The 54,635-nt window shown below is 67.4% G+C and carries 52 protein-coding genes, 1 tRNA gene and 2 pseudogenes; 23 read left to right on the top strand and 32 right to left on the bottom strand.

Annotation, left to right across the window (positions count from 1 at the left end):
* Positions 1 to 36 precede the first annotated feature (36 nt).
* Positions 37 to 1,611, top strand: coding sequence for a phosphoglycerate dehydrogenase (gene serA, locus ACE3T2_RS17830; protein ID WP_374659800.1), 1,575 nt, complete (start codon positions 37 to 39; stop codon positions 1,609 to 1,611).
* Positions 1,612 to 1,701: 90 nt separating this feature from the next.
* Complete coding sequence (locus ACE3T2_RS17825) at positions 1,702 to 2,085, top strand: hypothetical protein (RefSeq protein WP_374659798.1); 384 nt, start codon at positions 1,702 to 1,704, stop codon at positions 2,083 to 2,085.
* On the opposite strand, the gene ACE3T2_RS17820 is transcribed toward ACE3T2_RS17825, so the two are convergent.
* From ACE3T2_RS17820 to ACE3T2_RS17805, 4 genes are all read right to left on the bottom strand, one after another.
* The gene (locus tag ACE3T2_RS17820; RefSeq protein WP_374659796.1) at positions 2,082 to 3,803 is read right to left on the bottom strand and encodes a methyl-accepting chemotaxis protein; all 1,722 of its coding nucleotides are present in this window, start codon (positions 3,801 to 3,803) and stop codon (positions 2,082 to 2,084) included. The two genes, ACE3T2_RS17825 and ACE3T2_RS17820, sit on opposite strands and share 4 nt — an antisense overlap.
* 147 nt (positions 3,804 to 3,950) lie before the next feature.
* Positions 3,951 to 5,189, bottom strand: coding sequence for a hypothetical protein (locus ACE3T2_RS17815; protein ID WP_374659794.1), 1,239 nt, complete (start codon positions 5,187 to 5,189; stop codon positions 3,951 to 3,953).
* Positions 5,190 to 5,230: 41 nt separating this feature from the next.
* Complete coding sequence (locus ACE3T2_RS17810) at positions 5,231 to 5,494, bottom strand: MoaD/ThiS family protein (RefSeq protein ID WP_374659792.1); 264 nt, start codon at positions 5,492 to 5,494, stop codon at positions 5,231 to 5,233.
* A gap of 14 nt (positions 5,495 to 5,508) precedes the next feature.
* Positions 5,509 to 6,633, bottom strand: a complete 1,125-nt coding sequence (locus tag ACE3T2_RS17805; protein ID WP_374659790.1) for a WD40/YVTN/BNR-like repeat-containing protein — start codon at positions 6,631 to 6,633, stop codon at positions 5,509 to 5,511.
* Between the two features lie 189 nt (positions 6,634 to 6,822).
* Between ACE3T2_RS17805 and ACE3T2_RS17800 the strand changes: the two genes are divergently transcribed.
* The 5 genes from ACE3T2_RS17800 to ACE3T2_RS17780 are packed head-to-tail and all read left to right on the top strand — an operon-like array spanning position 6,823 to position 14,730.
* Positions 6,823 to 7,608 (top strand): ImuA family protein, encoded by a 786-nt coding sequence (locus ACE3T2_RS17800; RefSeq protein ID WP_374659788.1) that lies wholly within the window; start codon positions 6,823 to 6,825, stop codon positions 7,606 to 7,608.
* Complete coding sequence (locus ACE3T2_RS17795) at positions 7,526 to 9,052, top strand: DUF6504 family protein (protein ID WP_374659786.1); 1,527 nt, start codon at positions 7,526 to 7,528, stop codon at positions 9,050 to 9,052. Before ACE3T2_RS17800 ends, ACE3T2_RS17795 begins: the two co-directional genes overlap by 83 nt.
* On the top strand, positions 9,049 to 12,258 hold the full coding sequence (locus ACE3T2_RS17790; RefSeq protein WP_374659784.1) for an error-prone DNA polymerase: 3,210 nt from the start codon (positions 9,049 to 9,051) through the stop codon (positions 12,256 to 12,258). The genes ACE3T2_RS17795 and ACE3T2_RS17790 overlap by 4 nt, the downstream gene beginning before the upstream one ends.
* Positions 12,259 to 12,318: 60 nt before the next feature.
* Positions 12,319 to 13,818, top strand: coding sequence for a carboxylesterase/lipase family protein (locus ACE3T2_RS17785; protein ID WP_374659782.1), 1,500 nt, complete (start codon positions 12,319 to 12,321; stop codon positions 13,816 to 13,818).
* A 51-nt stretch (positions 13,819 to 13,869) separates the two neighbouring features.
* Positions 13,870 to 14,730 carry a Ku protein gene (locus ACE3T2_RS17780; RefSeq protein ID WP_374659780.1) on the top strand — a complete coding sequence of 287 codons (861 nt, stop codon included), beginning with the start codon at positions 13,870 to 13,872 and terminating at the stop codon, positions 14,728 to 14,730.
* Positions 14,731 to 14,736: 6 nt separating this feature from the next.
* On the opposite strand, the gene ACE3T2_RS17775 is transcribed toward ACE3T2_RS17780, so the two are convergent.
* The 4 genes and pseudogenes from ACE3T2_RS17775 to otsB form a co-directional block, all read right to left on the bottom strand.
* A complete protein-coding gene (locus ACE3T2_RS17775; protein WP_374659778.1) occupies positions 14,737 to 15,150 on the bottom strand; it encodes an RcnB family protein in 414 nt (137 codons plus the stop codon).
* A gap of 114 nt (positions 15,151 to 15,264) precedes the next feature.
* Positions 15,265 to 17,868 carry a DNA ligase D gene (gene ligD, locus ACE3T2_RS17770; RefSeq protein ID WP_374659776.1) on the bottom strand — a complete coding sequence of 868 codons (2,604 nt, stop codon included), beginning with the start codon at positions 17,866 to 17,868 and terminating at the stop codon, positions 15,265 to 15,267.
* Positions 17,869 to 17,929: 61 nt separating this feature from the next.
* Positions 17,930 to 19,279 (bottom strand): annotated as a pseudogene (locus tag ACE3T2_RS17765) (trehalose-6-phosphate synthase); the annotation flags it as partial.
* Positions 19,276 to 20,028, bottom strand: coding sequence for a trehalose-phosphatase (otsB, locus tag ACE3T2_RS17760; RefSeq protein WP_374659774.1), 753 nt, complete (start codon positions 20,026 to 20,028; stop codon positions 19,276 to 19,278). The gene otsB and the pseudogene ACE3T2_RS17765, both read right to left, overlap by 4 nt.
* A 142-nt stretch (positions 20,029 to 20,170) precedes the next feature.
* Here otsB and zwf point away from each other — a divergent pair, with 142 nt between their 5' ends.
* The gene (gene zwf, locus ACE3T2_RS17755) at positions 20,171 to 21,640 is read left to right on the top strand and encodes a glucose-6-phosphate dehydrogenase (RefSeq protein WP_374659772.1); all 1,470 of its coding nucleotides are present in this window, start codon (positions 20,171 to 20,173) and stop codon (positions 21,638 to 21,640) included.
* Here zwf and soxR read toward each other — a convergent pair.
* Positions 21,637 to 22,083 carry a redox-sensitive transcriptional activator SoxR gene (soxR, locus tag ACE3T2_RS17750; RefSeq protein WP_374659770.1) on the bottom strand — a complete coding sequence of 149 codons (447 nt, stop codon included), beginning with the start codon at positions 22,081 to 22,083 and terminating at the stop codon, positions 21,637 to 21,639. The two genes, zwf and soxR, sit on opposite strands and share 4 nt — an antisense overlap.
* Positions 22,084 to 22,161: 78 nt before the next feature.
* On the opposite strand from soxR, the gene ACE3T2_RS17745 reads away from it, so the two are divergent.
* Positions 22,162 to 22,818: a hypothetical protein gene (locus tag ACE3T2_RS17745; RefSeq protein WP_374659768.1), complete on the top strand. Its 657-nt coding sequence runs from the start codon at positions 22,162 to 22,164 to the stop codon at positions 22,816 to 22,818.
* Here the strand turns inward: ACE3T2_RS17745 and ACE3T2_RS17740 are convergent.
* Entirely contained in the window at positions 22,799 to 22,987 is a 189-nt protein-coding gene (locus ACE3T2_RS17740) for a DUF5961 family protein (RefSeq protein WP_374659766.1), read from the bottom strand. The two genes, ACE3T2_RS17745 and ACE3T2_RS17740, sit on opposite strands and share 20 nt — an antisense overlap.
* Before the next feature lie 45 nt (positions 22,988 to 23,032).
* A complete protein-coding gene (locus tag ACE3T2_RS17735) occupies positions 23,033 to 24,829 on the bottom strand; it encodes a glycoside hydrolase family 15 protein (protein ID WP_374659764.1) in 1,797 nt (598 codons plus the stop codon).
* A 176-nt stretch (positions 24,830 to 25,005) separates the two neighbouring features.
* On the opposite strand from ACE3T2_RS17735, the gene pyk reads away from it, so the two are divergent.
* A complete protein-coding gene (pyk, locus tag ACE3T2_RS17730) occupies positions 25,006 to 26,424 on the top strand; it encodes a pyruvate kinase (RefSeq protein WP_374659762.1) in 1,419 nt (472 codons plus the stop codon).
* On the opposite strand, the gene ACE3T2_RS17725 is transcribed toward pyk, so the two are convergent.
* Complete coding sequence (locus ACE3T2_RS17725; RefSeq protein ID WP_374659760.1) at positions 26,421 to 26,825, bottom strand: GFA family protein; 405 nt, start codon at positions 26,823 to 26,825, stop codon at positions 26,421 to 26,423. The two genes, pyk and ACE3T2_RS17725, sit on opposite strands and share 4 nt — an antisense overlap.
* 90 nt (positions 26,826 to 26,915) lie before the next feature.
* Between ACE3T2_RS17725 and ACE3T2_RS17720 the strand changes: the two genes are divergently transcribed.
* The gene (locus tag ACE3T2_RS17720; protein ID WP_374659758.1) at positions 26,916 to 27,869 is read left to right on the top strand and encodes a GlxA family transcriptional regulator; all 954 of its coding nucleotides are present in this window, start codon (positions 26,916 to 26,918) and stop codon (positions 27,867 to 27,869) included.
* 88 nt (positions 27,870 to 27,957) lie between these two features.
* Here ACE3T2_RS17720 and ACE3T2_RS17715 read toward each other — a convergent pair whose 3' ends face one another.
* Together ACE3T2_RS17715 and ACE3T2_RS17710 are read right to left on the bottom strand one after the other, a co-directional pair.
* Entirely contained in the window at positions 27,958 to 30,108 is a 2,151-nt protein-coding gene (locus ACE3T2_RS17715; RefSeq protein WP_374659756.1) for a glycogen debranching N-terminal domain-containing protein, read from the bottom strand.
* Positions 30,109 to 30,119: 11 nt separating this feature from the next.
* A complete protein-coding gene (locus ACE3T2_RS17710; protein ID WP_374659754.1) occupies positions 30,120 to 31,187 on the bottom strand; it encodes a glycosyltransferase family 4 protein in 1,068 nt (355 codons plus the stop codon).
* Between the two features lie 173 nt (positions 31,188 to 31,360).
* Between ACE3T2_RS17710 and pgl the strand changes: the two genes are divergently transcribed.
* The 4 genes from pgl to eda are packed head-to-tail and all read left to right on the top strand — an operon-like array spanning position 31,361 to position 35,463.
* Positions 31,361 to 32,038, top strand: a complete 678-nt coding sequence (pgl, locus tag ACE3T2_RS17705) for a 6-phosphogluconolactonase (RefSeq protein WP_374659752.1) — start codon at positions 31,361 to 31,363, stop codon at positions 32,036 to 32,038.
* Positions 32,039 to 32,057: 19 nt separating this feature from the next.
* The gene (gene edd / locus ACE3T2_RS17700; RefSeq protein ID WP_374659826.1) at positions 32,058 to 33,872 is read left to right on the top strand and encodes a phosphogluconate dehydratase; all 1,815 of its coding nucleotides are present in this window, start codon (positions 32,058 to 32,060) and stop codon (positions 33,870 to 33,872) included.
* Positions 33,869 to 34,846: a glucokinase gene (gene glk / locus ACE3T2_RS17695; RefSeq protein WP_374659750.1), complete on the top strand. Its 978-nt coding sequence runs from the start codon at positions 33,869 to 33,871 to the stop codon at positions 34,844 to 34,846. Before edd ends, glk begins: the two co-directional genes overlap by 4 nt.
* On the top strand, positions 34,843 to 35,463 hold the full coding sequence (gene eda, locus ACE3T2_RS17690; RefSeq protein ID WP_374659748.1) for a bifunctional 4-hydroxy-2-oxoglutarate aldolase/2-dehydro-3-deoxy-phosphogluconate aldolase: 621 nt from the start codon (positions 34,843 to 34,845) through the stop codon (positions 35,461 to 35,463). Before glk ends, eda begins: the two co-directional genes overlap by 4 nt.
* On the opposite strand, the gene ACE3T2_RS17685 is transcribed toward eda, so the two are convergent.
* From ACE3T2_RS17685 to ACE3T2_RS17660, 6 genes are all read right to left on the bottom strand, one after another.
* Entirely contained in the window at positions 35,460 to 35,885 is a 426-nt protein-coding gene (locus ACE3T2_RS17685) for an SRPBCC domain-containing protein (RefSeq protein ID WP_374659746.1), read from the bottom strand. The genes eda and ACE3T2_RS17685 overlap by 4 nt on opposite strands.
* Positions 35,882 to 36,079, bottom strand: coding sequence for a hypothetical protein (locus tag ACE3T2_RS17680; RefSeq protein WP_374659744.1), 198 nt, complete (start codon positions 36,077 to 36,079; stop codon positions 35,882 to 35,884). Before ACE3T2_RS17680 ends, ACE3T2_RS17685 begins: the two co-directional genes overlap by 4 nt.
* A complete protein-coding gene (locus ACE3T2_RS17675) occupies positions 36,076 to 36,396 on the bottom strand; it encodes an ArsR/SmtB family transcription factor (protein WP_374659742.1) in 321 nt (106 codons plus the stop codon). Before ACE3T2_RS17675 ends, ACE3T2_RS17680 begins: the two co-directional genes overlap by 4 nt.
* Positions 36,397 to 36,473: 77 nt before the next feature.
* Positions 36,474 to 37,256, bottom strand: a complete 783-nt coding sequence (locus ACE3T2_RS17670; protein WP_374659740.1) for an enoyl-CoA hydratase/isomerase family protein — start codon at positions 37,254 to 37,256, stop codon at positions 36,474 to 36,476.
* Entirely contained in the window at positions 37,253 to 38,419 is a 1,167-nt protein-coding gene (locus ACE3T2_RS17665; RefSeq protein WP_374659738.1) for an acyl-CoA dehydrogenase family protein, read from the bottom strand. The genes ACE3T2_RS17670 and ACE3T2_RS17665 overlap by 4 nt, the downstream gene beginning before the upstream one ends.
* A 27-nt stretch (positions 38,420 to 38,446) precedes the next feature.
* Entirely contained in the window at positions 38,447 to 39,181 is a 735-nt protein-coding gene (locus tag ACE3T2_RS17660; RefSeq protein ID WP_374659736.1) for an IclR family transcriptional regulator, read from the bottom strand.
* A 123-nt stretch (positions 39,182 to 39,304) separates the two neighbouring features.
* On the opposite strand from ACE3T2_RS17660, the gene ACE3T2_RS17655 reads away from it, so the two are divergent.
* Together ACE3T2_RS17655 and ACE3T2_RS17650 are read left to right on the top strand one after the other, a co-directional pair.
* Positions 39,305 to 40,516, top strand: coding sequence for a CaiB/BaiF CoA transferase family protein (locus ACE3T2_RS17655; protein WP_374659734.1), 1,212 nt, complete (start codon positions 39,305 to 39,307; stop codon positions 40,514 to 40,516).
* On the top strand, positions 40,516 to 41,049 hold the full coding sequence (locus tag ACE3T2_RS17650) for a hypothetical protein (RefSeq protein WP_374659732.1): 534 nt from the start codon (positions 40,516 to 40,518) through the stop codon (positions 41,047 to 41,049). Before ACE3T2_RS17655 ends, ACE3T2_RS17650 begins: the two co-directional genes overlap by 1 nt.
* Positions 41,050 to 41,188: 139 nt before the next feature.
* On the opposite strand, the gene ACE3T2_RS17645 is transcribed toward ACE3T2_RS17650, so the two are convergent.
* From ACE3T2_RS17645 to ACE3T2_RS17635, 3 genes are all read right to left on the bottom strand, one after another.
* Positions 41,189 to 41,599, bottom strand: a complete 411-nt coding sequence (locus ACE3T2_RS17645; protein WP_374659730.1) for a Zn-ribbon domain-containing OB-fold protein — start codon at positions 41,597 to 41,599, stop codon at positions 41,189 to 41,191.
* A 3-nt stretch (positions 41,600 to 41,602) separates the two neighbouring features.
* A complete protein-coding gene (locus tag ACE3T2_RS17640) occupies positions 41,603 to 42,787 on the bottom strand; it encodes a thiolase domain-containing protein (RefSeq protein ID WP_374659728.1) in 1,185 nt (394 codons plus the stop codon).
* Between the two features lie 229 nt (positions 42,788 to 43,016).
* Complete coding sequence (locus ACE3T2_RS17635) at positions 43,017 to 44,492, bottom strand: AMP-binding protein (RefSeq protein WP_374659726.1); 1,476 nt, start codon at positions 44,490 to 44,492, stop codon at positions 43,017 to 43,019.
* A gap of 185 nt (positions 44,493 to 44,677) precedes the next feature.
* On the opposite strand from ACE3T2_RS17635, the gene ACE3T2_RS17630 reads away from it, so the two are divergent.
* The 5 genes from ACE3T2_RS17630 to ACE3T2_RS17610 all read left to right on the top strand — a co-directional run bounded on the left by ACE3T2_RS17630 (position 44,678) and on the right by ACE3T2_RS17610 (position 47,861).
* Positions 44,678 to 46,225, top strand: a complete 1,548-nt coding sequence (locus ACE3T2_RS17630; protein ID WP_374659724.1) for a class I adenylate-forming enzyme family protein — start codon at positions 44,678 to 44,680, stop codon at positions 46,223 to 46,225.
* Positions 46,222 to 46,701 (top strand): ribonuclease E activity regulator RraA, encoded by a 480-nt coding sequence (gene rraA / locus ACE3T2_RS17625; RefSeq protein WP_374659722.1) that lies wholly within the window; start codon positions 46,222 to 46,224, stop codon positions 46,699 to 46,701. Before ACE3T2_RS17630 ends, rraA begins: the two co-directional genes overlap by 4 nt.
* A gap of 96 nt (positions 46,702 to 46,797) precedes the next feature.
* On the top strand, positions 46,798 to 47,238 hold the full coding sequence (locus ACE3T2_RS17620; protein WP_374659720.1) for a PaaI family thioesterase: 441 nt from the start codon (positions 46,798 to 46,800) through the stop codon (positions 47,236 to 47,238).
* 101 nt (positions 47,239 to 47,339) lie between these two features.
* A tRNA-Ser gene (locus tag ACE3T2_RS17615) sits at positions 47,340 to 47,429 on the top strand.
* Positions 47,430 to 47,558: 129 nt separating this feature from the next.
* Complete coding sequence (locus ACE3T2_RS17610) at positions 47,559 to 47,861, top strand: hypothetical protein (protein ID WP_374659718.1); 303 nt, start codon at positions 47,559 to 47,561, stop codon at positions 47,859 to 47,861.
* Positions 47,862 to 47,993: 132 nt separating this feature from the next.
* Here ACE3T2_RS17610 and ACE3T2_RS17605 read toward each other — a convergent pair.
* The 7 genes and pseudogenes from ACE3T2_RS17605 to ACE3T2_RS17575 form a co-directional block, all read right to left on the bottom strand.
* A pseudogene (locus tag ACE3T2_RS17605) lies at positions 47,994 to 49,010 on the bottom strand (recombinase family protein); the annotation flags it as partial.
* Between the two features lie 35 nt (positions 49,011 to 49,045).
* Positions 49,046 to 49,561: a GNAT family N-acetyltransferase gene (locus ACE3T2_RS17600; RefSeq protein WP_292963463.1), complete on the bottom strand. Its 516-nt coding sequence runs from the start codon at positions 49,559 to 49,561 to the stop codon at positions 49,046 to 49,048.
* Positions 49,558 to 49,848, bottom strand: a complete 291-nt coding sequence (locus ACE3T2_RS17595) for a DUF1778 domain-containing protein (protein WP_374659716.1) — start codon at positions 49,846 to 49,848, stop codon at positions 49,558 to 49,560. Before ACE3T2_RS17595 ends, ACE3T2_RS17600 begins: the two co-directional genes overlap by 4 nt.
* Before the next feature lie 46 nt (positions 49,849 to 49,894).
* Positions 49,895 to 50,164, bottom strand: a complete 270-nt coding sequence (locus ACE3T2_RS17590; protein ID WP_374659714.1) for a hypothetical protein — start codon at positions 50,162 to 50,164, stop codon at positions 49,895 to 49,897.
* Positions 50,154 to 50,375 (bottom strand): helix-turn-helix transcriptional regulator, encoded by a 222-nt coding sequence (locus ACE3T2_RS17585; RefSeq protein ID WP_374659712.1) that lies wholly within the window; start codon positions 50,373 to 50,375, stop codon positions 50,154 to 50,156. Before ACE3T2_RS17585 ends, ACE3T2_RS17590 begins: the two co-directional genes overlap by 11 nt.
* A gap of 246 nt (positions 50,376 to 50,621) precedes the next feature.
* Entirely contained in the window at positions 50,622 to 51,572 is a 951-nt protein-coding gene (locus tag ACE3T2_RS17580) for a hypothetical protein (protein WP_374659710.1), read from the bottom strand.
* Between the two features lie 65 nt (positions 51,573 to 51,637).
* Positions 51,638 to 52,453, bottom strand: coding sequence for a hypothetical protein (locus tag ACE3T2_RS17575; protein WP_374659832.1), 816 nt, complete (start codon positions 52,451 to 52,453; stop codon positions 51,638 to 51,640).
* Between ACE3T2_RS17575 and ACE3T2_RS17570 the strand changes: the two genes are divergently transcribed.
* Positions 52,334 to 53,386 carry a tyrosine-type recombinase/integrase gene (locus tag ACE3T2_RS17570; protein WP_374659824.1) on the top strand — a complete coding sequence of 351 codons (1,053 nt, stop codon included), beginning with the start codon at positions 52,334 to 52,336 and terminating at the stop codon, positions 53,384 to 53,386. The two genes, ACE3T2_RS17575 and ACE3T2_RS17570, sit on opposite strands and share 120 nt — an antisense overlap.
* Before the next feature lie 60 nt (positions 53,387 to 53,446).
* Here the strand turns inward: ACE3T2_RS17570 and ACE3T2_RS17565 are convergent, their stop codons facing one another.
* The gene (locus tag ACE3T2_RS17565) at positions 53,447 to 54,346 is read right to left on the bottom strand and encodes a hypothetical protein (RefSeq protein ID WP_374659708.1); all 900 of its coding nucleotides are present in this window, start codon (positions 54,344 to 54,346) and stop codon (positions 53,447 to 53,449) included.
* Positions 54,343 to 54,603, bottom strand: a complete 261-nt coding sequence (locus ACE3T2_RS17560) for a helix-turn-helix transcriptional regulator (protein ID WP_374659822.1) — start codon at positions 54,601 to 54,603, stop codon at positions 54,343 to 54,345. Before ACE3T2_RS17560 ends, ACE3T2_RS17565 begins: the two co-directional genes overlap by 4 nt.
* Positions 54,604 to 54,635 lie beyond the last annotated feature (32 nt).

Below are 54,635 nucleotides of genomic sequence, written 5' to 3'. Positions count from 1 at the left end.
GGGGACGCCTATCCCCTTATCCGCAAGGAAACTCCCATGCCCCGCGTACTCATCGCCGACAAGCTGAGCCCGGCCGCCATCGACATCTTCAAGCAGCGCGGCGTCGACGCCGACGTGAAGACCGGCCTGTCCAAGGAAGACCTGCTGAAGATCATCGGCGACTATGACGGCCTGGCCGTCCGTTCGGCCACCAAGGCCGACAAGGACGTGCTCGCCGCCGGCGTCAACCTGAAGGTCATCGGCCGCGCCGGCATCGGCGTGGACAATGTCGACATCCCCGCCGCCACGGCCAAGGGGATCGTGGTGATGAACACCCCGTTCGGCAACTCGATCACCACCGCCGAGCACGCCATCGCCATGATGTTCGCACTGGCCCGCCAGCTCCCCGCCGCCGACGTCTCCACCCAGGCCGGCAAGTGGGAGAAGAACCGCTTCATGGGCGTCGAGCTCTACGCCAAGACCCTGGGCCTGATCGGCGCCGGCAACATCGGCGGCATCGTCGCCGACCGCGCCAACGGCCTGAAGATGAAGGTGGTGGCCTACGATCCCTTCCTGTCGGCCGAACGGGCCGTCGAGATGGGCGTCGAGAAGGTCGAGCTGGAAGACCTGCTGGCCCGCGCCGACGTCATCACCCTGCACACTCCGCTGACCGACAAGACCCGCAACATCCTGTCGGCCGAGAACCTGGCCAAGACCAAGAAGGGCGTGCTGATCGTCAACTGCGCCCGCGGCGGCCTGGTCGACGAGGCGGCGCTGCGCAAGGGTCTGGACGACGGCCACATCGGCGGCGCGGCCTTTGACGTGTTCGTCGAGGAGCCGGCCAAGGAGAACGTGCTGTTCGGGGCCGAAAACTTCATCGCCACCCCGCACCTGGGCGCCTCGACCCTGGAAGCCCAGGAGAACGTCGCCCTGCAGGTCGCCGAGCAGATGAGCGACTACCTGCTGACCGGCGCGGTCACCAACGCCCTCAACAGCCCCTCGGTCACCGCCGAGGAAGCCCCGAAGCTGAAGCCGTTCGTGGCCCTGGCCGAGAAGCTGGGCGCCTTCGCCGGCCGGATGGTCGACGTCGAGGTCAAGGCCATCGACATCGCCTATGAGGGCGAAGTCGCCCTGCTCAACACCCGTCCGCTGACCGCCGCCGCCCTGGCCGGCGCCATGCGCCCGATGCTGGCCGAGGTGAACATGGTCTCGGCCCCGGCCGTGGCCAAAGAGCGCGGCATCACCGTCTCGGAAAGCAAGCAGGACGACAGCCCCGTCTATGACAGCCTGGTGCGGATCACCGTCACCACGGCGCTCGGCAAGCGCTCGTTCGCCGGCACCGTGATGGCCGGCGCGCCGCGCGTGGTCGAGGTCAAGGGCATGGACCTGGACGCCCCGTTCGCCCCGGTCATGCTGTACGTCAACAACCTCGACAAGCCGGGCTTCATCGGCGCGCTCGGGGCGCTGCTGGCCGAGGCCCAGATCAACATCGCGACCTTCAACCTTGGCCGCGTCTCGGCCGGCGAGGACGCGATCGCCCTGGTCGGCGTCGATCAGGATCCGGGCGATGCGCTGATCGAGAAGATCCGCGCCCTGCCGCACGTCAAGGAAGCGCGCACCCTGCGCTTCTGATTTTTCAGGCCCCCTCGTCGGCGTCGGCCGGCGAGGGCGTCTTGCCCGCGAAGCCTTCGCGCGCACACTCTGCCTCCAGACGGAGGCGCCATGACTTCCCACGAACAAGCCGAGGTCGAACTGACGGCCTATGGCGCAAGCCTGCCGGAGGCCATGGCCGGCCCGGGCTGGCAGCTGACCCGCGCTCTCTATGTGAACAAGAAGATGTTCGCGATCTTCGGCGCGAAGGCCGAGCCGCGCGACGAACTGACCATCACGGTGAAGTTGCCGATCTCCGCGGAGATGGTCGGCGATCTCTATTTCGTCCGCGAGAGCCGCGGCTGGTACAAGCAGCACGACTGGGTCATCGCCCATTTCGGGCCTGACGACGACGTGCTGGCCGAGCTCGAGACCTTGAAGGCCTGGCTGCGGCAGAGTTACGTCGCCATCGCCCCCAAGAAGCTCAGCAAGCTGCTGGACGCGCCCGCGGACTAGGCGGCGCGGGCGGTCGCCCTGGCGGGGCCCCGCTCGGCGGCCGGCGCGCCGGTGCGGAAGGCGCCGATCATCCGGGCCAGTTCGCCGGTCTCTCCGGCCAGGCTCTGGGCGGCGGCGGTGGCCTCCTCGACCATGGCGGCGTTCTGCTGGGTGACCTGGTCCATCTGGTTCACCGCCACATTGACCTCGGCCAGGCCGATCGCCTGTTCCTTGGCGCTGGCGGCGATGGTGGCGATCACGCGGTTCACCTCGGTGACCTGGGCCACGATGCGCTTCAGGGCCTCGCCGGTCTCGGCCACCAGCTCTACGCCGCGGCCCACCTGCTGGCTGGAAGCACCGATCAGGATCTTGATCTCCTTGGCGGCCTCGGCCGAGCGCTGGGCGAGCGCGCGGACTTCCGAGGCGACGACCGCGAAGCCCTTGCCGGCGTCGCCGGCGCGGGCGGCCTCGACCCCCGCGTTCAGGGCCAAGAGGTTGGTCTGGAAGGCGATCTCGTCGATGACCCCGATGATCTGGTTGATCTGGCCTGAGCTCTGCTCGATCTCGCCCATGGCCGCGACGGCCTGGCCGACCACGGTCCCGCCGCGCTCGGCGTCGGTCTGGGTGGCGGCCATCGACTTGCGCGCGCTCTCGGCGCCGTCGGCGGTCTGGCGCACGGTGGCGGTGATCTGGTCGAGAGCTGCGGCGGTCTCCTCCAGGCTCGCCGCCTGCTGCTCGGTGCGGCGGGCCAGGTCGTTGGAGGCCTGGCTGATCTCGCGGGTGCCTGAGCGGATGCCGTTCGACGCGCCGACGATGCCGGTCATGGTCGACTGAAGCTGGCCGACGGCGGCGTTGAAGTCGCCGCGCAGCTTCTCGTACTCGGCCGCGAAGCCGGTGTTCAGGCGGAAGGTCAGGTCGCCGGCCGAGAGGCTGGAAAGACCCTGTGCCAGGGCCTGAACCACCGCCTGCTGCTCGGCGGCGATCTTCAGGTCGGCCTCGCGCTTGGCTTCGGCGGCGCGCGCGCGCTCGTCGGCGGCGGCCTGTTGTTCCTGGGCGAGCTTGTCGGCCATCTCCTGCTGGGTTTGGCGCTGGCGCTCCTGTTCGCGCTGGGCGAGGTCGAGGTTGCGCCGCCAGGTAAGCAGGGTGCGGATCAGGATGAACCAGCCGCCAGCCAGAACCACGAAGCCGCCGATGGTGATCATCAGGGCCCGGCGCTGCGCCGCGCCCGCCGCGGCGACGGCGGCCGAGGTCTCGGCCTGCAGGCCCTTGGCGAAAGCCTGGACGCCGGCCGCGTAGGTCGACTTGGCCTCAGTGTAGGTCGAGCCATCCAGGATCGCCTGAGCTTCGGCCGGGGTCGCCGCGGCGAAGGCCTCGCCTTCCAGCTTCAGCAGGGTGTCGTTGGCCGCGCCTGTGGCGGCCTTGAACTGTTCGCGCAGGGCGGGACTGGCCAAGGCCTGGGCGTCGGCCATGGCCTTGTCGTTCTGCGGGGCGGTCTGGTCGTAGCGGGCCTTCCACTGCGGGGCGCCCGTGGCGGAAGCCATGCGGGCCGAGCCGGTCAAGACCTCGTCCAGGCGGCCGATCTCGCCCAGCACTTTCTCGCCGGCGGTGGCCCGCTCATAGGCGCTGGTCAGCCGTTTGCCCGTGCTTTCCCCCGTCCAGATCAGCCAGGCGATCAGGCAGGTGGAAACCGCCAGGACCAAGGCGATGGTGCGGGTGGGGAAGCGAACTTGGGCGCTCATGACGACTCTTACAGGGGTCGCTGCGGAAATCGCGGACCGACATCCGAGCCCATGCACCGCTGCGGCTAATCAGGAGTGAACGCGGGCGGCCGGGGTCATTTGGTCGCAGGCTGTTTCAACCGCCGGAAAGGAGCCTCCCGCGCGTGCCTAAACGCGGATCTCGCCCAGCGAACGAAATCCCGTCGCGGTCTCCAGCCGCAACCTGTAGCGGCCGGGATGCAGATGGAAGACCAGGCGTCGGGCGCCCTCGACCACGGGGTGTTGATCAGCGGGGATCGCCGGAGCGGTGTCCGCGGCATGGATCGCCTGCGCCAGGGCTGGCCCGGCAGCGGGTTCATTCAGTGCGATCACCTTGCGCCTCCGGGCAGGGTCGGCCGCCAGCCAGCCGGGCCTCCCGCCGCGATCCTCGAGACGGGGATGATAGATCGCCATGTCGATCCCATGGGACGCCCGTTCCAGCGGCGCGCCGGCCGCCGTCCAGACCGCGATGGGGGTCTTGGGACGAAATCGCGCCAGGACGGCCGCGCAGGTGTTGTCGTCGATGGCGTGCGGGCCGAACGAACCGGCCCAGCCCTGGCCGATTGTCAGCGGATCGATCCCGGTCCTGGCCCTCAGGCGCTCGGCGAACATCGGGCCGAGCGTTCCGCCGTTTGTCTCGGAGATATGGCCGGCGCCCGCATGAACCACGAAACGCGCCTTCGGCCAGCGCTCCAACGCCATCGCGAGATTGTCGGCCTGGGCCTGTTCGCGCAGCGGGACGCGTAGCTGCGGATTGATGGACACGCCTTGCTGGTCCCGCCGCGCCTCATAGGAGACCAGCTGGTACTCCAGCGCCATCGCTTCGCGCACGGCTTCTGCCAGCACCGGATCCCAGAGGTAGAAGCCATGTGCGGGTCTCAGTTGCGCTCTGGACGTCAACGCTCCGACGGGCGGTTCGTCCGGCTCGTTGGAGAACGTCTCCGCCGCCAGATGTGTGAAGCCGTGCGGCCGAAGGGCTCGCAGCACGACGCCCAGGAAGAGGCGGTGACGGGAGGCGTTGTGCATTTCGTTCAGTATGACGACGCGCCGGCCACGCGCAGCGGCGACGATCGCCGCTATAGCGTTCTGGCTGGTCGCACCGATCATATCCGGAGGTGTGTCCGTGGGGAGAGGCCGGCCCGCGAGGGCCAGCGGCTCGTCGCCCGCAATGGCGGCCCATTGGCCGATCAGGTCGCGCGAAGTGTTGCGATCACCTTCTTTGGCGAGGGTGTAGAGCGGAAGGTAGCGTCCCTCGCGGACGACAGCGTCCAGCGCCGGCTTGATGTTCTCGCGCCAGGGCGTCGGTGCGGCGATCGCCGATGTCGCGCTGGCGGCCGCCCCCAGTACGATCATCCTGCGCGTCGGCATCGTCCCCCCTCCTTGGGCCCGCACGGCAAGGTCGCAGGCCTTCAGCCACCCGACAACGCTCCGAAGATCAGCACCTCGTCGGCCTCGGTCACCGGAAGGCCGATGTGCTGGGCCCGCTCGCCGTTGCGGAAGATGCGCATGTGGCGGCGAATACGGTCCTGCTCGTCCACCACCCGGAACTTCAGGCCCGGGAAGCGGGCGTCGAGGTTGTTCAGCACCTGTTCGATGCTGGCGCCGTCCGCCGCCAGCCGGCTGGCCCCGTCGGTGTAGGAGGTCAGCTGCGAGGGGATGAAGACCTGAACCATCGGACCCAAATCCCTTACAGCGGCGCGGCGACCACGGAGTAGATCTCAGGCAGATGCCGGGCGATCGGTCGCCAGCCCGCGCCCTCGTCGTCGCTCATCCAGACCTCGCCGTTGGTGGCCCCCAGATAAAGGCCGACCGGATCATTGGCGTCGGCGCAGAAGGCTTGGCGCTTGACGGTGAACCAGCCTTGCTCGACGGGAAAACCCCGGTCCTGGCGCTCCCAGCTCGCGCCGGCGTCGCGGGTGCGATAGGCGGCGGGTCGGCCCCCGGGGCTGGTGCGGGGCCAGACCTCCGTGCCGTCCATCGGAAACACCCAGGCGGTGTCGGCGTCGCGCGGATGCGGCACGATGGTGAAACCGATGTCGCCGATCTCCTGGGGCATGGCGGTCCCGATCCGGTCCCAGCGGGTCGCCGGCCGGTCCAGGCGGTAGACGCCGCAGTGGTTCTGCTGCCAGATCCGGTCGGGATTGGTTGGGGCGAGCGCAATGTAGTGCGCGTCCTGGCCGTACTCCGGATAGGGATCAGGGAAGAAGTTGGCTTCCACCCCCTGGTTCAGCGGGGCCCAGCTCGCCCCTTGGTCCAGGCTCTCGAAGACGCCGCCGGTCGACGTGGCGATGTACATGTGGGCCGCATCGCGGGGGTCGATCTGGATCTGGTTCAGCAGCGCCCCGTCCGGCGTGCCGCCGTCGGCCGGGCACCAGTTCCAGTACATGGGATGGTCGTTGAAGCCGGCCACGCTGTCCCACGTCGCCCCGCCGTCGCCGCTGCGGAACAGGCCGGGCGGCGAGGTTCCCGCCCACCAGACGCCGGGCTCGTCGGTGTGGCCGGGCTCCAGCCAGAACGAATGGTCGACCGAGCGCGCCGGACCCTGGCCCTCGACTTTCGGAAAGGCTGGCGGCCGGGCCGCCTCGACCCAGGACCGGCCGCCGTCGATGGAGCGGAAGATGGTCGGGCCGAGATGGCCTGTGGAGGCGGCCATCAGCAGGGTCTTCCCGTCGCGCGGATCGAGCACCAGGTGGTTGACGATGTGGCCCAGGAACAGCGGTCCCTGCACCGACCAGTCGCGGCGGGCCGCGTCGCTGCGGTAGATCCACGCCCCCTTGCGGGTGCCGATCAGAAGCTGGACAGCGGTGGACATGGTTTCCTCCCTGTTCCGCTGATTTTCCCGGACCATAACACCAGAGCCTGTCCCGATTGGCCAATCGGAAGGGACAGGCTCGTTTTTTGGATTTGGAGCCCTTCGGGAAGGGCTTCAGCCGGCGCCACCGGCAGGTGCTTGACTCCTGCGTCGCCAAAACTAGAACAAAAGTAGAACTTGGAGTTCGGTATGTCCGGTTTTCGCGACGGGCGCCTCGCAGCCCTGAAGGCGAGGATCGCGGCCATGGAGGCCGGCGGGCGCACCGGGTTCGGCGTGCTGCCGTTCGAAGCGGGCGAGATCGACGCCTGCCTGCCGGGGGGCGGCCTGCCGCTCGGCCAATGGCACGAGTTCGTCGGCGTCGGGATGGAGGTGGAGACCGGAGCCTGCCCGGCCGCCTTCGCCGCCCTGGCCGCCGCGCCCCTGGCCCGGCGCGGGGAGGCGGTGTGGATCCTGCGGCGGGACGATCTTTTCGCACCCGGCCTGGCGGGCCTGGGCTTCCCGGCTGAACGGCTGATCCAGGTCTGCGCCCGCGACGAGGACGAAGCCCTGGCCGTGGCCGAGGACGCGCTCTCGACTGTCGGGGTCTGCGCGGTCTTCGCCGAGGTCGAGACGGTGGACCTGACCGCGGGCCGGCGTCTGCAACTGGCTTGCGAGAAACGGGGCGCCACCGGCTTCGTCATCCGCAGGCGGCCCTATGGCGGGACAGGCGTACGTGAGGCTGGCTCGGCCGCGGCCACCCGCTGGAAGATCACGCCCGCCCCCAGCCAGCCTGGGGCGGGAGAATTCGGCCTCGGCCCGCCGCGCTGGCGGGCGGAACTGGAGCGCTGCCGGGGCGGGCGGACCGGCGCCTGGCTTCTGGAGGCCGCCGACGCATACACCTGGGAGGCCGAGCATGGCCCGCATCCTCTGCGCCTGGTCGCCGAACTGGGCGATCGCCAACTGGCGCCGGCGCAACCCTTCCGACTGTCCGCCTGAAGCCTTCGCCCTGGTCGAGACCGTCAAGGGCGCGCGGCGGCTGGCGGCGGTGGACAAGGCGGCGCGCATGCTCGGCCTGTTCGCCGGCCAGAAGGCGGCCGACGCCATGGCCCTGACGCCGAACCTCGTCACCGCCGACGCCGAGCCGGAGGCGGACGCGCAGGCCCTGACCGCCCTGGTCGACTGGTCGGTGCGCTTTTCGCCCGCAGTGGCCGCCGATCCGCCGGACGGACTGTTCCTCGACATCAGCGGCGTCGCGCATCTGTGGGGCGGGGAGGCGCAGCTGGTCGCCGACTATCGCGCGCGGCTGGCCGCAAACGGGATCCATGTGCGCTGCGCGGTGGCCGACACGCCCGGCGCGGCCTGGGCTCTCGCCCATCACGGCAAGGGGGCGGAGATCATCGCCCCGCCCAACGGCCAGGCCGACCTGCTGGCCTATCTGCCGCCCGCCGCCCTGCGGCTGGAGCCGGAGGCGGCCGCCCAGATGGAGCGGTTGGGCCTGCGCCTTCTGTTTCAGATCCTCGGCCTGCCGCGCGCGCCCCTGGCCCGGCGCTTCGGCCAGCAGACCCTGACGCGGATCGACCAGGCTATGGGCCGAGCCGAGGAGGCCCTGACCTTCCGCCGCCCGCCGCATCCCTGGTTTGCGCGTCTGGCCTTCTTCGAGCCGATCAGCGCCCTGGAGGATCTGCAGAGAGTGAGCTTCGACGTGGCCGCCAAGCTGTGCGAGCGGCTGGAGCGCGAGGGCCAGGGGGCGCGGCGGTTCCGCATCGTCTTCCACCGGGTCGACGGTCTGGCCTTGCCGCTTGAGGTGGGGCTGTCGCTGGCCGCCCGCGATCCGGCGCGGATCGCGGCGCTTACCAAGCCCAAGCTGGAGACCGTCGACCCTGGTTTCGGGATCGAGGTCGTCACCCTGGAGGCCGATGGGGTGGAGCCGATCTCCGGCCGCCAGGTCCGGCTGGACGCCGGCGCCGAGGCCGCCATGGAGGACGGGCTGGCCCCGCTGGTCGATCGCCTGACCAATCGCCTGGGCGAGGGCCGCGTCTGGAAGGCCGCCCCGGTCGAAAGCCATGTGCCCGAGTTGTCGGCCAAGCCTGCGGCCCCGCTGGCCCCGTCGGCTCCGCATGGCTGGAATCCGGAAGCCCCGCGGCCTCTGCGCCTGTTCCGCAAGCCCGAGCCGCTGGAGCTGGTCATGGCGCTGACCCCCGACGACCCGCCCCGCCAGTTCCAGTGGCGCAAGCGCACGCACCGGGTGGCCCGCGCCGAGGGCCCCGAACGCATCGCCGAGGAATGGTGGCGCGGCGATATCGACAGGACGAGCACGGCCCACGTCCGCGACTACTATCGGGTCGAAGACCAGGACGGCGCGCGGTTCTGGGTGTTCCGAGAAGGGCTCTATCAGGACGGCGCTGCGGCCCGCTGGTGGCTGCACGGGGTGTTCGGATGACCCGCTACGCCGAGCTTCAGGTCACGACCAATTTCTCTTTCCTGCGCGGCGCCTCGCACCCGGACGAACTGGTCAGTGCGGCGGCGATACTGGGACTGGAAGCCCTCGGGGTCTGCGACCGCAACTCTCTGGCCGGCGTGGTGCGGGCCTGGTCGCAGATGGAGCAGCTGCGGAAGGCCGGCGTGCCGATCCGGGCCCTGACCGGCTGCCGGCTCGACTTCGCCGACGGCACGCCCTCGCTGCTCTGCTACCCCTCGGACCGCGAGGCCTATGGCCGCCTGACCCGGTTGCTGACAGTGGGTCAGTTGCGCTCGGAAAAGGGCGAGTGCGAGCTGCACTGGGCGGACTTCGCCGATCATTGCGAGGGGCAGTTGGCGCTGGTCGTCCCCCCCGACCGTCTCGATGAGGTCTTTGAGCGCCGGCTGGCGCAGATCGCCGGCGATCTGCGGGGGAACGTCTGGCTGGCCGCCTCGCGGCCCTACGGCCCGCGCGACCTCCAACGGCTGTCGAAGCTGGCGGCCCTCGCGCAGGACGCAGGCGCGCCGATGGTCGCCACCAACGACGTGCTCTATCACGTCCCCGACCGGCGGAACCTGCAGGACGTGCTGACCTGCATCCGTGAAACCTGCACGATCCAAGAGGCGGGGCTGCGGCTCGCGGCCAACGCCGAGCGCCACCTGAAGGCGCCGGCCGAGATGGACAGGCTGTTCGCCCGCTTTCCCGGCGCGGTCGAGCGCAGCGTCGAGATCGCCGAGCGGATCGAGTTCGATCTCTCGCAGCTCAAGTACGAATACCCCGACGAGCCCGTGCCGCCCGGCAAAACGGCGATCCAGCATCTGCGCGACCTGACCTGGGAAGGCGCCAAGACGCGTTTCGACAAGGGCATGGGCGAGAAGGAACGCAAGACCCTCGAGCACGAGTTGGACCTGATCGAGGAGCTCGGCTTCGCCAACTACTTCCTGACCGTCCACGACATCGTCCGCTGGGCGCGCGATGAAGGCATTCTCTGCCAGGGGCGCGGGTCGGCGGCCAATTCCTGCGTCTGTTTCTGCCTGGGGGTGACGGCGGTCGATCCGACCAAGGACGATCAGGACCTGCTGTTCTCGCGCTTCATCTCGAAACGACGAGGCGAGCCGCCCGACATCGATGTGGATTTCGAGCACGCCCGCCGTGAGGAGGTGATGCAGTACGTCTATCGCCGATATGGCCGCCACCGCGCGGCCATCGTGGCGACGGTGATCCACTACCGCCCCCGCATGGCGATCCGCCAGGTCGGCAAGGCGCTGGGCCTGACCGAGGACGTCACCGCCGCCCTGGCCGGCACCATCTGGGGCAGTTGGGGCGAAGAGGTGCCCGACAGCTACATCATCCAGGCAGGCCTCGATCCGACCAATCCGCAGATCCGCCGGGCGGTGCGGCTGGCGACCGAACTGCTGAAGTTCCCGCGCCACCTGTCCCAACACGTCGGCGGCTATGTGCTGACCCAGCGGCGGCTGGACGAGACTGTGCCGATCGGCAATGCGGCGATGAAGGACCGCACCTTCATCGAGTGGGACAAGGACGACATTGATGCGCTCGGCCTGATGAAGGTCGACGTGCTGGCGCTGGGCATGCTGACTGCGCTGAAGAAGAGCTTCGACATGATCCCGGAGGCGGCGGCGGGGCGGAAGATCACCGACATCGCCCACATCCCGCAGGAGGACCCGGCGGTCTACGACATGCTCTGCAAGGCGGATTCCATCGGCGTCTTCCAGGTGGAAAGCCGGGCGCAGATGTCGATGCTGCCGCGACTGAAGCCGAGGAAGTTCTACGACCTGGTGGTTGAGGTGGCGATCGTCCGCCCCGGCCCGATCCAGGGAGACATGGTCCACCCCTACCTGAAGCGGCGCAACGGCATAGAGCCGATCGACTACCCGCGTCCCGGCCCGGGTTTCCCGCGAGACGAACTGGTCAGCATCCTCGGCAAGACCTTTGGCGTGCCGTTGTTCCAGGAGCAGGCGATGCGCATCGCCATTGAGGCCGCGCAGTTCTCGGAAGACGACGCAGACGGCCTGCGCCGCTCCATGGCCACCTTCCGCCACCATGGCAATGTCGGGGAGTACGAAAAGCAGTTCCTCGAAGGCATGAAGGCGCGGGGCTACGATCCGGCCTTTGTCGAACGTTGTTTCAAACAGATCGAGGGCTTCGGATCCTATGGTTTTCCGGAAAGCCACGCGATCAGCTTCGCCTTGCTGGTCTACGCCTCGGCCTGGGTGAAATGTCATTGGCCGGACGCCTTCCTGGCCTCGTTGCTGAACAGCCAGCCGATGGGCTTCTACCAGCCGGCCCAGCTGGTCCGCGACGCGCGCGAGCATGGGGTGGAGGTGCGCGGCCCCGACGTGCTGGCCAGCGACTGGGACTGCACCCTGGAGACGGCGACCAAGCCTGGACATCTGCGCGCGGTGCGGCTCGGCCTGCGCCAGATCAAGGGGTTCAGTGAGGAAGAGGCGAAACGTTTGATGAAGGCCCGAACCGCGGGCGTTCGCAGCATCGAGGATTTCGCCGTGCGGGCGCAGCTCTCGCGCCGCTCGCTGGAGCTTCTGGCCGAGGCCGACGCCTTCGCCAGCCTGGGTCTTACCCGCCGCCAAGCCCTTTGGGCGGTGAAGGGACTGGCGGACGAAGCCAGCAGCCTCAAGGACGCGCCGCTGCTGGCGGCCATGGGAGTCAAGGAGCACCAGGTCGAACTGCCCCTGATGACTCTCCCGCATGAGGTGGAGGAGGATTACCGCACCACCAGCCTGTCGCTTCGCGCCCACCCGGTCAGCTTCTTCCGCAGCAGCCTCGATAGCCTGGGCGCGGTGAAAGCCAGGGACTTGGCGAACCTGCGCGACCGGCGGCTGGTCACGGTCGGGGGGCTGGTGCTGGTGCGCCAGCGGCCGGGCACCGCCAAGGGCGTCACCTTCATGACCCTGGAGGACGAGACGGGGGTCGCCAATATCGTCGTCTGGCAGGACGCCTTCACCTCCAACCGGCGGCTGGTCATGACCTCGTCCTTCCTGGTCGTGCACGGCCAGGTCCAGAGCGAGAGCAACGTCGTGCACGTGGTCGCGCGCCGCTTCACCGACCTCTCCCATCGTCTGGCCGAGATGAAGGCCGAGGACGGCCCGGCCCCACGCATCCACAACCGGGTGACCGGCGGCCTGATCCGCAGCCGTGACTTCCACTGAGCCTTGACCGGCCCGGCTTTGCGCCGAATCCTCCCTCGCCGCGAACCGGGGGGAAACGCCATGCTGCGCTGGAGTGCGATCGTCCTGGGAGCCCTGGCCCTGGCCGGCGCGGCGCAGGCCGCAGAGGCGCCGAAGGTCAGGGTCGAGAGCGGCGTGCTGGTCGGGACCCGGACCGAGCGCGCCCGCATCTTCCGCAACGTGCCCTATGCCGCCCCGCCGGTCGGCCCCCTGCGCTGGGCGCCGCCGAAGCGGCCGCCGGCCTGGAAGGGCGAGCGCGACGCGACCGCCAACGGCCCGTCCTGCCCGCAAAAGATGAACCCCGACGGATCGCCGAACGAGGGCAGCGCCAATGGACGGGTGAGCGAGGACTGCCTGCAGCTCAATCTCTTCGCGCCGCTGGCCACGAAGAAGGCGCCGGTGATGGTCTGGCTGCACGGCGGCGGCCACAAGACCGGAGCGGGCTGGATCTATGACGGCCAGAACTTCGCCCGCGACGGCGTGGTGCTGGTGGCGATCAACTACCGGCTCGGACCGCTGGGCTATTTCGCCCATCCGGCGCTGGGCAAGGGCCAGGGCGGCAATTACGGTCTGATGGACCAGATCGCCGCCCTGCAATGGGTCCGGCGCAATATCGCCGCCTTTGGCGGCGACCCGGCCAATGTCACGGTGTTCGGAGAGAGCGCGGGCGGCGGCGGCACGCTCGCTTTGCTCGCCACCCCATCGGCCAGCGGCCTTTTCCAGAAGGCGGCGGTGCAGTCGGGCGGCGGTTGGAGCCGGCCTTCGACCCTCGCCGATCACGAGAAGGCCGGCGCCGCGCTCGCCACGCGGCTCGGTCTTTCCGCGCCCAGCGCCGCCGATCTGCGCGCCCTGCCTGCCGACAAGCTGGCCGAGGCGGGCGCTGGGGCCGACTACGGGCCGTTCCCGGACGGGCGCCTGCTGAAGGAGACCCCTGCCCAGGCCTTCGCCGCCGGCCGGGCGATCGACGTGCCGCTGATCATCGGCGCCAATTCCGGCGAGGACTCGCTGATGGGCCGCAGCCTGCCCAATGCGGCGGCCCTGGCCGCCAGGATTCCGGCATCGGTGAAGGCGATTTACGCCGAGGAGGCGGCCAAGGGCGACGAGGCCCTGGTGCGGGCGGCCTTTGGCGACCACTACATGGTCGCGCCGGCCCGTTGGATCGCCGCGCGCGCGGCGGGCGGCAAGCCGGCCTTTCTCTACCATTTCTCCTATATCGGATCGCGCTTCCGGCCGATGGGGGTGACCACCGCGGCCCATGCGGCCGAGATCCAGTATGTGTTCGAATACTGGGGGCGGCGCACGCCGCTCAGCATGGTCGCCGAGGATGACAAGGCCATGACGGGCCTGATGCACGGCTGCTGGGTCGCTTTCGCCAGGATCGGGGCCCCAAAGTGCGGGATCGACTGGCCGGCCTATGATCTGACGCGCGACGAACTGGTGGAATTCGGCGCCCAAAGCGGCGTGCGCGCCCGTTTTCACAAGGACCGGCTGGACGCTCAGGAGCAGCTCGTCCTGCCGAGCTTGGCCTTGCCGGAGAACTGAATCGCCAAGCTTTGCGTTTCCTGACTCTGGTTATCGGGGAGTCGGAGCAACATGGCCGCGCGTCCCACCTGGCAGGGCTATCTGCGTCTGTCGCTCGTCAGCTGTCCGGTCGCGCTTTACACCGCCACCTCGCGCAGCGCCGACGTCTCCTTCAATATGCTGCACAAGGAGACGCACAACCGCATCCGCATGATCCCCACAGATCCGGAAACCGGTCCGGTCGATCGAGCCGACATCGTCAAGGGCTACGAGATCGAGAAGGGGCGGTACGTGGTCGTCACCGACGAGGAGATCAAGAACGTACGGCTGGAGACGACGCGGACCATCGACATCGAGCGGTTCGTCGACGCCGAGGGCATCGACCGGCTCTATTGGAACGATCCCTACTATCTGACGCCCGATGGCGAGATGGCGGTCGAGGCGTTCAGCGTTATCCGTGAGGCGATGGAGGGCGCGCGCAAGCTGGCCCTGGCGCGTGTGGTGATGCACCAGCGCGAGCGGGTCATGGCGCTGGAGCCGCGCGACAACGGCCTGCTGGCCTACACTCTGCGAAACAACAAGGAAGTGCGCGATCCGGCCGAGTTCTTCGACCGCGTTCCCGACGTCAAGGCCGACCCGAAGATGGTGGCCATCGCCGAAAAGATCATCGAGCAACTCGAAGGCGACTTCGACCCGAGCGAGTTCAACGACCGCTACGAGGACGCCCTGCGCAAGCTGATCGCCGACAAGGAAGCCCACCACGGCGTGGTCTCGAAGCTCGAGGAGCCGAAGGAGGCGGAGGTCATCGACCTGATGGAGGCCCTGCGCCGAAGCCTGGGCGAGGGCTCCGGCTCCCGCCGGCGGAGCGAACCCCGCAGCGGGGCCAAGAAGGCGAGCGCCAGAAAGACGCCCGCTCGAAAGCGGGCGTCCTGACGGTTCCTACTGGAACATGTTCACGATCACCGAGGCGATCAGGCCGGTGGCCGCGGCCGTCAGCACCACGTCGTTGTCGACGCGGGTGTAGTAGTAGCCGCGGGGCGGCGGGGGCAGGCGGTAGTAGCTGTAGTTGTAGATGCGGTAGCGCTCGGCCCGATAGGACGGGGGCAGGCGGTCGCCGCGGTTCCAATGGCGATAGGCGTAGCCCGGCGGCCGGTGATAGGCGGCGGCGCGGTAACGGCGCTCGGCCTTGCGCACGTCGCGGTCATATTTGCGCTCGGCGCGGTCCATTTGCCGGTCGTAGTGACGCTCGGCCTTGTCGCGGTGGTGATCGCCATAGGGCTGGGCGAACGCTGTGCCGACACCGGCGGTGGCGGCCATGCTCAGGGCCATGGCGGCGGTCAGAAACTTTTTCATGGCGTGGTCTCTCCGTATCGAACAACGCCATCCTGAAGGATCGCGCTTGAGCACAGCCTGAACCGCCATGTTCGGGTTAGGTTCATCAAAGGGGCGCTCGGATGGCCGGATATTTCAGCCCAGACGCTTGATTGCGGTCTCCAGAGACCGTTCGCTGTCGACGTAGTCGGCCCAGGCGGTGGTCTTGGCCAGCAGGCCCGGCGCGGTGCGGATCGTGTAGCGGGCAGGGTCCAGGCCGGCGCGCACCTGGCTCCAGGTCAGGGGGAACGAGACGGTCGCCCCCTCGCGCGCCCGCGGCGACAGCGGCGCGACAGCGGTGGAGAGCCGGTCGTTGCGCAGGTAGTCGAGGAAAATCCGGCCGCCCCGCAGCTTCTTGGACATGTTGGCGACGTAGCGGTCCGGCTCCTCGGCGGCCATACGTTCGCACAGGGTCTTGGCGAAAGCCTTGGCCGCCGGCCAGTCAAGCTCGCTCTTTGGCGGGGAGAGCGGGGTCACCACGTGCAGTCCCTTGCCGCCGGTGGTCTTGCAGAAGGCGATCAGCCCCAGTTCCTCCAACCGGTCGCGCACGTCGCGCGCCGCCGCCACCACATCCGCGAAATCGACATCCGGACCGGGATCGAGGTCGAAGATCAGCCGGCCGGGGATCTCCGGCGCGTGCGGCCGGCAGTTCCACGGATGGTATTCGGCCGCCCCGCTCTGGGCCAGGGCGGCCAGCGCCTCGGGCCGGTCGACCTGCTGGTAGGGGGCGTGGTCGCCGGACACTTCGACCTGCGAGATCAGCGGAGAAGCGCCCTTGCCGGCGTGACGCTGGAAGAACTGCTCGCCCTCTATGCCGTCGGGAATGCGGATGACCGAGCAAGGGCGGCCTTCGATGTGCGGCATCATCCAGTCGGCTATAGCCTCGAGATATTGCGCCAGTTCCAGCTTGGTCACGGGCTCGGGGCTGTCGGCGGACCGAGGCCAGAGCGGCTTGTCGGGATTGCTGATCGTCACGCCCAGGACGCTTGGCGGACCGGCGCGACGCTTGGGCTGGGCGACAGGCTTGGTCAATTGCGCCTCCTCCGCGGGGATCGGATCTTCAGCCTGCACCTCCGCGGCCGGCTTGTCCTCGCGCAGACCTTTGAAGGCGCCCTGCCGGACATTGCCGTCGGCGGTGAAGCCGGCGAACTCGATTTCGGCGACGAGGTCCGGCCGCGCCCAGTTGACGTCGCCTTCCTTGGCCGGCGCGTTGGGGCCGGTGAAGGGGCTCTTGCTGGCGGCCACGGCCTCCAGTTTGGGCAACAACCGCCGGACTGTCTCGCTGCCGAAGCCGGTCCCTACGCGGCCGACATAGACGAGCTTGCCGCCCCTGTTCTTGCCTACCAGCAGCGAGCGCAGACGTCCCTTGGCGCCGGTCCAGCCGCCGACCACAACCTCTTCACCGGCCCGGCACTTGGCCTTGATCCAGACGTCGGAGCGGCCAGAGCGGTAGGGGGCGTCGAGGCGCTTGGAGACGATGCCTTCCAGGTCGAGCCGGCAGGCCGAGCGCCAGACCGCCTCGCCCGAGGTCTCGAAGTGCTCGACATAGCGCAGGTGCGGCGCGTCCTCGCCCAGCAGATCCTTCAGCGCGGCTTTGCGTTCGCGCAGCGGCATACCACGCAGGTCGCGGCCCTCCGCAAACAACAGGTCGAACGCATAGTAGATCAGCTCGTCGCCGCGGCGGTCCGACAGCGCCGCCTGCAGGGCTGCGAAGCTGGGCTCTCCATTGCCATCGAGGGCGACGGCCTCTCCGTCCAGCACGCAGTCGGGCAGCGCGGCCGCGGCCTTTGCGATGGAGCTGAACCGCTCGGTCCAGTCCAGGCCCTTGCGGGTGCGGATCACGGCCTTGCCGCCCTCAACCCGGATTTGCAGCCGGTAGCCGTCGAACTTCACCTCGTGGCCCCAGCCTGAGGTCGCCGGCGGCTTGGCGGCGGACTTGCAGAGCTGGGGTTCGACGAATTCCGGCATCGCGACAGCCTTGCCAGCTTTGCCAGCCTTGCCTGCGGTCGGCTTCGAAGGCGGCGCCTGCTTGGCCTGGCCGCGGGGTTTGCTCTGCCAGACGCCGTCGGCCTTGCCCGGGCGCGCGGTCATGAAGGGGCTCGGCGCCTTCCCCTTGCCCGCGGCGATCTCCTCCATCGCCCGCCCCGAGGCGACCGAGGTCGCATTGTCCTCGAGCAGCGCGTCGTCGTCACCCTCGCGAGCGAACTGGTCCTTGTGCTTGATCAGCAGCCAGTTGTTGCGCTTCCCGCCGTTGCGGTCGTGTTTCATCCGTACAAGGACGAATCCGCCGTGCAGGCGCTCGCCTTCCAGAACGATCTTCAGGTCGCCCTTCTTCAGGCCCTCGTGCACGTCGGTCCCGGGCTCCGGCGCCCAGTAGCCGCGATCCCACAGCATGACGGCGCCGCCGCCGTACTGACCCTTGGGAATGACGCCTTCGAAGTCGCCGTAGTCGAGCGGATGGTCCTCGACCTCGACGGCAAGCCTACGCTCGTGGGGGTCGAGAGACGGCCCCTTGGTCACGGCCCATGACCGGAACACCCCGTCCAGTTCCAGCCGGAAGTCGTAGTGCAGGCGGGTCGCGGCGTGCTTCTGGATCACGTAGCGCAGGTGTTTCGCCGGCTTCACCTTCGCCCGTCCCGAAGGTTCGGACGTCTGGTTGAAGTCCCGCATGGACTGATAGCGGGCGAGCTTGTTCGCCATAGAACGGTCCCTCGGCGGTCCGGGCCTGATCGCCGCCGCGCGTGGCGGCCAAGGCGCCGACAAAGGCGTCGCGCCATGCCGTCACGTCTTCACGCCGGACGTTGTCGAAGAGAGCGCGCCAGCGCTCGATTCGCTCCATAAGCTCCATGGAGAGCGCGCGGTGCAGGGCCTCGGCGATCTCTTCGGGGCTGTTGGGATTGACCAGCAGGGCGGCGTCCAGCTGGCCGGCCGCCCCGGCGAACCGCGACAGCACCAGCACGCCCGGATCCTGTGGATCCTGGGCGGCGACGAATTCCTTGGCCACAAGGTTCATACCGTCGCGCAGCGGGGTGACGAGGCCGACCTTGGCCGCACGATAGACGCCCGCCAGCTCGTCGCGGCGATAGTTGCGGTTCACGTAGCGGACGGGGTTCCAGTCGATGTCGGCGTACTCGCCGTTAATGCGCCCGGACAGCGCGTCGAGCCGTGCGCGGATCTCCTGATAGGCGCCGACGCCCTCGCGACTGAGCGGTGCGATCTGCAGGAACAGCACTTCGCGGCGCAGCTCCGGGTGCTCGGCCAGCAGCCGCTCGAAGCCCAGGAACCGTTCCTCCATGCCCTTGGAGTAGTCGAGCCGATCGACGCCCACGATCATCTTCCGGAACGCCGTATGGGCGGCCATCACGTCGTGGGTGCGCTGGGCGCGCGGGCTGGCGGCCATCTGTGCGAACTCGGCCGCATCGATGCCGATGGGAAAGCTGTCGATGGCGAGGGTGCGTCCGAAAGCCCGCAGGCTGCGCTCGCCCGTCGCTACGCCGGCCGCCTCGTTGACCACGTACTCCTCGAAGGCCTGGCGATACTCCGGCGTCTGGAAGCCGACCAGGTCATAGGCGAACAAGGCCTCGGCCAGGGCGCGGTGGCGGGGCAGGGTGATCAGCAGCTGGTGTGCAGGCCATGGGATATGGAGGAAGAAGCCGATCCGGTTGGTGACCCCAAGCTTGCGCAGTTCCCGCGCCAGCGGGATCAGGTGATAGTCATGCACCCAGATCAGGTCGCCCTCTTCGATCAGCGGGCGGAGGGTCTCGGCGAAGCGGCGATTGACGCGCTGGTAGCCTTCGTCGAACGAGCGGTCGTAGGCGGTGAGATCCTGCCGGTAGTGGAACAGCGGCCACAGGGTCTTGTTGGCGTAGCCGTTGTAGTACTCCGAGACATCGGCCTCCTCGAGGTCGACGGTCGCTATGGTCACCTCGTCGACACGCTGGAGGTTCAGGCGGCCGTTGAACTCGGCGGTGGTCTGGCCGCTCCAGCCGAACCAGAGCCCGGAGGATTCGCGAAGCGCCGCCGCAAGCGCCATGGCCAGTCCGCCCACGCTCTCGCCGCCGCGGCCAGTCGGCGGATTTACCCGGTTGGAGACGACGATCAGGCGGCTCATCTCGCCTGCTCCAGCCAGGCCAGGGTGGCCTCGACCCCCTCCATCCGATAGCGGGCGGCGGTGCGCCGGGGCGGTCCAACCAGCACGCCGTAGCCGCCCAGCTGCTGGGCGGCGAAGAAGCCGTGCTCGTCGGTCATGTCGTCGCCCAGGAACACCGGGCGCGCGCCCCTGAAGGGCGTTTCGGCCATGAAGGCGCGGATCGCGTCACCCTTGCTGGCGCCGGGCGTGCGCAGCTCGACCACCATGTCGCCGGGCTGGAGGGCTAGGCCCGTGACCGTCGCGAGCCGCTCCGCCAGATCGACCGCTTCCTGGGCGCGGTCCGGCGCCAGGCGGTAGTGCAGGGTCAGGCTGAGGGACTTGTCCTCCATCAGCAGGCGTGGATCGGCGGCGACGAAGTCGATGAGCGCGGCCCGCGCCGCGGCCAGGCCGGGATGCTGCGGCGCCTCGCCCACCACGCCGTGCGCGTCGCGGCGGACCAGTCCATGGATGGCGGCGACGCAGGCGATCCGCCCCTCCAGGATGCGGTCGATGTCGTCCAGCGAGCGGCCGCTGACCACGGCCAGCCGACCGTGCAGCCGTTGGGCCAGCTTCGTCAGCAGGGTGTTGCGCCGCGGGTCGGGACGCACGTCCTCTGGCCGCGCGGCGATAGGCGCCAGGGTGCCGTCGAGATCCAGGAACAGCGCCGCGCCGTCCAGGATCAATTGGTTCGGGGGCTGGTCCAGCCCAATGCTCAGTTCGTCGATACTCATGTGCGCGCTTCGCCCCGCCAGCTCAACCGGAACGCCCAGGGACGCGGTTCGATCCGAGGCCGGACACGTGGGGACTTGACGTTGCACCCCAGAACGCCGCTATGCGCGCATCAAGCAGGATTCTCGCGAAAAGGTGACCCCGATGGCAGAGCAGCCTCTCGCCGATGTAATCGTTTTGTTCGGCGGCACGGGCGACCTCGCCCAGAAGATGCTCTTCCCATCCCTGTACTTCCTCGACGCCGACGGCTTCCTCGCCGAGGGCTTCGCGATTGTCGCCACCGCCCGGGCCGAAATGACCCGCGAGGCCTTCGTGGAGCAGACCAAGGCGGCGGTCTCGGCGCGCACAGGCGCAGAGGGCCTCGACCCCAAGGTCTGGGCGCGGTTCGAAAAGCGCCTCAGCTATGTCGGCGCCGACGGCACGACCGCCCAAGGCGCTGAGCAGCTCAAGGCCGCCATGGGCGCCGCCAAGGCTCCGATGTACTTTCTCGCCCTGTCGCCCAGCATCTATGGCCGCGTCTGCGCGGCCCTGGCGGCGGCCGGCATGACCGGTCCCGGCGCGCGCATCGTGCTGGAGAAGCCGATCGGCCGCGATCTCGAAAGCTCGAAGGTGATCAACGCCGCCGTGGCCGAGGCCTTCCCCGAGGAGTCGATCTTCCGCATCGACCACTATCTCGGCAAGGAGACGGTCCAGAACCTGCTGGCCCTGCGTTTCGCCAACACTTTGTTCGAGCCGCTCTGGAACAACCTGACCATCGACCACGTGCAGATCACCGTGGCCGAGACCGAGGGCGTGGGCGAGCGCTGGCCGTACTACGACGAGTACGGCGCCCTGCGCGACATGGTGCAGAACCACATGCTGCAGCTTCTCTGCCTGGTGGCCATGGAGCCGCCGTCGGACATGGAGCCCGACAGCGTGCGCAACGAGAAGGTCAAGGTGCTGCGCTCGCTGCGCCCGGTCACCCGCGCCGATGTCCAGACCGTCAGCGTGCGAGGCCAGTACACGCCCGGCGTCGTGGCGGGCAAGGCGGCCGACGGCTATGAGGCCGAGCGCGGCCAGCCGACGGACACCGACACCTTCGTCGCCCTACGCGCGGATATCGACAACTGGCGCTGGGCGGGGGTGCCGTTCTTCCTGCGCACCGGCAAGCGCCTGCCCGAGCGGCGCACGCAGATCGCCATCCAGTTCAAGCCGGTGCCGCACTCGATTTTCGAGGGCGCGGCCGAGGCCGACCTCGTCGCCAATCGCCTTGTCATCGACCTGCAGCCCGACGAGGACATCGAACTGTTGCTGATGAACAAGGCGCCGGGCCTCGCCGAGCGCGGCATGCGCCTGCAGTCGCTGCCGCTGTCGCTGTCGCTGGCCAAGGCCTATTCGGGGCCGAATTCGCGCCGGCGGATCGCCTACGAGCGGCTGATCCTCGATGTGATCCAGAACAACAGCACCCTGTTCGTGCGCCGTGACGAAGTCGAGCGCGCCTGGGAATGGATCGACGGCGTTGCGGCGGCCTGGCGTGAATCGTCCATGGCGCCCAAGCCCTATGCCGCGGGCAGCTGGGGGCCGGCCGGGGCCTTCGCCCTGATCGAGCGCTCAGGCCGCGCCTGGTACGACTAAGAGGGATCCAGAAGCCGCGCGCCGGGGCCGAGGCCGGACATCGCATCCCCTGGGTTGCGCAGCGGGCAGGCGGTCAGAGACAGGCAGCCGCAGCCGATGCACTCGGTGAGCGCGTCGCGCAGCCGCGTCAGCGTCAGGATGCGCGCGTCCAGCTCGGCCCGCCAGGCCGAGGACATCGCCCGCCAGTCCGCGGCGCTCGGCGCATGGTCCTCGGGCAGCTTGGCCATCGCCTCGGCGATCACCGCCAGCGGGATGCCTGTGCGCTGGGCGGCCTTGATCACCGCCACCCGCCGCAGCATGCCGCGGGGATAGCGCCGCTGGTTGCCGGCGGTCCGCCAGCCGCGGATCAGGCCTTTGGTCTCGTAGAAATGAATGGTGGAGACCGCGACCCCGCTGCGGCGGGCCAGGTCGCCGACGGTCAGCTCGCGCGGCGGCAGGCTCATCTTCGTCACCCTATTGACCTCAACTTAAGTTGAGGTTGTAGCGAGGCGTCCTTCCCCTGGCAAAGAGAAGGATTCCCCATGTTCGTCGCCCCCTCCGTCCTGCCGCCGTCGTGGCGAGCCGAACCCGCGCCGCAGGTCGCAGATCCGCAGGTCGGCGAGGTGCAGATCGCCCGCTGGCAGGCCCTTGCCTCGGGTCTCGCCCGGGCCGCCGCCGACATCGCGATGTCGTCGTGGGAAGGCGCTTGGCCGAAAGACCTCGTCGCCCATGCCTGCCTGATCGGCGAAGACGGCATGGGTCTGCTGCACTACCTGCAATGGGAGGGCGCGGCGGCGGCGGGCGTCGCCGGTCTCGACGCCGTGGTGCCGGGCGTGATGCGCCAGGACGCGATGATTTGCCGTCTGCACCGCAGCCGCATCGCCAAGCCCGGTCGCGCGCCCGGCGCGGTGGCCGTGATCGAGTTCGAGACCGACGGCCAGGCGCAGGCCGAGAGCCTGATCGCGGCCATGACCGATCCGGCGCTTGGCGCGCCCGCAGGTCTGATCGCAGGCCATTATCACATCGTCGCGGGCGGGCGGCGGGTGGTGAACTATGCCGAATGGGAAAGCGTGGAGGCCAATCGCGCCTTCCTGGGTTCGCCGGCCCAGGCGGCGTTCAACGCCGCCGCCGCTGCGCCGGGGGTGCGGCCGGCGGGCGGGAAGATCTACCGCCCGGCCGTCAGGCGACGTCGAGGCTGAAGCAGCGGCGTTCGCCGGTCTCGCAGTCGGTCAGCTCCACCGCGCTCTGGTGGAACAGGTCGGCGAACTCCAGCGCCGCGTCCTCGAAGCTCGCCCCGATAATTTCGTAGACGGCGTCGTCGAAGGTGCGCGCTTCGTAGCGGTGCAGGGTCTCGGTGGCGTGCAGCATGGGGTCGCCCTTTCAGCGTCACCCCATGAGCCTGCGCTGATTCGGCTAGCGAACCGACGCCCAGGGCCTGGACAACATGGTCGCACAGTTGATCAGCCCGACCAGCGAATAGGTCTGCGGATAGTTGCCCCACAGCTCGGCGCCGTCGAAGGCGATATCCTCGGACAGCAGGCCCGCGGCGGTGCGGCGGTTCAGCATCTCCTCGAACAGCTGGCGCGCTTCGTCGGTCCGGCCCGACAGGTGCAGCGCCTCGATGAGCCAGAAGGTGCAGATGTTGAAGGCGGTCTTCGGTTCTCCGAAGTCGTCGGGGATGGCGTAGCGCAGCATGTAGGGTCCGCGGCGCAGACCCTTCTCGACCGCGGCGATGGTCGCGGCCATGCGTGGGTCGTCGGGCGCGACGAACCGGACGTCGACCAGTTGCAGCAGGCTGGCGTCCAGCTCCTCGCCGCCGAAGGTGGCGGCGAAGCGGCCGAGCTTGGCGTTCCAGGCCCGCTCCTCGATGGCGGCGCGGACGGTGGCGGCCCTGGCGTTCCAGTAGTCGGCCCGCTCCGTCAGGCCGAGCTTGGCGGCCGCATTGCCCAGGCGGTCGCAGGCGGCCCAGCACATCACCGCCGAATAGGTATGTATGTTCTCGCGGCCGCGGAACTCCCACAGGCTGGCGTCGGGTTTGTCGTGCAGCTGGAACGCGCGCTCGCCGACCGGCTCCAGGGCGCGGAAATCCTCGATGGTGGCGGGCCTGAACAGCCGCTCGTCGAAGAAAGCCTGCACCGTCGACAGAATGATTTGTCCGTACACGTCATGTTGAAGGTGTTCGTGGGCCTGGTTGCCGACCCGCACCGGGCCCATGCCGCGATAGCCGGGCAGGTGGGCGGCGAAATGCTCGGTCAGAGACGGCTCCATCCCCACGCCATAGAGGGGTTGAATGTGCCCGCCGCGCGTGCGGTCGACGAGGTTGCGCAGATAGCCGAGATAGTTCTCCAGCATGTCGGCGGCGCCGAGCCGGTTCAGCGCCTGGACCACATAATAGGCGTCCCGCAGCCAGCAGTAGCGGTAGTCCCAGTTGCGGCCGCTGCCCTCGTGTTCAGGGATCGAGGTGGTCAGGGCTGCGACAATGGCGCCGGTTTCCTCATGTGCGCAGAGCTTCAGGGTGATCGCCGCGCGGATCACCGCCTCCTGCCATTCCAGCGGCACCGACAGCGTGCGCACCCACCTGCGCCAGTAGTCTGTGGTCTCCTTCAGCATTCGCTCGCAGGTGCTGGCGAGGTCGGCGTCGAAGCCTTCGTCGGGGCCCAGGAACATGGCCACCGGCTCCTCCAGCCGGAACGTCCGCTCGTCGAGGATGTGCGACACCGGCGCGTCGGTGGTCAGCCGAAGGGTGGTCTCGCCGCCCACGAAGCGGATGTGGTTGGAGCCGCTGGTGCGGCCAGCCGGCCGCTCGCCCCAGTTCACGGTCGGGCGCAGGCGGATGCGCACTTTTGGCGTGCCGCTCAAGGGACGGACGAGGCGGATGAAGGCGAGCGGGCGATAGATCCTGCCGAACTGCCGATAGCGCGGGCAGAAGTCGATCACCTGCAGGCTCGCGCCCGAGCGGTCGGACATCTGCGTCACCAGGATCGGAGTATTGCGCAGATAGGTCTGGGAGACGTCGGCCAGATCCTCCACCTCGACGCCCCAATGGCCGTGGGATTCTGGCTCTGCGTCGGGATCGGCGCCGAGCAGGCTCGAAAACATCGGGTCGCCGTCCACCCTGGGGGCGCAGGCCCAGACGAGCCGGCCGGCTCGGTCGATCAGGCCGCTGGCCGCGCAGTTGCCGATGGGAAAGAGGTCGAGGGACTGGGTCATTCGTCAGGAAATTCGCGAGCCGGCTTCAGGTTCTTGCCGATCGAACCCTAGGGCCGCGTAGGGGCGCAAGCGTGGCCTGCGGGAAACACTCGTCACATCGTCCCGATAAGGCATAGTGCGGGCGCCGGGCGCGCCGCGATGCGGCCGCGCGCCTGTCCAAAGCCAATGGAGATCAGATGATCCGCGCCCGCCGCGCCCGAATCGTTGCGACCCTGGGACCTGCCAGCCGCGAGGCTGGGAAGGTCGTGCAGCTGGCCAGCGCAGGCGCCGACGTGTTTCGGGTGAACTTCAGCCACGGGACGCACGAGGATCACGCGCGCACCATCGCCAATGTCCGCGCCGCCGAGGCGGCGGTGGGCCGGCCGCTCGCCGTGCTTGCCGACCTGCAGGGGCCGAAGATCCGGCTGGGCGAGTTCGCCGACCGGACGGTGCGGCTGAAGGTCGGCCAGGACTTCCGCCTCGACGTCTCGGACGAGCCGGGCGACGCCAGCCGGGTGGGCGTGCCGCTGGCCGAGGTTTTCAGCGTGCTGCGGCCGGGCTCGGACATTCTGCTGGATGACGGCAAGGTGCGGCTGCGGGTTCGGCGTAACGGTCCCGGCTTCGCCGAGACCGAGGTGCTGTCGGGCGACCAGCTCTCGAACCACAAGGGTCTGAACCTGCCTGGCCATGCGATCCCGATTCCGGCGCTGACCGCCAAGGACCGCGAAGACCTGGCCTTCGCGCTGCAGCAGAACGTCGATTGGGTGGCGCTCTCCTTCGTACAGCGCGCTTCCGACATGGCCGAACTGCGCCAGATCGTGCAGGGCCGCGCCGCGGTGCTCGCCAAGATCGAGAAGCCGGCGGCGATCGAGGCGCTCGACGAGATCCTCGACCTCTGTGACGGGGTGATGGTGGCCCGGGGCGACCTGGGCGTGGAGCTCAATCCCGAGGACGTGCCGGTGGTGCAGAAGGCGCTGGTCCGCGCGGCCCGCACCCGCGGCATCCCGGTGATCGTCGCCACCCAGATGCTGGAATCGATGATCCACGCCCCGACGCCGACACGCGCCGAGGCCTCGGACGTCGCCGGGGCGGTCTATGAGGGCGCCGATGCGGTGATGCTGTCGGCCGAGACCGCGGCGGGGGAGTATCCGCTCGAGGCTGTGACGATCATGAACCGCATCCTGACCCGGGTGGAGCAGGATCCGCGCTGGCCTGAGCTGATGCGCGCCGAGTATCCGATCGAGGACGCCGACGCCGACGCTTTGGTGGCCGCGGCCAGCCGCGCGGCCGAAAGCGCCTCGACCGCCTGCATCGCCGCCTTCACGACGACCGGCCGCACCTCGCTGCGCCTGGCGCGCGAGCGGCCCTTGCAGCCGACCCTCGCCCTGACGCCCAACATCAAGGCCGCCCGCAAGCTCTGCCTGGTCTGGGGCGTGGAGCCGCGCGTGGTGATCCAGCCGAACGACCCCGAGGAACTGGCCCGAGTGGCGGTGGACGAAGCGGTCTGCGCCGAACTGGCCGAGCCCAACCAGCGGGTGATCATCCTGGCCGGCTTCCCGATGGGCTCGCCGGGCGCGGCCAACATCCTGCGCATCGCCCACGCGCCTCGGCGTTAGCCGGGCATATCGGGGAAGGCCGGCAGGCCCTCTCGGACCACGTGGAAGCCCTGCTTCTGGGCGGTGAAGATCGCCACCCGCGGCGCGCCGAACTCGGCCGGATCGTCCAGTGTGCCGATGCGCAGGATCACCGCCTCCAGCCCGGGCCGCCGGGTGGCCACCGCGGTTCCGCAATGGGGGCAGAACTCGCGGGTTACAGCGCCCTCCAGGTCCGGCTTGGTGAAGCGCGCCGGCTCTCCGTCCGTCCAGGAAAAGCCCGCGGCGGGCATGATCATGAAGAGGTGCGGACCGCCGCCGCTGATGTGCTGGCAGGCTCTGCAGTAGCACTCGCCCTTCAGGATGGGCTGGCCCTCGGCGCGATAGCGCAGCCCCCCGCAATAACATCCGCCGACAAAGCTCATCTGCGCCTCCCGTGTCCGTCGGCCAAGGCTGGCGGCGAGGACATGCGGCCGCTAGTGTCGAAAATGACATTAGACAGGCAATTTAGGACAATGATCGAGATCGAGGTGCTGATCCTGGCCGGATCCTCCCCGTCCAGCGTCGCCCTGACCCTGGAGCTGCTGGCCACCGCCAATCAGCTTGCCGCGCGCCGGGCGGGCGGCGGGCCTTTCCGAGTCTGGGCCAGCGGCTCGGGCGCTGAGGCCTGGTCGGCCGTGATGGGCGCCGCGGCCCCGGGCGCGCGGCCTGACCTGGTGATCGTGCCTGGTCTGGCTCTGACCGACGCCGAAGCGATCGAGCGCCGACTGCAAGACCCCGATATGCAGTCGGCCGCCGCACGTCTGGCCTGGGCGCGAGACGAGGGAATAGAGGTTGCGACGTCCTGCTCGGGCGCCTTCCTGCTCGCCCGGGCCGGGCTGCTCGACGGGCGGCGGGCCACAACCTCCTGGTGGCTGGCGCCGCTGCTGGCGCGCATGCATCCCGACATCGAGCTGGTGATGGACGAGCTGATCGTCCGCGACGGCGGCGTGACCACGGCCGGCGCCGCCATGGCGCAGATGGACCTGATGCTGAGTCTGGTGGCGCGGCTCGGCGGCGCCTCACTGGCGGCCCGCTGCTCGCGCTACCTGCTGATGGACGAGCGGCGCTCGCAGTCGCGCTACATGGCGCTCAGCTATCTGGCGGCGGCCGACGATCATGTGGCCAGGGCCGAGGCCTGGGCGCGCGGACGGCTGGACCAGGACCTGAAGGTCGCCGACCTGGCCGCCGCGGCGGGCCTGGCGCCGCGGACATTCGCCCGTAGGGTGGAGCGGGCGACCGCCCTCTCGCCGATCCGCTTCCTTCAGCGGATGCGCATCGAGGCCGCCACCGATCTGATCGAGACCACGCGGTTGCCGGTCGAGGAGATCGCCCGACGAGTCGGCTACGCCGACCCCTCGGCCCTGCGGCGCATCATGCAGCGGGACGGCGGCCTGCGGCCCAGCCACATGCGGCGGGCGACGGCCTAGCCCTCGCGGGCGTCGAGCGGACTGGTCCCGGTCCAGCGCTTGAGGGCGCGGGAGAAGGCGGCGGGGTCGGAGAAGCCCGGGCCCGCGCCTAGCGCACCTTGACCTGTACGCCGGTGCGGCTGCGGCCCTGGACGTCGATGCGCCGGCCGGTGCGCTCGAACAGCAGGTCGACCTTTTCGTCACCCATGCGCAGACCGTCGATCTCCAGGCGATCGATGCCGATCGGCAGGCGCGGGTCGGCGACGCGGACCTCGCGATTCCAGCCGTCGACGGTCAGGCCCAGGCACGCCTGCAGCATCATGAACACCGAGCCTGCGGCCCAGGCCTGCGGCAGGCAGGCGACGGGGTAGGCGACGGGCGGCTCGCCGGCCATGCGCGGGAAACCGCAGAACAGCTCGGGCAGGCGCATCTCGAAGGTGTTGGCGGTCTCGAACAGGTTGGCGGTCATGCTGACCACGCCCTCGCGCTCGCCGTAGCGTGACAGGCCCATGGCGCAGATCGCCGTGTCGTGCGGCCAGATCGAGCCGTTATGGTAGCTCATCGGGTTGAAACGAGCCTCGCCGGTCGCCAGCGTACGCACGCCCCAGCCGGAGTCGAAGGCGGCCGACATCAGCCGGTCGGCCACCTTGCGCGCCCGGTCCGGAGCCGGCAGGCCCGAGAACAGCAGGTGGCCGGGATTGCTGGTCAGCACGCGGCAGAGCTCGCCCGCACCGTCGATGGCGATGCCGTAGAAGTCGTGTTCGGGCATCCAGAACCGTCGCTCGACCGCCTCGCGGATCTGTTCGGCCCGCGCCGCCCAACGGGCGGCGTTGTCCTGGTCGCCGCGCTGGTGGGCGAGATTGGCCATCGCCCGGTAGGCCGAGAAGGCGTAGCCCTGAACCTCGACGAGGGCGATCGGGCCGTTGGGAAAACGGCCGTCGGCGTGGAAGACGCTGTCTTCGCTGTCCTTCCAGCCCTGGTTTGCGAGGCCGGAGTCCTTGCCGCGCTGATAGTCGATCAGGCCGTCGCCGTCCGAGTCGCCGAACTGGTCGATCCAGCGGATGGCGCGCGTCAGGGCTGGCCACAGGTCGTCGATCAGGCCCATGTCGCGTGTGCGCTCGACATAGGCGCCGGCCAGGGCGACGAACAGCGGCGTGGTGTCGACGCCGCCGTAGTAGCGGGCGAAGGGAACCTCGCCCAAGGCGGCCATCTCGCCCTTGCGGGTCTCATGCATGATCTTGCCCGGCGCCGAGTCGCGGAAGGCTGAGCGTTCCTCGGCCTGGTGGGCGGCCAGATAGGTCAGAACGCCGCGGGCCAGAGACGGTTCGAACCAGAGGATCTGCCAGGCCGTGATGATGGCGTCGCGCCCGAAGGCGGTGGAGAACCAGGGAATGCCCGCATAGGGATAGGGGCCCGTCTCCATGCGCGTGGTCAGCAAGGCCAGGTCCGAGCGCGACTTTTCAAGCCATTCGTTGAACAGCCGGCCCGATGTCTTCATTCGGGCCCCGTGCCGGCGGCGGGCGCGCATGTCCCAGCGGGCGCGGGCCGCGGCGGCGCGGAACCGCTCGCGGCTGGGAACGACGCCGTCGTGCTCGCCGACTTCGATATATAGTTCCAGCCGGCCCTCGGGCTGGAGCGAATACATGTAGTCGGCGCGTGAGCCGCCCATGCGCCCCGGCGGGTCCGAGAACGAGATGACGCTCGAGCGCTCGACCTCGTCGAGTCCTTGATAGGCGAGCCGCACGCCGCGCTCGCCGATCTGCGGCGGATAGACTAGGCCGCGCCGCTCGCGGTGCATGCCGCGCACCTCAAACATGTCGCGGAAGTCGGCGCCGAACTCGACCGAGAGCGGGATCAGCACCACGTCGCGGCTGTAGTTCACGCAGGCGATGCGCTCGTAGAGCCGCTCCTCCCACAGGAACCGCTTGCGCTCGACGTGCAGCACGCCGGGCGGGCCGACCGGGCCGCCGGGATAGGGCAGGGCCTGGTTGGCGCCGTGCGAGGTAAAGAACACGTTGTCCTGGGCGATGGCCGCCGACAGCAGCGAGGGCGGGCGGCCGCCCAACAGCACACGGAAACGCGACAGGATGCGGGTGTCGTTGTGGAACAGGCCGTCGCCCACGCCCAGGATGTCGCCGAAGGCGTCGGCCACCACGAAGGTGTCCTTGTCCTTCAGGGCGAACAGCCGGTGGGGGACCCTCGGTTCACCCGTCTCGCCCGTTTCGACCGGCGCGTCGGGGGCCGGCGCGAGATCGTCCATCGCCTCGTTCCTCAGGCGCTGGCGGCCAGAGACACGCCACGCTCCGCGCGGCCCGGCGCCAGGCCGGCATAGAGGTCGAGATAGCTCTGCGCCATCACTTGCGCCGAGAACCGCTGTTCGAATCTGCGCCGAACCTCCCGCCGGTTCAAGTCGCCCACGCGCCCCAGGGCGGCGACGGCCTCGTCCTCGTCATGGACCACGAAGCCGGTGAGGCCGTCCTCGACCACCTCGGGCGCCGAGCCGCAGCCATAGGCGATCACCGGCGTGCCGCAGGCCATGGCCTCGATCATCACCAGGCCGAACGGTTCGGGCCAGTCGATGGGGAAGAGCAGGGCGCTGGCGCCGCCCAGGAAATCGGACTTGGCGTCATCGCCGATCTCACCGACGAACTCGATCAGCTTCTGTCCGATGATCAGCGGCTCGATCTTCTCCTGGAAGTAGCGGACATCGGCCGGATCGACCTTGGCGGCGATCTTAAGCGGCGCGCCCAGCCGCTTGGCGATGGCGATGGCGCGGTCGGGGCGCTTCTCCGGCGAGATGCGGCCGAGGAAGGCGAGATAGCCGCCGGGCTGGTAGCTGGGACGATAGAGCTCGGCCTGCATGCCATGGTGCACGGTGCCGGCCCAGTTGGCGAACGCCAGCGGCCGGCGCTGGGAGTCGGAAATCGAGACCAGCGGGAATTGCTTCCAGCGCCAGTAGACGCCTGGCAGGTCCTTGAGGTCCAGGCGGCCGTGCAGCGTCGTCAGGGTGCGGCTGGCCATGTCCTCGAAAAACGGGAAATGGATCATGTCGGTGTGGAAGTGGATGACGTCGAACTCGTGCGCGCGGCGGCGCACGTCCCACAGCATCGACATGTGGGCGGCCAGGTCCGACTTCAGCGGCGCGGGGTCGAGGCGAATGGCCTGATCACGCACCTTGACCAGTTCGGCCTTGGTCCCGGCCTCTGCGCTGGCGAACAGGGTTACGTCGTGGCCAAGCTCGACCAGGGCGTCGGTCAGGTGCGAGACGACCCGTTCGGTTCCTCCATAGAAGCGCGGCGGCACGGCCTCATAGAGCGGCGGAACCTGGGCGATCCTCATGGCGCGACCTCCGTGTTGTCTGGCGTGCTGCGGCCCGGCTCCTGCGACCCGGAGGCGCGGCCGTTGGAGAAGCACCCGAGCGGCGGTTCGGGTTCCGCGAACGTGAGTCTTTTCCGGCGCCTGCCGGTCAAAGAGGACGCGCGTTCGTCGCGCGGGTGGGCTATGGGCGTGGCATGATCGAAACCTACGCCACGTCCGCAGACCTCGCTCAGGCCGCCGCCCAGGCGGTGATCGCCGCCCTGAAGTCGGCCCTTGCAGAACGCGGCGCGGCGAGCCTGGTCGGTACGGGCGGCCGCTCGCCAGCCCCCGTCTACGACCTGCTGGCCCAGGCCCGGGACGTCGATTGGGCCAGGGTCGGTGTGACGCTGTCGGACGATCGGTTCGTGCCTATCTCATCGCCCGACTCGAACGAGCGGCTGGTGCGCGAGCGGCTGCTGACGGACGCCGCGGCAAAGGCCGTCTTCACCCCGATCAGCACGGCCGCGGAGAACGTCGAGGCGGCGGCCGAAAAGGTGGAGGTTGGGGTTCGGGCCCTGGCGCCCTATGACGTCATGCTGCTGGGCATGGGGGAGGACGGACACGTCGCTTCGCTCATCCCCGGCAGTCCGGTTCTGGATCTGGGCATGGATCCGGCCGGGACTCGATTCTGCCTCGGGATACCCGCAGGCGTCGGTTCGCCGCCGATCGCCCGGGTGACGATGACCATGCCCGCTCTCCTGCAAGCGCGGCTGATCCTCGTCCTGATCTCGGGGGAGAAGAAGAAACACATCGTCGAAGGGGGGAGCGGCCTGCCCGTGCACGCGTTGCTGGATCAGGCCAAAGCCCCCGTGCGGATTCTCTGGACCCCGTAGTCGGAGTTGGAACATGCCCTTGCACCCCGTCACAGCCGCGGTCACCGCGCGTATCGTCGAGCGTAGCCGCGAGAGCCGCGCCGACTACCTGGCCCGGATGGACGCCGCCCGCCACGACGGGCCGGGGCGCGCCAAGCTGTCCTGCGCCAACTGGGCCCATGCCTTCGCCGCGGAGTCCGACGGGACCAAGCAGCGCATGCGCAATCCCAGCGCCCCGAACGTGGCCATCGTCTCGGCCTATAACGACATGCTCTCGGCCCACCAGCCGTTGGAGCGCTTTCCGGCCATCATCAAGGCCGCGGCGGAAGAGGTAGGCGCCACCGCCCAGTACGCAGGCGGCGTGCCGGCCATGTGCGACGGCGTCACGCAAGGCCGCCCGGGCATGGAGCTGTCGCTGTTCTCGCGCGACGTGATCGCCATGGCCACGGCCGTGGCCCTGACTCACGACGCCTTCGACGCCGCCCTGATGCTGGGCATCTGCGACAAGATCGTCCCGGGCCTGACCATCGGCGCGCTGTCGTTCGGCCATCTGCCGGTGATCTTCGTGCCCGGCGGGCCGATGACCTCGGGCCTGTCGAACGCCGAGAAGGCCCGCGTGCGCGGCCTGTTCGCCGAGGGCAAGGCCACCCGCGACGAGCTGCTCGACAGCGAGATGAAGTCCTATCACGGCCCGGGCACCTGCACCTTCTACGGCACCGCCAACTCCAACCAGATGATGATGGAGATGATGGGCCTGCACCTGCCGGGCTCGGCCTTCGTGCATCCGAACACGCCGCTGCGCGACGCCCTGGTGGCGGCGGCCCCCAAGCGTGCGGTCGAGATCGGCCACCAGGGCAACGACTACACGCCGATGGCCCGGGTGGTGGACGAGAAGGCTATCGTCAACGCCATCGCCGGCCTGTTGGCCACGGGCGGATCGACCAACCACACCCTGCACCTGGTCGCCATGGCGCGGGCGGCGGGGATTGTCATCGACTGGCAGGACTTCGACGAGCTGTCGAAGGTCACGCCGCTGCTGGCGCGGGTCTATCCGAACGGATCGGAGGACGTGAACGCCTTCCATGCCGCCGGCGGCATGGCCTTCGTCGTGCGCCAACTGTTGGACGCGGGCCTGGCGCACGAGGACGTCACGACGGTGGCCGGTGGCGGGCTGCGCCGCTACCAGCAGGAACCGTTCCTGCAGGACGGCAAGCTGGTCTGGCGCGAAGGGACGGCGGAGTCGCTGAACCGCGACATCCTGCGGCCCGCCGACGATCCCTTCCAGCCGGAGGGCGGCATGCGATTGCTGACCGGAGCCCTGGGCCGCGCGGTCATCAAGACCTCGGCGGTCAAGGAGGCGAACCTGGTGGTCGAAGCGCCCGCCCTGGTGTTCGAGGACCAGGACGAGCTGCTGGAGGCCCACAAGCGCGGGGAACTGAACCGCGACTTCGTGGCCGTGGTCCGCTTCCAGGGCCCGAGCGCCAACGGCATGCCCGAGCTGCACAGCCTGACCCCCGTGCTGGGCGTGCTGCAGGACAAGGGCTTCAAGGTCGCCCTGGTCACCGACGGGCGAATGAGCGGCGCGTCCGGCAAGGTGCCTGCGGCCATCCACGTCAGCCCCGAGGCCGCGCACGGCGGTCCGCTGTCGCAGGTGCGCGACGGCGACATGATCCGGCTGGACGCCCATGCCGGTTCGCTGCAAATCCTCGCCGACGCGGGGGAGTTCGCGGGACGGGAGAAGGCGCGGGTCGTGCAGCCCGGCTTCGGCTATGGGCGCGAACTGTTCGGCTGGATGCGCCGGGCGGCGGCGCCGGCCGAGCAGGGCGGCGGCGCGCTATTCGGAGATGCTGCGTGAAGACGGTCTATACCGGCCTGGTAGGCGATGTCGGGGGCACCAACGCCCGTCTGGCGGTGGTCGATTCCACCGGCCGCATCCGCAATCCTAAGACCTATCCCGCCGCAGAGTTCGGCTCGCTGACCGAGGTGATCGGCGAATATCTCGAGACTACGGTCGGCCGCCAGCGGCTGCAGTCGGCGGCGATCGCGGTCGCCGGCCCCGTGGTCGACGGCGAGATCGAGTTCACCAATCTCGACTGGCGCATCTCCGAGGCCGAGCTGATCGGCGCGTTCGAGTTCCACGGCGCGCGGCTGATCAACGACTTCGCGGCCCAGGCCCTGGCCGCGCCGGTGCTGGACGCCGACGACCTGCGGGTGATCGGCCCGCAGATCCGCGGCGCCCAAGGCGCGCCGATCCTTGTGCTGGGCGCGGGAACCGGCTTCGGCGTCTCGATGGTGGTGCGCACCGACCGCGGCGACATCACAGTGCCGAGCGAGGGCGGCCATGCGGGCTTCGCGCCCTATGACGGCGTCGAAGCGGCGATCTGGGCCTCGCTGCGCCGCACCCACGGCCGGGTCTCCATCGAGCGCCTGCTGTCGGGACCGGGCCTCTATGCGCTCTATCGGGGCCTGGCCGACGTGCGCGGGGTGGCGGCGGACCTGAAGGACGAAAAGGAGGTGCTGGCGGCCGGCCAGCAGGGCGGCGACCTGCTCGCCGACGAGACCCTGGAACGGTTCTGCGAGATCCTCGGCTCGACCGCCGGCGACATCGCCCTGATCTGCGGCGCCCGCGGTGGGGTCTATGTCTCCGGGGGCATCGCCCCGCGCATGGCCGATCGCCTCGCCTCCGGCGGCTTCCGCCGCCGCTTCGAGGACAAGGGCCGACTCTCGGACTACACGCGCGAGATCCCGACCTCGCTGATCGTGCATCCCTATGCGGCCCTGGTGGGCGCGGCGCGGGTGCTGGAGCAAATGGAAGGAAGCCTGCTGTGACCCTCGCCGAGATCCTGAAGCTCGCCCCCGTCGTCCCGGTGCTGATCATCGAGGACGAGGCGCACGCCGTGCCGCTGGCCCGCGCCCTGGTCGCCGGCGGGCTTTACGCCCTGGAGGTGACCCTGCGCACCCCGGTCGCGCTGGACTGCATCCGCCGCATCGCCGGCGAGGTCGAGGGCGCGGTGGTCGGCGCCGGGACCGTCATCACCGCCTCGGCCCGCCAGGCGGTCGCCGACGCCGGCGCGAAGTTCGCGGTCAGCCCTGGCCTGATCGAGGGTGAGGGCGTGGACGGTCCTACCCCGCTGTTGCCGGGCGTGGCCACCGCCACCGAGCTGATGCGCGGCCTGCGGGCCGGCTTCACGCACTTCAAGCTGTTCCCGGCCAACGTGGTCGGCGGCGTCGGCGCTCTGAAGGCGTTTTCGAGCCCGTTCCCCCAGGCGACCTTCTGCCCGACCGGCGGCGTCGACGTGAAGAACGCCCCCGACTACCTGGCCCTGCCGAACGTGATCTGCGTGGGTGGCAGTTGGGTCGCGCCGGCCGATGCGATCCGCGCCGGAGAGTGGGACCGGATCACCGACTTGGCGCGAGCCGCGTCGCAGTTGGGCAAGGCGGCCTAGAGGGCGCCCTCCAGGCCCTCCACGATCATCGTCCAACCGCCCTTGGTGCGTTCGGCGTAGTCCGACGGCACGCCCTCGTGCGTGAGAACCAGCTCACACCCGCTCCCGTGAGGCGTGATCTCGATCGTCACCCGGGTGGTTTCCTTCATGTGCTGGTCGACCGCGAAATCGAAGACCAGCCGCCGCGGCCGGTCGATCTCGACATAGCGGCCGTAGTGCTCGGCCTCGCCGACGTCGGGCCGCCGGTCGACGATCAGGAAACGACCGCCGACCCGCGCGTCGATCTCGACGCGGACGATCTGGCCGGTCGGGGTCGCGAACAGGAACCTCGCGACGCGCTCCGAATCCAGCCAGGCGTCGAAGACGCGCTCGGGCGAGGCGGCGAAGCGCCGGCGGACGACGACGACGGCGGGGGCGCTCATGAGCGGGCCGCCAGCACGCCGGCGGGGGCGCTGGTGACGTGCCCCTGGCGGGTGTGGAAGGCAAAGGCTCCGCCCTGGCGCGGATCGACCTCCGCGGCCTTGAGACCCAGCGCCGGCATGGTCTGCGGCGCGAACCAGGCCTCGACGGCGGCCTGCGGCGGAAGCGGCAGGGCTTGGCGGTTGAGCGTCTTCATCGCATGCGATCCTCTTCCAGTAGAAGGGCGTCCAGGGCGGCGAGGCTGCGGTTCCACAGCGCCCGCTGCTGTTCCATCCACGCCCAGGCGGCGTCCATGGCCTGGGGATTGAACGACAGCAGGTGCTCGCGCCCGGCCCTGCGGCGGCGCACGAGGTCGGCCCGCTCCAGTACGCGGATGTGCTTGGAGACCGAGTTCAGCGAGATGTCGAACGGCGCGGCCAGGTCCGTGACGCGCGCCTCGCCCAGGGCCAGCCGCGCCAGGATCGCGCGGCGGGTCGGATCGGCCATGGCCTGAAGTGCGTCGTCGATCTGCATTATTCACCCATTTGGATGAATATAAGCGCAGAAAAAAGGCGGGGCGTCAAACCCCGCCTTTCAGATGGTGATCCGCGTTAGCGCCCCTTGAACACTCCGGCGCGGCGTTCCTGCACCGCGCGGACGCCCTCCGCGAAGTCTTCGGTGGCGCGCAGGATGGTCTGCTGGGCGTGCTCGTGATTGGTTTGCGCGCGAACCGCAGCGGCAAGGTCGCCGCGCAGGGTCTTGCGGGTCGCGACCACGGCCAGCGGGGCGTTCTCGGCGATCTCGGCGGCCAGGGCCTGGGCGGTGGGCGTCAGGCGGTCGAGCGGGACAAGTTCGTCTGCCAGGCCCCATGCCAACGCTTCCTCGCCCTTGATGCGCCTGCCGGTGAGGAACATCAGGTTGGCGCGCTGTTCGCCCACCAGCCGCGGCAGGGTGTGGGTCAGGCCGAAGCCCGGATGGAAGCCGAGCTTGACGAAATTGGCGCTGAACCGCGCCTCGGGTGCGACGACGCGGAAGTCGGCGACGAGGGCGAGGCCAAGGCCCGCCCCGACCGCCGCGCCTTGCACCGCCGCCACGATCGGCGTCTCGACGGAGAACAGGCGGACGGCCTGGTCGTAAAGGCTGTCGATGCCGCTCATGCCTGTGCCGCCGATCCCGGTCGGCGAGACCAGGTCGGCGCCGGCGCAGAACGCCTTGCCGGCCGAGGCCAGGACGACGGCGCGGATGTTGTTGTCGCGATCGATCGTTTCCAGGGCGTCGGCCAGGTCGCGCATCAGGTCGACCGAGACGTGGTTGTTCGGCGGGCGGTCGATGGTCACCGTGGCTACATGGCCCTCGGTGCTCACGGTCAGGTGGTCGCCATAAGCCGTCTTCATCGTCTCGATCCCATCAGGTTGCGGGCCACCACCCATTTGTGGACTTCGGTGGGGCCGTCGTAGATTCGCATGGTGCGCAGGCGACTGGCCATGAGCTGCAGGGGCAGCTCCTTGGTCATGCCCATGGCGCCGAAGGTCTGCATGGCGCGGTCGACAACCTCCCAGGCCATCTCGGTGGCGTAGGCCTTGATCATCGATATCTCAACCCGCACGTCACGACCCTGGTCCAGCTTCCAGGCGCAGTCATAGGTCATAAGCCGCGCGGCGTGGATGCGGGTGGCGGCGTCCGCCACCCACCACTGGATCGCCTGGCGTTCTGAAAGCGGCAGGCCAAAGGTCTTACGCTGGGGCGCGTACTCGCAGATCATGTCCAGCGCCCGCTGGGCCATGCCGATCGACCAGGAGGCCATCTCGATCCGCCGCGTTCCGAGGCGCAGCTGCATGGGCCCGAAGCCGTTCCCCTCCTGACCCAGCAGCTTCCAGCCCTCGACCCGGCAACCCTCCAGCGCCACCTCATAGGTCGCCTGGCCTCCGATCATCGGAATGCGGCGCAGGACGTTGAAGCCGGGCGTTCCCTTGTCGACCAGAAAGGCCGAGATGCCGCCGCGCGAACCCTTCTCCTTGTCGGTCACCGCCATCAGAATGGTGAAGTCGGCTTCCTCGGCCCGGCTGATCCAGATCTTCCGGCCGTCGATGACCCAGTCCTCGCCGTCGCGCACCGCCCGGGTGATCATTCCGGCGGGATCGGCGCCCGCCCCCGGCTCGGAGATGCCGATGGCGCTTACCGTCTCGCCGCGGACATAGGGGGCGAGGTACGCCTCGCGCTGCCGCTCGTTCACCGTCGCCGCCAGCATCCGCAGGTTCGGCGAGTCCGGCGGCAGGGTGTAGGGGGTGATGGTCTTGCCCAGCTCCTCGTTGACCCCGACCATCGCCACCGCCGGCAGGTCGACGCCGCCGACGTCCTCGGGCGCGTCCAGCCCCCAGAGGCCGAGCGACTTGGAGACCTCGTCCAGGCGCTGGTTCTCTTTCGGGCCGATGGTCAGGCCCCCGCCGGCCGCCTCGCGGGCCAGCACTCCGGCCTCGAGCGGCATCAGCTCGTCCTGCACGAAGCGGGCGACCAGCTCCTTCAGCATCCGGTGCTCGTCTGAGAGCGCGAAGTCCATGGCTCGTTTCCCCTCGTTGGGCCTACTTCAGGCCATGGTTTCCGTGGCGGCGCGCAAGCGCCGAAGATGATCATCCAGCTCCCGGTCCAGCCGATCGACGGAACCGGCCAGGCCCAGCGCGAAGCGGCGTCCGAACGGCGCCTGGGGCAGCAGCATCGCCACCATCCCGACTCCCTGCGTGAACAGGCTGCGCGAGAAGACGAAGCCCTGGCGGCGGATCTGGGCGAGGTCCTGCCCCAGGCTGTCGATGTCGATCCGGTGCTCCGGGTCGGCGATGTTGATCCGCCGGACCAGCAGCTCGACATCGCGCCGCGGCAGGCCGCTCAGCAGCAGCTGACCGATCCCGCTGCGCGCCAGCGGCCGGATGGTCCCGGGCGAGGGCGCGTAGTGCAGCGGCTCCTGGGCGTGCACGACGTGGACGTAGTGGGCGTAGAGGTCGCTCTGGGCGCCCAGCACGATGGTCTCGCCGGTCTCATCCCGCAGCGCCTCCATGATTGGCAGGATGTTCATCTCGCCGAACAGGGTCTTGGGCACCCAGTTTCCAAGCACCGCGATGCGCATCGTCGGAAGATAGGTGCGGGTGCGTCGGTCGTACTGAAGATAGCCCAGGACGACGAGGCTTTTCAGCACCATCGCGCCGCTGGATACCGGATATGAAAGGTGTTCGCAGATGTCCTTTAGTGAAAGAGGCCGTCGAGCCCTGTCGAAATACTCGAGTATCTCGAAGACCCGTTGAGCCGATTTCACTGCAGAGGCCGTCATGTGTCGAGCGCTCGCTGAGTTTTCCGCATATGCGGAAATCTAGCTGACGTGAGGGCGCCATTGCCAGGGCTCGTGCGCGCCGCTTAGGTCGCGGGAAAGGCATAGGACGCAAGGGAGCCCAGGGTGTCGGAAACCAAGCAGCTCGCCGCCGAGGCGACCGGTCCGCTCAAGGGCGTGCGGATCCTCGACCTGACCAGTGTCGTATTCGGCGCCTACGCCACCCAGATGCTGGCCGACCAGGGCGCCGACGTGATCAAGATCGAGGATCCGGGCTCGGGGCGCGGCGCGGGCGGCGACATCATGCGCTGGCCGGGCCACACGCCCCAGGGCTGGCCGCGCGACCTCGGCCCCATTTTTCTCGCCATCAATCGCAACAAGCGCTCGGTGGTCCTGGACATGAAGGACGCCAAGGCGCGCCAGGCGCTGGAAGCGCTGATCAAGGAGAGCGACGTCTTCGCCACCTCGATCCGCTACGACGGGCTGAAACGTCTGGGCCTGGCCTACGAGGACGTGAAGGCCCTTAAGCCCGACATCGTCTATGTCCACGCCGCCGGCTACGGCTCGGAAGGCCCCTATGCGGGCGAGCCGGCCTATGACGACCTGATCCAGTCGGCATCGGGCCTGGCCGACGTGCTGCCGCGCACCGACGGAAACCCGACGCCGCGCATTCTACCCAGCCTGGTGGCCGACAAAGTCTCGGGCCTCTTCATGTGTCAGGCGATCACCGCGGGCCTGCTCAGCCGCGAGCGGACAGGGGAGGGCCAGTTCATCGAGGTGCCGATGCTGGAATGCGTGACCAGCTTCAACCTGGTCGAGCACCTCTACGACCACAGCTTCGATCCGCCGACCGGCCAATGGGGCTATCAGCGGGTTGTCAATCCGCACCGCAAGCCCTTCCCGACCAAGGACGGCTACATCGGCCTGCTGCCCTATACCGACAAGCAGTGGGACGTTTTCTTCGATGTCGCCGGCTGGGGCGAGACCTTCGGCAAGGATCCGCGGTTCCAGGGCCTGGAGCGCGGCCGCCACATCCATGAGCTCTACGCCCTGGTCGAGACGGTGACCGTGACCAAGACCACGGACGAATGGCTGGAGCTGCTGAAGCCGCTGTCGATCCCGGTGACCCGGACCAACCGGCTGGACGACCTGCCGGACGATCCGCATCTGAAGGCGGTGGAGTTCTTCCAGCGCTTCGAGATCCCGGACGCCGGGACCTATTTGGCGATGAAGCCGCCGGTGAAGTTCACCGGCACGCCGTCGAACATCCGCAGGCATCCGCCGCGGCTGGGCGAGCACACGGACGAGGTGCTGGCGGAGGTATCGCAGGAGGCCTGATGCGGATCGCGGTGGTCGGAAGTTCGGGATCTGGCAAGTCGACCCTGGCCCGGCGGCTGGCGACGAGCCTTGGCCTGCCGCATGTCGAACTCGATGCGATCAACTGGCAAGCCGGCTGGAAGGACCTCAACTCCCACGATCCTGACGAGTTCGTCAGCCGGGTGAAGGCGGCGCTGAACCAGGACGCCTGGGTCAGCGACGGCAATTACGGCAAGGTCCGCGACCTGGTCTGGCGCCGGGCCACCCACCTCGTCTGGCTGGACTATGAGCGCAGCGTGATCATGCCGCGTGTGATCCGCCGCTCGATCGTCGGCGCTTTCGACCGCACCGAACTGTGGCCCGGCACCGGCAACCGCGAGGACTGGCGCATGTGGCTCAGCAAGGAGCACCCGATCCGCTGGGCCTGGGACACCTGGGCCCGGCGGCGGGCCGAGTACGCGGGCCGTGTGGCCGACCCGCGGTTCGGGCATCTGGAGGTGCATCGCCTGCGCCACCCGCGCGAGGCGGAGGGGGTGGCGGGGCGGCTCGGCTGAAGACTTTTCCCTCCCCTTTATGGGGAGGGACGGGTCGCGAAGCGGTCAGGGTGGGGGCTGTTGAGTCAGAAAACCCTACCCGTCTCGCCGCTCTGCGGCGATTCACCCTCCCCACGAGGGGGAGGGTGGGGCAAGCCCCCTAGACCGGCGCGAACGCCGGGACCGGCGGGCCGCCTTCGGTGGGCTGGAAGCGCACCTTGACCCGCTGGCCGATGGAGAGCGCCTCGGGCGCCACGCCGAGGAAGTTGGTGAACACCGCCGGACCTTCGTCGAGGGTGACATAGCCGATGCCATAGGGGCCGGTCGGCGAGCGGCGCATGATGCTGTAGCTGTAGATCACCCCTTCGCCGGGGCTCTCTTCCCAGACGGTTTTGTCCGAGAAGCAGAAGGGGCACAGCGCGCGCGGATACCAGTGCGCCTGGCCGCAGCCGGTGCAGCGCTTGATGAGGAACCGGCCCTCGGCGGCCGCGTCCCAGAACGGTTTGGTCTCGACGGTGACGGCCGGGACGGGGATGTCGCGGGTCATGACCTCGGCTTGAACGTCGCTCATGATTTAGGCCTCCCGTTCCATGATCAGGGTCGCCGCGCCATGGCGCGTGCCCAGCGAGCCGCCGGTGCCGTGGGCGAGCGCGATGTCGCAGTTTTGCACCTGCACCTTCGGATGCGCTTCGCCGCGAAGCTGGCGCACCGCCTCGATCACCTTGGTGATGCCGCCGCGGTTGGTCGGATGGTTGTTGCACAGGCCGCCGCCGTCCGTGTTGAAAGGCAGCTTGCCGACGCCCGAGATCAGGTTGCCGTCGGCGACGAACTTGCCGCCCTCGCCCTTCTTGCAGAAGCCCAGGTCCTCGAGCTGCATGAGCACTGTGATGGTGAAGCTGTCGTAGATCGAGGCGTACTTGATGTCGGCCGGGGTGACGCCGGCCTCGCCGAAGGCGATCGGGCCGGACCAGACCGCGCCCGAATGGGTGAGGTCGAGGCTCTTGCCGCCTTGGGGGCCCTTGGGCGACTCGCCCGCGCCCATGATCTTCACCTTGGGGCGCTTCAGGCTCTTGGCGACCTCCGGACTGGTGACGATCAGCGCGCCGCCGCCGTCGGTGACCACGCAGCAGTCCAGCAGGTGCAGCGGGTCGGCGATCATCTTGGAGTTCACCACCTGCTCGACGGTCACCACGTCCTTCAGGAAGGCGTGTTCGTTGTACTGGGCGTGGTGGCTGGCGGCGACCTTGATCCAGGCCAGCTGTTCGCTGGTGGTGCCGTATTCGTACATGTGGCGCATGGCGCACATGCCGTAGGTGTTGTGGGTGGTGCCGCCGTAGATGTTCTCGAAGCCGGCCTCGGGCGGGCCGTCGCTGAGCTGGCCGGGACGGGCTCCGCCGCCGCCGCCGAACTTGGTCTGGCGCGGACGCCCGGCCAGGGTGACCAGGGCGATCTTGCACTTGCCCTCGGCGATCGCCTGGGCGGCGTGGCCGACGTGCAGCAGGTAGGACGAGCCGCCGGTCTCGGTGGAGTCCATGTGGCGGACGTTGCGCAGTCCCATGTAGTCGATCATCGACATGGCGCCGAAGCCGGGGGCGTCGCCGGCGCAGAAATAGCCGTCGATGTCGTCCTTGGAGAGGCCCGCATCCTCCAGAGCGCCCTTGGCGCATTCGGCGTGGAGCTGGGCCGTGGTCTTGTCGGGCGCGTCGCGGAGCGGATGCTCGTACGCCCCCATGATGTAGGCCTTGCCTTTTATACTCATGCGTTTCCCCGGAAATTATCTTTGAACAATGCGTCTGGCTTATCGCGGTGCAGCATGTGCGGCAACCGTTGATCCCGCAAGGTGTCCTCCCGGTTTGCGAAGCAAGACCGGGACCCATTCGCGCCGCGTTGCAGGGTGGGATGAGGCAGCGCCCCTGGCTACACGATCGGGTGTTCCTGGATCCCGGACAGCCGCTGCGCGGCTTCCGGGAGGACACTCAGGAGCGCCCCTAGGCCGGCTGTTTCATCGCCGCGATCCGCTCGTCGCGCAGGGCGGTGCGGCGGACCTTGCCAGCGTCGTCGCGCAGGGGCTCGTCGACGAACTCGTAGGTCCGCGGCTGCTTGTAGGTGACGAGCTGGCCGGCCAGGTGCGCGCGCAGCGAGGCCTCGTCGCGCGAGCCCTTGGTCTGGACGATGGCGTGGATGCGATTGCCCAGGTCGTCGTCGGGGATGCCGATTACCGCGCAGGACTGCACGTCCGGATGCTCCTCCAGCGCCGCCTCGATCTCGGCCGGATAGACGTTGGAGCCGCCGACCAGGATCATGTCGGTGCGCCGGTCGGCCAGGTAGAGATAACCGTCCTCGTCGAACCAGCCGATGTCGCCCAGGCTCTCCCAACCGCCGGGCAGCACCTTGGCCGTGGCCCCGACGTACTTGTAGGAGGGCGGCGCGCCTTCGGGACGGCGCATGTAGATCTCGCCCACTTCGCGCGGGGCCAGGAACGATCCGTCGTCCCCGACCGCGACCATCTCGCCGACTGTGACCTTGCCGACCGAGCCGCGGTGCTCCAGCCATTCCGCGCCGGAAATGGTGGTGACCGCCTGGGCCTCGGTGCCGGCGTAGAGCTCCATCACCGTCTCGGGGCCGACCCAGTGGATGAAGGCCTCCTTCAGCCAGGCCGGGCAGGGCGCGGCCAGGTGCCAGAGGGTCTCCAGCGACGAGAGGTCGTATTTGGCGCGGACCTCCTGCGGCAGATGCCAGATGCGGTTCATCATGGTCGGGACCAGGTAGACCCAGGTGGCGCGGTTGCGCTCGATCTCGGCGAGGACGGCCTCGGCGTCGAAGCGCGGCATCAGCACCATGTGACAGCCGACGCTGAAGGCCGACATCATCATGCCGAAGCCGGCGTTGTGATAGAGCGGGGCCGGCAGCAGGGCGACGCTGCCCGGCTTCAGCCGCCAGCCGCCGACCTCGGGCGTTTCCCTGGCCGTCTCGCCCGGCTGGCCCGACAGGATCAGCTTGGGGCGTCCGGTCGAGCCGCCGCTGGTCGGGGCCTTGGAGACCGGGGCGGTGAGGTCGGGCAGGTCACTGTCGTCGTCCGACAGGGCCAACAGGTCGGGAACCGACAGCAGCGGCCGATCGATCTCGTGCTCGAACTGGGCGATCACCACCGGCGTATTCGCCAGCTCCATGATCGCCTCCAACTCGCCCTTGGGCAGGCGGAAGGACACCGGCTGAGGCGTTGCGCCCAGCTTCCAGATCGCCCAGCAGGCCACGGCGAAATCGGTGGAGTTGGGCAGGCCCAGCGTGACCAGGTCGCCGAACTTCACCCCCTTGGCCGCCAGGCCGCGCGCAGCGCGGTTCGAGAGGCGGTGGAACTGCTCGTAGGTCAGGGTCGTCGCGCCGCAGGTCACGGCGGGGGCGTGGGGCTTCAACTCGGCGAGCTGTTTGAGCTTCGCGCCGAGCGAGATCATCTCTTCGGACATGGGTTTCCGGTCCCTGGGAAATGGCGTGAGCTCTGACGGCCCTTCGATGAATGGACGCCGCGCCGAAAATGCGGTGGCGGGCGCGGGCAGTTTCCCTTTGGGAAGCCGCAGATGGCAAGCGGCGATTGCGGCCGGCGCGGTTTCGGGCTTTAGGGTTCGTACAAGTGTTTGAGAGGGAGAAGGCCATGTCCGCGGAAGAACTGCTCACCCAGGAATTCGGAACCCTGGCCGACGTGATCCGCGAACAGGCCAAGGACCTGCGGGACAAGCCGGCGCTCATCGACGCCAAGCGAACCATCTCCTATGCCGAGCTCGACGAACTGATGGACCGCATCGCCGTGGCGCTGCAGCGCGACGGGGTCGGCAAGGCCGAGGTGGCCGCGGTCTGCGCCACCAGCAGCGTCGAATACGGGGCGACCTTCTTCGGCGTCCTGCGGGCGGGGGCGATCGTCGCGCCGCTCGCGCCGTCCTCGACCCCGGAAAGCCTGGTGATGATGCTGAACGACTCCGGGGCGAAGGTTTTCTTCCTTGACGCCGGCGTCTCGAAGCAGCTCGAGGGTGTCGCCTCGCAGATCACCGCCAAGCGGGTCTCGCTCGACGGCTCGGACGCCGGGGTTCCGTTCGAGGACTGGCTGGCGCCCAAGGGCGTGAAGCCCGAACCGGTCGAGGTCGATCCCGACCAGGGCTTCAACATCATCTATTCGTCCGGCACGACCGGCGCGCCGAAGGGCATCGTCCAGCCGCACCGCATGCGCTGGGGCCAGATCCGCCGCGGCGTCTATCCGGCCGACGCGGTGACCATGCTGTCGACGCCGCTCTATTCGAACACCACGCTGGTCTCCTACCTGCCGACCATCTCGAACGGCGGCACGGTGGTGATGATGCCGAAGTTCGACGCCGAGCAGTTCCTGAAGCTGTCGGAAAAGCACCGTGTGACCCACGCCATGCTGGTGCCGGTGCAGTATCGCCGGATCATGGAGCGGCCCGACTTCGACAGCTACGACCTGTCGAGCTTCAAGATGAAGTTCTCGACCAGCGCGCCGTTCTCGCCCGAGATCAAGGCCGACGTGCTGAAGCGCTGGCCGGGCGGGCTGATCGAATACTATGGAATGACCGAGGGCGGCGGCTCCTGCGGCCTTGTGGCCCATGAGCATCCGGACAAGCTGCACACAGTCGGCAAGCCGCTGCCCGGCCACGACATCCGCCTGATCGGCGAGGACGGGGTCGAGGTGCCGCAGGGCGAGATCGGCGAGGTGGTCGGCCGCTCGGGCGCGATGATGGTCGGCTACCACAACCAGCCGGGCAAGACCTCAGAAGCCGAGTGGTACAGCCCCGAGGGCCTGCGCTACATCCGCACCGGCGACGTCGGCCGCTTCGACGAGGACGGCTTCCTGACGCTCATGGACCGCAAGAAGGACATGATCATCTCGGGCGGCTTCAACATCTATCCGTCCGACCTGGAGGCCGAGATCGTCACCCATCCCGCGGTGCTGGAGGCCGCGGTCGTGGGCGTGCCCTCCGACAAGTGGGGCGAGACGCCGGTCGCCTTCGTGGCGCTGAAGCCGGGCCAGGACGTCGAGGCCGAAGCCCTGCGCGGCTGGGTCAACGACAAGCTCGGCAAGACCCAGCGGCTGGCCGACCTGCTGATGGTCGACCATCTGCCGCGCAGCCACATCGGCAAGGTGCTGAAGCGCGACCTGCGCGACGGCTACAAAGGAAAGGCGACCGCATGAGCCAGATCTCCGTCGCCGACCTCTGCGACGAACATGAGGGGGCCATCGAGGTCTGCGAGACCCAGTTCCGCGACTTCGGCGGCAAGACCGCCTTCGCCGGCCCGATCCGCACCGTGCGCTGCCACGAGGACAATTCGCTGGTGAAGGCGACCCTGGCCGAGCCCGGCGAGGGCTGCGTGCTGGTGGTCGACGGCGGCGGCTCGCTGCACCGGGCGCTGGTCGGCGACATGCTGGCCGCCGACGGGGTGAGGAACGGCTGGGCCGGAATCGTCGTGTTCGGCGCTGTGCGCGACGCCGTCGTGCTGGGCACGCTCGACATCGGGATCAAGGCGGTGGGGACCAACCCGATGCGCAGCGTCAAGCGCGGCGAGGGCGTGGTCGACACGCCGGTCGCGTTCGGCGGTGTCGTCTTCGTGCCGGGCGACCTGCTTTTCGCCGACGAGGACGGGGTTGCGGTCCTCCCCGCCGACGAGTGAGCTGAACTCACGCGGAGCGCCGCGATATCGGCGCCGCCGTTGATTTCCCCGACGGCGCCGCCGCATCTGCGGCGGACGCAGTGAAGGAGCCTTCCCATGGCCGACATCTTTCCCGATCCCGCCGACGCGACCCCGGCCGGCCTCAACGCCATGCAGCAGGGCTTCCTGCCGGGCGAACTGGAGCTTGAGGTGCTCGAGGCGCGCGAGGGCTATCTGCGCAGCCAGGTGACGGTGTCCCAGAAGCACATGGCGCCCAACGGCTTCATGCACGCAGCCAGCGTCATCGCCCTGCTGGACTCGGCCGCCGGCTACGGTTGTCGGATCTCGTTGCCACAGGGCGCGGCCGGCTTCACCACCATCGAGCTGAAGAGCAATTTCCTCGGCACCGCCAGGATCGGCGAGACGGTGCTGTGCGAAGCGAAACTCGTCCACGGCGGGCGCATGACCCAGGTCTGGGACGCCACGGCGACCCATGCGGCGACCGGAAAGGCGATCGCCCTGTTCCGCTGCACGCAGATGGTCCTCTACCCGCGTTGAAAGATCGCAAAACACCCGCTTGATCTAACGTGGCCGGATGAGTAGGTTCCGCGCCTCGCGCTCAGCGGGCTCCTTCTTCGGGAGACCCGAAAGACGTCTCCGGAGAGGTGGCTGAGTGGTCGAAAGCACCGCACTCGAAATGCGGCGTACCTTGACGGGTACCGTGGGTTCGAATCCCACCCTCTCCGCCACTTCAGTCCCTGAGTGGGCACTGAGTTTACGCCACTTCCCGCCACAAGCGTCTGTAGCAGCCGGGACTTCGATCCCATGATGCGAACCTCGCCCTCGGCGACCTCGACACGCTGGGCGAGCGCGCGAAGATGGTCGCGGCGGTAGCCGCCACCTTCCAGCCGGATACGGTCGCGGGCGGTCGTCGCGAACTTGCGCAGCATCTGCGGTGTGACGGCCTTCTGCCGCGAGTTTTGAAGCATAGCCTGCGCGCGGTCAGCATCGACCTTGGCCTGATCGCGGATCACCTTGAGGCCGTCGATGCGGTCCTTGAGCGCCGGGTCGTCCAGATCGGCCACACCTGCCTCGATGGCGTCGTAGAGCCGCTTGAGGCGCAGTTCGGATTCGGTGGCGCGCTTGTTCAACTCGGCGATATGCTCGCGGCGGCGCTCTGAATGTTCCTCCCTGCGGTCGAGCGCGGCGGCAAGGACGGTTTCCAGCCGCTCGGGTTGGAGTAGCTGGCCCTCAAGGTGGTCGGCGACCAGATCGTCCAGCTTTTCCATCGGCACGGCCATGCCCTCGCAGGCGGTCGGCCCCTGCCGCGCTTTCATCGAGCAGGCGTAGTAGCGATAGCGCCCGCCCTTGCCTGTGCGGATGGTCATGGCCCCACCGCACTTGGCGCAATGGATCAGGCCGGTGAGCATGGTCGGGCCGCTGATGACGCGGGCGGGAATGACCTTGGGATTGCGGGCCTTGAGCAGCTTCTGAACCGCATCGAACGTCTCTTTGTCAATGATCGGCGGGACCGGAACCGTCACGATCTCGCTGACCGGCTTCAATTCCTTGGTCTTGCTGCGCTTGTTGAACTCGTGTTCGCCCATGTAGGTGCGGCGGGTAAGGATGCGGTGAACCTGACCGATGCCCCAGCGTCCGCCGTCGCGGGTGAAGATGCGACGGCTGTTGAGGTAGGAGACAATGTTCTTGACGCCCATCTGGCCGGTGGTGCCGTCGCCTTCGAGCGCAAGACGATAGATCAGCCGCACGGTGTCAGCGTGGAGGGGGTCGATCTCCAGCTTCTTCTTGGTCTTGGCTCCGCGCTGCTCGGCGGCGACGGTGCGATAGCCGATAGGAGGAAGCGAGCCATTCCAGAAGCCTTGCCGGGCGTTCTCTTTCAAAGCCCGCATGACGTGCTTGGCGTTTTCCTTCGACTGGTATTCATCGAACAGCGCCATGATCTGCCGCATCATGACGTGCATGGGGTCATCCCCCATTTCCTGTGTGATCGAAACCAGCTTCACGCCATTCTTCGCCAGCTTGCGGACATAGAACTCAAGCTCGAAGTGGTCGCGGAAGAACCGACTGAACGAGTGGACCACCACCACGTCGAACGGCGCGGGCTTGCTGGTGCCCGCTTCGATCATGCGCTGGAACTCGGGGCGGCGGTCGTTGGTGGCCGATGCACCGGGTTCGATGAAGGTCTCGACCAGTTGCAGGTTGCGCGCCTCGCAATAGGCTTCGCCCTGCCGTTTCTGGTCGGGAATGGAAACGTCATGCTCGGCCTGCCGCGCCGTCGAGACGCGCAGGTAAAGGGCGGCGCGCTGCATCACCCGATGCTGAGATTCGCCATTGCTCGAAGTTGTCATGGGGCTTCTCCCGACAAAAGGCGCTGTGCGGTCGCAACAGGCAGATACAGGGTATTGGGCCGGTCAGTCAGCGGCGTGAAGCCGAAGGCCGCGTAGAAGGCTGCGGCCTTCCCGTCGATGGCGTCGGCGAATATAGCGTGAGCGCCTATCGGCGCTTCGGCCACGGTCTTGATCGCGTCGAACAGAAGCGCCTCGCCGAGTCCAAGCCCGGCATAGGACTGATCGCGGCCAAGCCAACCGATCAACACGGCCGGAACGGTCGGATAGCGAGGCAACCGACTCGCCAGCGGCTCGGGCACGGCGGTCAGCGGCACGTTGCTCGATGACAGCGTGTAGAAACCCGCTATCCGGTCTGTCTCAAGATCACGGGCGACAAAGCAGGTCGCGTATCGGCGCTTTACGTCCTGCGTGACCGTCTCGCGGAAATAGCGGTCTATCCGCTCGTTGCCGCACGAGAACGTCTTGCGCTGGTGGGCCTTGGTCAGCGCCTCTATCGCGAACCTTGCACTCACCGGGGCGCGATCAGGTCGGCATGACGCTTGGCGGCGCGGGCGAGACGGGCGTTGGGCGCGGGCGGATCAATCAGCGCCTTCGCAAAGCGCACCTGATCCTCGGTCGCCAGACGCAGCACGTCGGCGTCCTCGACCGTGCGGCGGGCATCCTCGCCTGCCGTGGCGATGAGATAGCCGGTCAGCGTCATGCCGCGCAGCTTGGCCGCGCGTTGCATCTGCTCATAGACATGGACGGGAACGCGCGCCTCAAGGCGGGCGGTTTCCACTTCGCTTGCGGGTCTGGGCATGGCTGAACTCCTTTCCTTGGTTATATACGGCATATTGCCGGGTTTATCAAGGATCGGATGAGCCAAACAGTTCATCGAACAGATCGCCGAACCATCGCTCAAACACCTCGATCTCGGCTTCCGTAACCGGAACCGGGTCGGGCCAATCGTCGGTGACGGTCCATGTGCGGAGGTCATGCTTGGGCGGCCTGCCGGGAATCGGCCAAGGGTAGCCCAGCAATTCCTCAAGCTGCTCCGACGCGGTAGGCGGTCGTTTGGTGCGCCGGGAACGGGATGCCGTCTCCGGCTTCTTGTCGTCCCTGCGGTCAATAGTCATTGAGGAAGTCAAATTCGTTGTATTGCCTCCACCCGGCAGGGTTTGCGATCCAACGATTGATGTCGGATTCCTTCCATCCCGCCCCGTTGGTGCTGATCTTGATCTGGGCCGGAAAGGTGCCTTCGGCGATCTTGCGATAGATGGTGGACCGGGACAGGCCGGTGCGGGCAAGGACGGTCTTCAGGCGAACGATACGATCTGGTTGACGCATGGCTGCGTTGCTTCCTGCTGGTCGTTTCTGACGATTGCAGAGACCAGACAGAGCAACGATTTATCGTTGTGCAAGAGATATTTACCAGTAGTAGTGTGGCGTATAAACGGCGGTAAATAGGATGGTTCTAGATTTTACCTTCCCGCCCTCGTGACGATTCTTAACGTAGGTAAAGGCGAGTCTGCGACCGATTCGGGAGGACACGAGCGAGACCCACAGAAACATGTGGTTTTCTAAACGCAGTGCCTATTTTCCCCGCCTACCCATAATCTCCATGAGTGGCGTCTGCATAATCCCACATTCATTCGATGTTTCGCCCTCACGGGTGATGAACTGCGCCATCTCCTCTTCCGTCCTCTCGCCTACAGGCACGGGCTCGCCAGCCCATCCACACTCCGAGCACACCGGCCGCTCGAAGATCACCTCGGGGTGCTCTGGATTCATACCCTCTTCGGGAAAGAGACGGTGGGACTCGCAGGCTGGGCATTGGTCCGGCACACCGCGCAGATGCCGCACACAGATCGACGTCGCTATACCGATTGCGTGAGATACCGCGTTTGTCGCAATCTCGGCATCCATCCACTTTCCTGACTGAGAATGCGTCAGCCAGTTCACATAGTCCCACGCCTCTTTCATTGTCGTCTTGATGAGCCGCCGCCGCTCACGATTGTCTGCACCGCCAAGAAACGTGTCGAATATCCAATCGACCCAAGCCTTGAAGTTTGAGCGTTGGGGCCTGTCTTGTTCCGGCCACTCGCAAGCATCCTGTGTAGCGTGAACGAAAGCGAGGAGGTTTTCACGGCATCGGACGCCGATGGCCCTGAACGCTCCGGCATCGTTCGCCTGACCTAGCGCCGCCTCACAATCCGCAATGGATTGAAGGACATCGGTGAAAGGGCGCACGCTCTCCACATCTGTTTGCTTAATGTCGTTGCGGGGTATCCGCAGACAGAGCCCCATGTGAAACGTGATCGCCAAGTCCATATTCGGGAACTGGTCCTGCGAATACAAATTGGTTGGATTCGTTATGACCCACCATCGGCCGTCGCTCGCGTGAACGTCCCAGACTGCGTGCGTATGCCCAATCACTGATTCTGCGTAAACCTTCTGTGCAAACTTTACCTCGGTTCCTTCAGGCGACTGACCAAGGTAATAGTCGATAACCGCTTGCCTTTCTTCCTCAGTATATTTGAGCATCCACCCTCTCCGAGATCGTCACTTCATGTTGCATGTCTTCATCGCAAGCAGCAACCAAGATGGTTCTACAGCCCGAGACCCCGGCCCCTGCCGAGGTCGATGCCGTGGGTGAAGGCAAGTTCCCGGCCAAGGCTGCGGCCTGAGTCGAACGAGATGCCGAGTTCGCGTTTGCGGTTGGCGAGCAGGGATTCCAATTGCGGATCGCGTTCGAGGCTCTTTGCCATGTCGCCCATGACGGATTTGGTGGCCTTGTAACCGGAGACGTTGCCCGCCTCATACTGGCGCTCGCCGGAATCCTTGAGTTCCTGCCAGCGTTCCACAAAGCGATCCGCGCGGCGCTGCGGATCGGTGCGCATTTCGGTTTCCAGTTGCAGGGCGCGCCTTGCGGGCAAGGCGCGGTCACGATCCCCCGAAGCAACCTCGGCGGCAAATTCGGGATTCCGTTTATAGACGGCCTCAGCGTCGCGCGAACCGTGAGGGCGGAGATCGTCAAATCCGGCACGGGCTTCATGCAGTTCCTGCACCATCTGCGGGCTGGCCTTGCCACCCTGTTCCTGCGCCTTGAAGACCGTATCCACGGCGCGGGCATGGCGCACGAAGGCGCGGCCACGGGCGCGGCGCAACGCCGCCTCCGGATCGTCCTCCACCTGCCGCTCCGGCGCGGGCTTCCCGGCCTTCTCCCGTCCCGGCTGGCTCGCCGCGTCGGGGCCAGGCGCACCGTCGCCGGACTGGCGCGCCCTGTCGAGCATCCCGTCAACGGCATCGCGCACCCGTTCGGGCACGAGCTTGCGCATGATCTCGGCGACGCGGGCGCGGAACGTGATGCCGCGCCGTTCGGCGTAGTCCTGCGCCGGGTCGATCTGCTCGTAGTCGGTCGCCATGTCCTTGGCCCGGTCGCGCGACAGGGTGTTAGCACCCTAACGACCTACGTTTATCCGATCATAGGCGCATTACCCGTCGCGGCTATCGATACGGGCTTAGTAATTCAGGTGCTCGAACAGAACGTCGGCGAGCCTAATAACCCTGCCCGTTTATGGGTCGCGAAAAACGAAACTGCGAGCCGTTTAAGGGGGCGGATAGAATCCATTCTAGGTTGGGCGGCAGCTAGAAAACTAAGGTCGGAGGATAACCCGGCTCGTTGGCAAGGCGTGCTATCGCACCATCTGCCGCCACGCTCGCGGATAGCCAAGGTAAAGCACCATGCGGCTTTGCCTTATCAGGACATACCGGCGTTTATGACCAAGCTCCGTTTGGAGCCAGGGATTGCAGCGAAGGCGCTGGAATTTACGATATTAAATACCATTCGAAGCGGCGAAACATTAGGCGCCAAATGGAGCGAATTCGATCTTACTAATCGGCTGTGGGAAATCCCTGCAGAAAGAATGAAGGCTAAACGGCCTCACCGCGTTCCCTTATCCGAACCGGCTATCGCAATCTTAGAATTAGTAAGTTCTAGCTATAAGCTAACTAACGAAAGCCCTTATGTTTTTCCCGGTGTTAAACCGGGTAAGCCGCTTTCAAACATGGCTATGTTAGCCACCCTGAAACGAATGAAACGCGCCGATCTAACGACGCATGGCTTTCGATCTACGTTTCGCGATTGGGCGTCGGAATGCACCAATCATAACCCCGAGATAGCCGAAATGGCTTTGGCGCATTCGGTTAGTAACAAGGTCGAAGCCGCTTATCGCCGGGGCGACCTATTGGAAAAACGGATTAGCCTGATGGCTGATTGGGCAGCCTATTGCACCTCCCCTCCCAAGGCTAATGAGCCTCAGGAAGGGGAACAATGTAATATAACACCTATAGAATAGATAAGGGATAGGGGGTGTAAGTATGTATATATATAATATAAGATAATACACCCCCTAGACTCATACCCCACCCCTCGTATATTTAAAACCACTCTTAGTTGGTCTTACTCCTATAAGCGTAATAACATCGCTTATCGTTTTATCGTTAAAATAGCTCCACATCGCTACTAGCATATCATCTTTCATGTAATGCTTTTTCCTGGCGCGAATGGTTTTCCCGTTTTTACCAGGAAGGGATATGGCTTTGGCCTTAATCTCAGTTTTTGTGCAGTATCCAAAAACACTGGCTATTTCCGCTGCGCTTTTGCCGGTCAAAACCTTAGATTTTCCGTGGCTTTTTATCGTATCGCAGTTATCGCGGCTTTTCGCGAGAAGTTCTTTTAAGTAAGCTTTGGTAACATCTAATACATCATCCGACGCGACGATGTGTGAATGAAATTGGGATTGCATCCTATTGGGCTCGCCTTCGGATTCCCAGAATGCAAATAGGAATCCACGCCAATTTGGTATTCGGCTTAGGCGTTTTATGATCGCCTTTTGAAAGCGTTTATTCGCTTTCCTTATATCGAACTTATGAATCTCTTCGATTGGAACGATTAGTTTGTAATCCAAACTGGTTAGAAATCGTAAGCGTTCGTAAGGTGTTTTATCCACAAAGGCGGTGGTATTGCTAATAATAACACGCCTTATCTCGCGCTTCTGCACCCATGACGAAAGCGGCATATTTGCCAAATCTAGCAAATATCGCTCATTGTCTATGTTATTAGATAGATTTTGGCGGAACCTATATAGCGTTTCATATGGAAGTAAGTTGCTACCTTTTCTAATAACTCTATCAATAGCTAGCGCTAACTCCTTTTCCTTTCTTTCCGTATAGGCGTGGGTTTCAAACTTTGGGCATAAAACCTCGGGATCGTATTCGGGGATAATGCGCATCTTTGAAAGCTGAGAGCCGGTCATGCCTTGCCTCCAATGCGCGGGAGGTTGGCGATCCAAGCGTCCAGTTCGCTTTTAACAACGAAGGTGCGACGCCCGATCTTTACCGGGCTTATGTCGCCGGATTTTACTATTTCATAGAATAGAGTTCTACCAACGCCCATATAGGAAAGGGCATTGCAAACGCTTATTAGCTTAGGATCATGGTGGTCTGCGCCCCAGGAAGTGATCCATCCCTTATGTTGGTCCGAGGACCATTTGGATGGAACGAGAGATGGCAAGGAAGCGTCACAAGCCGGAAGAGATCGTCGCG

Origin of the sequence: Phenylobacterium sp. (assembly GCF_041919955.1) — a bacterium.
Lineage (GTDB): Bacteria > Pseudomonadota > Alphaproteobacteria > Caulobacterales > Caulobacteraceae > Phenylobacterium.
The sequence above is the reverse complement of the archived record's forward strand: the minus strand, read 5'-3'. Positions and strand labels throughout refer to the sequence as shown.

What these genes read in the sequence shown, in the direction of transcription:
- otsB (WP_374659774.1), bottom strand. Translation starts at nt 20,028, where the DNA reads ATGAGTATCGACGAACTGAGCATTGGGCTGGACCAGCCCCCGAACCAA.
- ACE3T2_RS17610 (WP_374659718.1), top strand. Translation starts at nt 47,559, where the DNA reads ATGGTCGCGGCGGTAGCCGCCACCTTCCAGCCGGATACGGTCGCGGGC.
- ACE3T2_RS17585 (WP_374659712.1), bottom strand. Translation starts at nt 50,375, where the DNA reads ATGCGTCAACCAGATCGTATCGTTCGCCTGAAGACCGTCCTTGCCCGC.
- ACE3T2_RS17680 (WP_374659744.1), bottom strand. Translation starts at nt 36,079, where the DNA reads ATGAAGACGCTCAACCGCCAAGCCCTGCCGCTTCCGCCGCAGGCCGCC.
- zwf (WP_374659772.1), top strand. Translation starts at nt 20,171, where the DNA reads ATGGCAGAGCAGCCTCTCGCCGATGTAATCGTTTTGTTCGGCGGCACG.
- soxR (WP_374659770.1), bottom strand. Translation starts at nt 22,083, where the DNA reads ATGAGCCTGCCGCCGCGCGAGCTGACCGTCGGCGACCTGGCCCGCCGC.
- ACE3T2_RS17590 (WP_374659714.1), bottom strand. Translation starts at nt 50,164, where the DNA reads ATGACTATTGACCGCAGGGACGACAAGAAGCCGGAGACGGCATCCCGT.
- ACE3T2_RS17800 (WP_374659788.1), top strand. Translation starts at nt 6,823, where the DNA reads ATGTCCGGTTTTCGCGACGGGCGCCTCGCAGCCCTGAAGGCGAGGATC.
- ACE3T2_RS17660 (WP_374659736.1), bottom strand. Translation starts at nt 39,181, where the DNA reads ATGACGGCCTCTGCAGTGAAATCGGCTCAACGGGTCTTCGAGATACTC.
- ACE3T2_RS17805 (WP_374659790.1), bottom strand. Translation starts at nt 6,633, where the DNA reads ATGTCCACCGCTGTCCAGCTTCTGATCGGCACCCGCAAGGGGGCGTGG.
- ACE3T2_RS17675 (WP_374659742.1), bottom strand. Translation starts at nt 36,396, where the DNA reads ATGCAGATCGACGACGCACTTCAGGCCATGGCCGATCCGACCCGCCGC.
- ACE3T2_RS17645 (WP_374659730.1), bottom strand. Translation starts at nt 41,599, where the DNA reads ATGAGCGACGTTCAAGCCGAGGTCATGACCCGCGACATCCCCGTCCCG.
- ACE3T2_RS17735 (WP_374659764.1), bottom strand. Translation starts at nt 24,829, where the DNA reads ATGACCCAGTCCCTCGACCTCTTTCCCATCGGCAACTGCGCGGCCAGC.
- ACE3T2_RS17715 (WP_374659756.1), bottom strand. Translation starts at nt 30,108, where the DNA reads ATGGACGATCTCGCGCCGGCCCCCGACGCGCCGGTCGAAACGGGCGAG.
- ACE3T2_RS17785 (WP_374659782.1), top strand. Translation starts at nt 12,319, where the DNA reads ATGCTGCGCTGGAGTGCGATCGTCCTGGGAGCCCTGGCCCTGGCCGGC.
- rraA (WP_374659722.1), top strand. Translation starts at nt 46,222, where the DNA reads ATGAGCCAGATCTCCGTCGCCGACCTCTGCGACGAACATGAGGGGGCC.
- ACE3T2_RS17725 (WP_374659760.1), bottom strand. Translation starts at nt 26,825, where the DNA reads ATGAGCTTTGTCGGCGGATGTTATTGCGGGGGGCTGCGCTATCGCGCC.
- ACE3T2_RS17685 (WP_374659746.1), bottom strand. Translation starts at nt 35,885, where the DNA reads ATGAGCGCCCCCGCCGTCGTCGTCGTCCGCCGGCGCTTCGCCGCCTCG.
- ACE3T2_RS17790 (WP_374659784.1), top strand. Translation starts at nt 9,049, where the DNA reads ATGACCCGCTACGCCGAGCTTCAGGTCACGACCAATTTCTCTTTCCTG.
- ACE3T2_RS17820 (WP_374659796.1), bottom strand. Translation starts at nt 3,803, where the DNA reads ATGAGCGCCCAAGTTCGCTTCCCCACCCGCACCATCGCCTTGGTCCTG.
- ACE3T2_RS17710 (WP_374659754.1), bottom strand. Translation starts at nt 31,187, where the DNA reads ATGAGGATCGCCCAGGTTCCGCCGCTCTATGAGGCCGTGCCGCCGCGC.
- serA (WP_374659800.1), top strand. Translation starts at nt 37, where the DNA reads ATGCCCCGCGTACTCATCGCCGACAAGCTGAGCCCGGCCGCCATCGAC.
- ACE3T2_RS17630 (WP_374659724.1), top strand. Translation starts at nt 44,678, where the DNA reads ATGTCCGCGGAAGAACTGCTCACCCAGGAATTCGGAACCCTGGCCGAC.
- ACE3T2_RS17745 (WP_374659768.1), top strand. Translation starts at nt 22,162, where the DNA reads ATGTTCGTCGCCCCCTCCGTCCTGCCGCCGTCGTGGCGAGCCGAACCC.
- ACE3T2_RS17640 (WP_374659728.1), bottom strand. Translation starts at nt 42,787, where the DNA reads ATGAGTATAAAAGGCAAGGCCTACATCATGGGGGCGTACGAGCATCCG.
- ACE3T2_RS17620 (WP_374659720.1), top strand. Translation starts at nt 46,798, where the DNA reads ATGGCCGACATCTTTCCCGATCCCGCCGACGCGACCCCGGCCGGCCTC.
- ACE3T2_RS17595 (WP_374659716.1), bottom strand. Translation starts at nt 49,848, where the DNA reads ATGCCCAGACCCGCAAGCGAAGTGGAAACCGCCCGCCTTGAGGCGCGC.
- ACE3T2_RS17665 (WP_374659738.1), bottom strand. Translation starts at nt 38,419, where the DNA reads ATGGACTTCGCGCTCTCAGACGAGCACCGGATGCTGAAGGAGCTGGTC.
- pyk (WP_374659762.1), top strand. Translation starts at nt 25,006, where the DNA reads ATGATCCGCGCCCGCCGCGCCCGAATCGTTGCGACCCTGGGACCTGCC.
- ligD (WP_374659776.1), bottom strand. Translation starts at nt 17,868, where the DNA reads ATGGCGAACAAGCTCGCCCGCTATCAGTCCATGCGGGACTTCAACCAG.
- ACE3T2_RS17635 (WP_374659726.1), bottom strand. Translation starts at nt 44,492, where the DNA reads ATGTCCGAAGAGATGATCTCGCTCGGCGCGAAGCTCAAACAGCTCGCC.
- ACE3T2_RS17575 (WP_374659832.1), bottom strand. Translation starts at nt 52,453, where the DNA reads ATGGCGACCGACTACGAGCAGATCGACCCGGCGCAGGACTACGCCGAA.
- ACE3T2_RS17565 (WP_374659708.1), bottom strand. Translation starts at nt 54,346, where the DNA reads ATGACCGGCTCTCAGCTTTCAAAGATGCGCATTATCCCCGAATACGAT.
- ACE3T2_RS17815 (WP_374659794.1), bottom strand. Translation starts at nt 5,189, where the DNA reads ATGCCGACGCGCAGGATGATCGTACTGGGGGCGGCCGCCAGCGCGACA.
- ACE3T2_RS17825 (WP_374659798.1), top strand. Translation starts at nt 1,702, where the DNA reads ATGACTTCCCACGAACAAGCCGAGGTCGAACTGACGGCCTATGGCGCA.
- ACE3T2_RS17810 (WP_374659792.1), bottom strand. Translation starts at nt 5,494, where the DNA reads ATGGTTCAGGTCTTCATCCCCTCGCAGCTGACCTCCTACACCGACGGG.
- ACE3T2_RS17720 (WP_374659758.1), top strand. Translation starts at nt 26,916, where the DNA reads ATGATCGAGATCGAGGTGCTGATCCTGGCCGGATCCTCCCCGTCCAGC.
- ACE3T2_RS17775 (WP_374659778.1), bottom strand. Translation starts at nt 15,150, where the DNA reads ATGAAAAAGTTTCTGACCGCCGCCATGGCCCTGAGCATGGCCGCCACC.
- ACE3T2_RS17650 (WP_374659732.1), top strand. Translation starts at nt 40,516, where the DNA reads ATGCGGATCGCGGTGGTCGGAAGTTCGGGATCTGGCAAGTCGACCCTG.
- ACE3T2_RS17780 (WP_374659780.1), top strand. Translation starts at nt 13,870, where the DNA reads ATGGCCGCGCGTCCCACCTGGCAGGGCTATCTGCGTCTGTCGCTCGTC.
- ACE3T2_RS17580 (WP_374659710.1), bottom strand. Translation starts at nt 51,572, where the DNA reads ATGCTCAAATATACTGAGGAAGAAAGGCAAGCGGTTATCGACTATTAC.
- ACE3T2_RS17740 (WP_374659766.1), bottom strand. Translation starts at nt 22,987, where the DNA reads ATGCTGCACGCCACCGAGACCCTGCACCGCTACGAAGCGCGCACCTTC.
- ACE3T2_RS17670 (WP_374659740.1), bottom strand. Translation starts at nt 37,256, where the DNA reads ATGAAGACGGCTTATGGCGACCACCTGACCGTGAGCACCGAGGGCCAT.
- pgl (WP_374659752.1), top strand. Translation starts at nt 31,361, where the DNA reads ATGATCGAAACCTACGCCACGTCCGCAGACCTCGCTCAGGCCGCCGCC.
- ACE3T2_RS17795 (WP_374659786.1), top strand. Translation starts at nt 7,526, where the DNA reads ATGGCCCGCATCCTCTGCGCCTGGTCGCCGAACTGGGCGATCGCCAAC.